General features: G+C 68.2%; 54 protein-coding genes (2 of these 54 only partly in view). 17 read left to right on the plus strand and 37 right to left on the minus strand.

Features of this window, described 5'->3' with window-relative positions; genetic code table 11:
* The 3 genes in view from PQ455_RS08060 to PQ455_RS08070 are tightly spaced (each overlapping or abutting the next) and all read right to left on the minus strand, a layout consistent with a single transcriptional unit that may run on beyond the window.
* On the minus strand, positions 1-8 hold the start of the coding sequence (locus tag PQ455_RS08060; RefSeq protein WP_273690758.1) for a hypothetical protein. 310 nt of this gene lie to the left of the window's left edge; 8 of the gene's 318 nt are visible here — the first part of the coding sequence; the start codon lies at positions 6-8; its stop codon lies off the left edge, out of view.
* The gene (locus PQ455_RS08065) at positions 5-379 is read right to left on the minus strand and encodes a type II toxin-antitoxin system VapC family toxin (RefSeq protein WP_273690760.1); all 375 of its coding nucleotides are present in this window, start codon (positions 377-379) and stop codon (positions 5-7) included. Before PQ455_RS08065 ends, PQ455_RS08060 begins: the two co-directional genes overlap by 4 nt.
* Entirely contained in the window at positions 363-656 is a 294-nt protein-coding gene (locus PQ455_RS08070) for a type II toxin-antitoxin system Phd/YefM family antitoxin (protein ID WP_273690761.1), read from the minus strand. The genes PQ455_RS08065 and PQ455_RS08070 overlap by 17 nt, the downstream gene beginning before the upstream one ends.
* A 122-nt stretch (positions 657-778) precedes the next feature.
* Between PQ455_RS08070 and argJ the strand changes: the two genes are divergently transcribed.
* The 5 genes from argJ (at position 779) to PQ455_RS08095 (ending at position 6,113) form a co-directional block, all read left to right on the plus strand.
* On the plus strand, positions 779-2,002 hold the full coding sequence (argJ, locus tag PQ455_RS08075) for a bifunctional glutamate N-acetyltransferase/amino-acid acetyltransferase ArgJ (protein WP_273690762.1): 1,224 nt from the start codon (positions 779-781) through the stop codon (positions 2,000-2,002).
* A 5-nt stretch (positions 2,003-2,007) separates the two neighbouring features.
* The gene (locus tag PQ455_RS08080) at positions 2,008-2,616 is read left to right on the plus strand and encodes a glutathione S-transferase family protein (protein ID WP_273690764.1); all 609 of its coding nucleotides are present in this window, start codon (positions 2,008-2,010) and stop codon (positions 2,614-2,616) included.
* Positions 2,616-3,413: an inositol monophosphatase family protein gene (locus tag PQ455_RS08085; protein ID WP_273690766.1), complete on the plus strand. Its 798-nt coding sequence runs from the start codon at positions 2,616-2,618 to the stop codon at positions 3,411-3,413. The genes PQ455_RS08080 and PQ455_RS08085 overlap by 1 nt, the downstream gene beginning before the upstream one ends.
* Before the next feature lie 102 nt (positions 3,414-3,515).
* On the plus strand, positions 3,516-4,973 hold the full coding sequence (locus PQ455_RS08090) for a S41 family peptidase (RefSeq protein ID WP_273690768.1): 1,458 nt from the start codon (positions 3,516-3,518) through the stop codon (positions 4,971-4,973).
* Between the two features lie 42 nt (positions 4,974-5,015).
* On the plus strand, positions 5,016-6,113 hold the full coding sequence (locus tag PQ455_RS08095; protein WP_273690770.1) for an alpha/beta fold hydrolase: 1,098 nt from the start codon (positions 5,016-5,018) through the stop codon (positions 6,111-6,113).
* Between the two features lie 135 nt (positions 6,114-6,248).
* Here PQ455_RS08095 and PQ455_RS08100 read toward each other — a convergent pair whose 3' ends face one another.
* Positions 6,249-6,431: a hypothetical protein gene (locus PQ455_RS08100; protein ID WP_273690772.1), complete on the minus strand. Its 183-nt coding sequence runs from the start codon at positions 6,429-6,431 to the stop codon at positions 6,249-6,251.
* A 68-nt stretch (positions 6,432-6,499) separates the two neighbouring features.
* On the opposite strand from PQ455_RS08100, the gene PQ455_RS08105 reads away from it, so the two are divergent.
* Positions 6,500-6,889, plus strand: a complete 390-nt coding sequence (locus PQ455_RS08105; protein ID WP_273690774.1) for a hypothetical protein — start codon at positions 6,500-6,502, stop codon at positions 6,887-6,889.
* Here the strand turns inward: PQ455_RS08105 and uvrC are convergent, their stop codons facing one another.
* The 8 genes from uvrC to PQ455_RS08145 form a co-directional block, all read right to left on the minus strand.
* The gene (uvrC, locus tag PQ455_RS08110) at positions 6,890-8,806 is read right to left on the minus strand and encodes an excinuclease ABC subunit UvrC (protein ID WP_273690775.1); all 1,917 of its coding nucleotides are present in this window, start codon (positions 8,804-8,806) and stop codon (positions 6,890-6,892) included. It lies immediately after the preceding gene.
* A gap of 191 nt (positions 8,807-8,997) precedes the next feature.
* Entirely contained in the window at positions 8,998-10,731 is a 1,734-nt protein-coding gene (locus PQ455_RS08115; protein WP_273690777.1) for a thiamine pyrophosphate-binding protein, read from the minus strand.
* Positions 10,732-11,025: 294 nt separating this feature from the next.
* Positions 11,026-11,958, minus strand: a complete 933-nt coding sequence (locus PQ455_RS08120) for an SDR family NAD(P)-dependent oxidoreductase (protein WP_273690778.1) — start codon at positions 11,956-11,958, stop codon at positions 11,026-11,028.
* Positions 11,959-11,975: 17 nt separating this feature from the next.
* Positions 11,976-12,830, minus strand: coding sequence for an SDR family NAD(P)-dependent oxidoreductase (locus PQ455_RS08125; protein WP_273690779.1), 855 nt, complete (start codon positions 12,828-12,830; stop codon positions 11,976-11,978).
* A gap of 3 nt (positions 12,831-12,833) precedes the next feature.
* A complete protein-coding gene (locus PQ455_RS08130) occupies positions 12,834-13,385 on the minus strand; it encodes a nuclear transport factor 2 family protein (RefSeq protein ID WP_273690780.1) in 552 nt (183 codons plus the stop codon).
* Positions 13,386-13,387: 2 nt separating this feature from the next.
* Positions 13,388-14,257 (minus strand): SDR family NAD(P)-dependent oxidoreductase, encoded by an 870-nt coding sequence (locus PQ455_RS08135; protein ID WP_273690781.1) that lies wholly within the window; start codon positions 14,255-14,257, stop codon positions 13,388-13,390.
* 4 nt (positions 14,258-14,261) lie between these two features.
* Positions 14,262-16,109 (minus strand): flavin-containing monooxygenase, encoded by a 1,848-nt coding sequence (locus PQ455_RS08140; RefSeq protein ID WP_273690782.1) that lies wholly within the window; start codon positions 16,107-16,109, stop codon positions 14,262-14,264.
* A 10-nt stretch (positions 16,110-16,119) separates the two neighbouring features.
* Complete coding sequence (locus PQ455_RS08145; protein ID WP_273690784.1) at positions 16,120-16,656, minus strand: nuclear transport factor 2 family protein; 537 nt, start codon at positions 16,654-16,656, stop codon at positions 16,120-16,122.
* Positions 16,657-16,818: 162 nt separating this feature from the next.
* On the opposite strand from PQ455_RS08145, the gene PQ455_RS08150 reads away from it, so the two are divergent.
* Positions 16,819-17,883, plus strand: a complete 1,065-nt coding sequence (locus tag PQ455_RS08150; protein WP_273690787.1) for an AraC family transcriptional regulator — start codon at positions 16,819-16,821, stop codon at positions 17,881-17,883.
* 158 nt (positions 17,884-18,041) lie between these two features.
* Here PQ455_RS08150 and PQ455_RS08155 read toward each other — a convergent pair whose 3' ends face one another.
* Together PQ455_RS08155 and PQ455_RS08160 are read right to left on the minus strand one after the other, a co-directional pair.
* Positions 18,042-18,332, minus strand: a complete 291-nt coding sequence (locus PQ455_RS08155) for a putative quinol monooxygenase (RefSeq protein ID WP_273690788.1) — start codon at positions 18,330-18,332, stop codon at positions 18,042-18,044.
* Positions 18,333-18,427: 95 nt separating this feature from the next.
* Positions 18,428-18,979, minus strand: a complete 552-nt coding sequence (locus PQ455_RS08160) for a DUF4269 domain-containing protein (RefSeq protein ID WP_273690791.1) — start codon at positions 18,977-18,979, stop codon at positions 18,428-18,430.
* Positions 18,980-19,115: 136 nt separating this feature from the next.
* Here PQ455_RS08160 and PQ455_RS08165 point away from each other — a divergent pair, with 136 nt between their 5' ends.
* Together PQ455_RS08165 and PQ455_RS08170 are read left to right on the plus strand one after the other, a co-directional pair.
* Positions 19,116-19,958 (plus strand): HTD2 family dehydratase, encoded by an 843-nt coding sequence (locus PQ455_RS08165; RefSeq protein ID WP_273690794.1) that lies wholly within the window; start codon positions 19,116-19,118, stop codon positions 19,956-19,958.
* A complete protein-coding gene (locus PQ455_RS08170; protein WP_273690796.1) occupies positions 19,955-20,764 on the plus strand; it encodes an aldolase/citrate lyase family protein in 810 nt (269 codons plus the stop codon). The genes PQ455_RS08165 and PQ455_RS08170 overlap by 4 nt, the downstream gene beginning before the upstream one ends.
* A 6-nt stretch (positions 20,765-20,770) precedes the next feature.
* Here the strand turns inward: PQ455_RS08170 and PQ455_RS08175 are convergent, their stop codons facing one another.
* The 9 genes from PQ455_RS08175 to PQ455_RS08215 all read right to left on the minus strand — a co-directional run bounded on the left by PQ455_RS08175 (position 20,771) and on the right by PQ455_RS08215 (position 29,909).
* On the minus strand, positions 20,771-21,709 hold the full coding sequence (locus PQ455_RS08175) for an SMP-30/gluconolactonase/LRE family protein (RefSeq protein WP_273690799.1): 939 nt from the start codon (positions 21,707-21,709) through the stop codon (positions 20,771-20,773).
* A 4-nt stretch (positions 21,710-21,713) separates the two neighbouring features.
* A complete protein-coding gene (locus PQ455_RS08180) occupies positions 21,714-22,592 on the minus strand; it encodes an NAD(P)-dependent oxidoreductase (protein ID WP_273690800.1) in 879 nt (292 codons plus the stop codon).
* 7 nt (positions 22,593-22,599) lie between these two features.
* Entirely contained in the window at positions 22,600-23,376 is a 777-nt protein-coding gene (locus PQ455_RS08185; protein WP_273690801.1) for an SDR family NAD(P)-dependent oxidoreductase, read from the minus strand.
* 29 nt (positions 23,377-23,405) lie between these two features.
* Positions 23,406-24,602, minus strand: coding sequence for a CaiB/BaiF CoA transferase family protein (locus PQ455_RS08190; protein ID WP_273690802.1), 1,197 nt, complete (start codon positions 24,600-24,602; stop codon positions 23,406-23,408).
* 1 nt (position 24,603) lies between these two features.
* Positions 24,604-25,752 (minus strand): CoA transferase, encoded by a 1,149-nt coding sequence (locus tag PQ455_RS08195; protein ID WP_273690804.1) that lies wholly within the window; start codon positions 25,750-25,752, stop codon positions 24,604-24,606.
* Between the two features lie 23 nt (positions 25,753-25,775).
* Entirely contained in the window at positions 25,776-26,978 is a 1,203-nt protein-coding gene (locus tag PQ455_RS08200) for an FAS1-like dehydratase domain-containing protein (RefSeq protein WP_273690806.1), read from the minus strand.
* Between the two features lie 367 nt (positions 26,979-27,345).
* Positions 27,346-27,927 (minus strand): cysteine hydrolase family protein, encoded by a 582-nt coding sequence (locus tag PQ455_RS08205; protein ID WP_273690808.1) that lies wholly within the window; start codon positions 27,925-27,927, stop codon positions 27,346-27,348.
* Positions 27,924-28,622: a GntR family transcriptional regulator gene (locus PQ455_RS08210; protein ID WP_273690810.1), complete on the minus strand. Its 699-nt coding sequence runs from the start codon at positions 28,620-28,622 to the stop codon at positions 27,924-27,926. Before PQ455_RS08210 ends, PQ455_RS08205 begins: the two co-directional genes overlap by 4 nt.
* Before the next feature lie 60 nt (positions 28,623-28,682).
* Positions 28,683-29,909 (minus strand): CaiB/BaiF CoA transferase family protein, encoded by a 1,227-nt coding sequence (locus tag PQ455_RS08215; RefSeq protein WP_273690812.1) that lies wholly within the window; start codon positions 29,907-29,909, stop codon positions 28,683-28,685.
* 103 nt (positions 29,910-30,012) lie between these two features.
* On the opposite strand from PQ455_RS08215, the gene PQ455_RS08220 reads away from it, so the two are divergent.
* Positions 30,013-30,273 carry a hypothetical protein gene (locus PQ455_RS08220; RefSeq protein WP_273690814.1) on the plus strand — a complete coding sequence of 87 codons (261 nt, stop codon included), beginning with the start codon at positions 30,013-30,015 and terminating at the stop codon, positions 30,271-30,273.
* 97 nt (positions 30,274-30,370) lie between these two features.
* Positions 30,371-31,312 (plus strand): oxygen-dependent tRNA uridine(34) hydroxylase TrhO, encoded by a 942-nt coding sequence (trhO, locus tag PQ455_RS08225; RefSeq protein ID WP_273690817.1) that lies wholly within the window; start codon positions 30,371-30,373, stop codon positions 31,310-31,312.
* Here trhO and PQ455_RS08230 read toward each other — a convergent pair.
* From PQ455_RS08230 to PQ455_RS08260, 7 genes are all read right to left on the minus strand, one after another.
* Complete coding sequence (locus PQ455_RS08230; RefSeq protein ID WP_273690819.1) at positions 31,292-31,837, minus strand: D-glycero-alpha-D-manno-heptose-1,7-bisphosphate 7-phosphatase; 546 nt, start codon at positions 31,835-31,837, stop codon at positions 31,292-31,294. The two genes, trhO and PQ455_RS08230, sit on opposite strands and share 21 nt — an antisense overlap.
* Complete coding sequence (locus PQ455_RS08235; protein ID WP_273690821.1) at positions 31,834-32,838, minus strand: glycosyltransferase family 9 protein; 1,005 nt, start codon at positions 32,836-32,838, stop codon at positions 31,834-31,836. Before PQ455_RS08235 ends, PQ455_RS08230 begins: the two co-directional genes overlap by 4 nt.
* Before the next feature lie 4 nt (positions 32,839-32,842).
* The gene (gene rfaD / locus PQ455_RS08240) at positions 32,843-33,829 is read right to left on the minus strand and encodes an ADP-glyceromanno-heptose 6-epimerase (protein ID WP_273690823.1); all 987 of its coding nucleotides are present in this window, start codon (positions 33,827-33,829) and stop codon (positions 32,843-32,845) included.
* A complete protein-coding gene (rfaE1, locus tag PQ455_RS08245; protein ID WP_273690825.1) occupies positions 33,826-35,298 on the minus strand; it encodes a D-glycero-beta-D-manno-heptose-7-phosphate kinase in 1,473 nt (490 codons plus the stop codon). Before rfaE1 ends, rfaD begins: the two co-directional genes overlap by 4 nt.
* A gap of 88 nt (positions 35,299-35,386) precedes the next feature.
* A complete protein-coding gene (locus PQ455_RS08250; RefSeq protein ID WP_273690826.1) occupies positions 35,387-36,565 on the minus strand; it encodes an AGE family epimerase/isomerase in 1,179 nt (392 codons plus the stop codon).
* An 85-nt stretch (positions 36,566-36,650) separates the two neighbouring features.
* Complete coding sequence (locus PQ455_RS08255; protein ID WP_273690828.1) at positions 36,651-37,262, minus strand: histidine phosphatase family protein; 612 nt, start codon at positions 37,260-37,262, stop codon at positions 36,651-36,653.
* Positions 37,263-37,264: 2 nt separating this feature from the next.
* A complete protein-coding gene (locus PQ455_RS08260) occupies positions 37,265-38,068 on the minus strand; it encodes a 3-deoxy-manno-octulosonate cytidylyltransferase (protein ID WP_273690836.1) in 804 nt (267 codons plus the stop codon).
* A gap of 142 nt (positions 38,069-38,210) precedes the next feature.
* Between PQ455_RS08260 and PQ455_RS08265 the strand changes: the two genes are divergently transcribed.
* Genes PQ455_RS08265 through PQ455_RS08275 form a run of 3 tightly spaced genes read left to right on the plus strand, consistent with a single transcriptional unit; the run spans position 38,211 to position 43,167 of the window.
* Complete coding sequence (locus PQ455_RS08265) at positions 38,211-40,769, plus strand: ABC transporter substrate-binding protein (protein ID WP_273690839.1); 2,559 nt, start codon at positions 38,211-38,213, stop codon at positions 40,767-40,769.
* On the plus strand, positions 40,769-41,581 hold the full coding sequence (locus PQ455_RS08270) for an ABC transporter permease (RefSeq protein ID WP_273690841.1): 813 nt from the start codon (positions 40,769-40,771) through the stop codon (positions 41,579-41,581). The genes PQ455_RS08265 and PQ455_RS08270 overlap by 1 nt, the downstream gene beginning before the upstream one ends.
* Positions 41,578-43,167: a dipeptide ABC transporter ATP-binding protein gene (locus PQ455_RS08275; protein ID WP_273690843.1), complete on the plus strand. Its 1,590-nt coding sequence runs from the start codon at positions 41,578-41,580 to the stop codon at positions 43,165-43,167. The genes PQ455_RS08270 and PQ455_RS08275 overlap by 4 nt, the downstream gene beginning before the upstream one ends.
* On the opposite strand, the gene PQ455_RS08280 is transcribed toward PQ455_RS08275, so the two are convergent.
* Positions 43,137-44,396 (minus strand): aspartate kinase, encoded by a 1,260-nt coding sequence (locus PQ455_RS08280; RefSeq protein WP_273690845.1) that lies wholly within the window; start codon positions 44,394-44,396, stop codon positions 43,137-43,139. The genes PQ455_RS08275 and PQ455_RS08280 overlap by 31 nt on opposite strands.
* A 66-nt stretch (positions 44,397-44,462) precedes the next feature.
* Between PQ455_RS08280 and ubiG the strand changes: the two genes are divergently transcribed.
* A complete protein-coding gene (ubiG, locus tag PQ455_RS08285; protein WP_273690846.1) occupies positions 44,463-45,191 on the plus strand; it encodes a bifunctional 2-polyprenyl-6-hydroxyphenol methylase/3-demethylubiquinol 3-O-methyltransferase UbiG in 729 nt (242 codons plus the stop codon).
* Between the two features lie 3 nt (positions 45,192-45,194).
* Here ubiG and PQ455_RS08290 read toward each other — a convergent pair whose 3' ends face one another.
* Positions 45,195-45,980, minus strand: coding sequence for a polyphosphate kinase 2 family protein (locus tag PQ455_RS08290; protein WP_273690849.1), 786 nt, complete (start codon positions 45,978-45,980; stop codon positions 45,195-45,197).
* Positions 45,981-46,018: 38 nt separating this feature from the next.
* Entirely contained in the window at positions 46,019-47,797 is a 1,779-nt protein-coding gene (gene aspS / locus PQ455_RS08295) for an aspartate--tRNA ligase (protein WP_273690851.1), read from the minus strand.
* A gap of 93 nt (positions 47,798-47,890) precedes the next feature.
* On the opposite strand from aspS, the gene rnd reads away from it, so the two are divergent.
* Together rnd and PQ455_RS08305 are read left to right on the plus strand one after the other, a co-directional pair.
* Positions 47,891-49,060 carry a ribonuclease D gene (rnd, locus tag PQ455_RS08300; RefSeq protein ID WP_273690854.1) on the plus strand — a complete coding sequence of 390 codons (1,170 nt, stop codon included), beginning with the start codon at positions 47,891-47,893 and terminating at the stop codon, positions 49,058-49,060.
* The gene (locus PQ455_RS08305) at positions 49,060-49,347 is read left to right on the plus strand and encodes an I78 family peptidase inhibitor (protein WP_273690856.1); all 288 of its coding nucleotides are present in this window, start codon (positions 49,060-49,062) and stop codon (positions 49,345-49,347) included. The genes rnd and PQ455_RS08305 overlap by 1 nt, the downstream gene beginning before the upstream one ends.
* A gap of 182 nt (positions 49,348-49,529) precedes the next feature.
* On the opposite strand, the gene PQ455_RS08310 is transcribed toward PQ455_RS08305, so the two are convergent.
* The 4 genes in view from PQ455_RS08310 to PQ455_RS08325 are tightly spaced (at most 37 nt apart) and all read right to left on the minus strand, a layout consistent with a single transcriptional unit that may run on beyond the window.
* Complete coding sequence (locus tag PQ455_RS08310) at positions 49,530-51,026, minus strand: Ppx/GppA family phosphatase (protein ID WP_273690859.1); 1,497 nt, start codon at positions 51,024-51,026, stop codon at positions 49,530-49,532.
* A gap of 37 nt (positions 51,027-51,063) precedes the next feature.
* Complete coding sequence (locus PQ455_RS08315) at positions 51,064-53,238, minus strand: RNA degradosome polyphosphate kinase (protein ID WP_273690862.1); 2,175 nt, start codon at positions 53,236-53,238, stop codon at positions 51,064-51,066.
* A 9-nt stretch (positions 53,239-53,247) separates the two neighbouring features.
* Positions 53,248-53,868: an HdaA/DnaA family protein gene (locus PQ455_RS08320; RefSeq protein ID WP_273690863.1), complete on the minus strand. Its 621-nt coding sequence runs from the start codon at positions 53,866-53,868 to the stop codon at positions 53,248-53,250.
* Positions 53,865-55,084: the 3' portion of a heavy-metal-associated domain-containing protein gene (locus PQ455_RS08325; protein WP_273690865.1), read on the minus strand. 58 nt of this gene lie beyond the right edge of the window; 1,220 of the gene's 1,278 nt are visible here — the last part of the coding sequence; the start codon falls outside the window, past its right edge; it ends in the stop codon at positions 53,865-53,867. The genes PQ455_RS08320 and PQ455_RS08325 overlap by 4 nt, the downstream gene beginning before the upstream one ends.

Raw genomic sequence — 55,084 nt, forward strand, 5'->3', positions numbered from 1 at the left:
TGGCTCACCACAGCGTCTCGACGGGGTAGCGCGGTATCATTCGGTCGGCGGTGAGCAGGGTGAAGCCAGATTGGCGGGCGTGCGCGATCAGCATCCGATCCACCGGATCGCCATGGATCGGCGGCAAAGCCTCCGCGATACGCCACAAGCCCGCCGGCAGATCGAGCACGACAAGGCCCAGCCGATCCTCCAGCACGTCGAACCCGACCGTCCGCTGAAGGCGTCCACGAACGGTCAGATCGGCGAACTCCCAAGCGGTGACCGCGCTCACATGCAAACGGCTGTCGGGATCGGCCAGAGCCGCTCGTGCCGTCTGGCTCAACCTGCCTTGATCGGCCACCGCCCAGATCAGGACGTGCGTATCAATCAGGAGATTCAAACTTCCTCCTGAACCGCTCCTCAGGATCGCCACGTCCCGATTTCAGGGCCTCAATCGAGAGATCAAGGCCCGCGAACTCCTTCTCCCACATGCCGAACGCAGCTTCGCGCTTGGCACGGATCGCTTCACGCTCTCGCTCGGCGGCATCTTCGACCGCAACGAAGCGAATCTGTGGGACCCCGGCCTTCTCGACGACGATCTCTTCGCCACGCACGGCAGCGGCGACCAATTCCGAAAACCGGGCCTTGGCCTCACCGATGTTGACGTGAATGGTCATGCCGTAAATATGCTTGACCAAGCAAACTTGGTCAAGCCGGCGCAAGGATACGTCGTTCGATCGAAATCCCTCCTCGACCCCTCGCCCGCGATCCTATACCCGCGCCCCGAAGGAGCAAGCCCATGTCCGATATCTCCCCCCTCGCCACCCCCTTCCCCGATCTTCCGCCGATCGCGGGTGTGTCGGTCGCGGTGGCGCGGGCGCGATACAAGGCGTGGGATCGGTGCGATCTGACCCTGGTGCGGTTCGACGAGGGGACGACCGTGGCGGGCGTCACCACGAAGTCCAAATGCCCCTCGCCCGAGGTGGAATGGTGCCGCGCGGTGCTGCCGCTGGGGTCGGCCCGCGCGCTGGTGGTGAATGCCGGGAACAGCAATGCCTTCACCGGTAGCCGGGGCCGCGCCGCCGTCGAGGCGATCGCGGCGCGGGTGGCGGCGGGGATCGGCTGCCTGCCGTCCGACGTGCTGGTGTCCTCCACCGGCGTGATCGGCGTGCCGCTGCCGATCGACAAGGCCGAGGCCGGGATCGACGCCGCGCTCGCCGCGCCGCCGGCCAGCTGGCTCCAGGCGACCGAGACGATCGGCACGACCGACACCTTCCCCAAGGCCGCCTCCACCAGCGCGATCGTCGGCGGGCGCACCGTCACCCTCGTCGGCATCATCAAGGGTTCGGGCATGATCGCGCCCGACATGGCGACGATGCTGGGCTATATCTTCACCGATGCCGCGATCGAGCCCGGCCTGCTCCAGCGGATGCTGGACGAGGCCAATGGCCAAAGCTTTTCCTGCATCACGGTCGATGGCGACACCTCCACGTCGGATACGGTGCTGGCCTTCGCCACCAACAAGGCGGGCCATGCGCCGCTGGCCTCGATCGAGGATGACGGCGCCGATGCCTTCCAGGCGGCGCTCTCCGAAATCTGCCTGCGCCTCGCCCATCTGGTGGTGCGCGACGGCGAGGGCGCGTCGAAGTTCATCGAGGTCGCGGTGGAGGGCGCCGTGTCGGACGAGAGCGCGCGCACCATCGGGCTCTCCATCGCCAATTCTCCGCTGGTGAAGACCGCCATCGCCGGCGAAGACGCCAATTGGGGCCGGATCGTGATGGCGGTCGGCAAGGCCGGCGAGCCCGCCGAGCGCGACAGGCTGGCGATCCGCTTCGGCGCGACGCAGGTGGCGAGCGGCGGCCTCGCGGTCGAGGGCTATGACGAGGCGCCCGTCGCCGCGCATCTGAAGGGGCAGGATATCGAGATCGGCGTCGATCTCGGCCTCGGCGAGGGCCGCGCGACGGTGTGGACCTGCGATCTCACCCACGGCTACATCTCGATCAACGCCGATTACCGGAGCTGATCGGGATGCTGACGATCTGGGGCCGGCTCAATTCGCACAATGTGAAGAAGGTCGCGTGGCTCGCCGAGGAGATCGGCCTGCCCTACGTCCGCCACGACGTGGGCGGTGCCTTCGGGATGGATGCGGCCTATCTGGCCAAGAACCCCAACGCCCTGATCCCCACGATCGAGGACGAGGGGCTGATCCTGTGGGAATCCAACGTGATCCTGCGCTATCTCGCCGCGCGCCATGCGCCGGACCTGTGGCCCGCCGATCCGGCGGCGCGGGCGATCGGCGATCGCTGGATGGACTGGCAGTTCGGCTATGCCGACGTGCAGCGCGGCCTGTTCCTCAATCGCGTCCGCCGGGCGCCCGAGGCGCGCGATCCGGCGGAGGCCGAGCGTGCGACGATCGCTTGCGGTGAGCAGATGGCGATCCTCGATGCGGCGCTGGCCGAACGGCCGTGGCTGTCGGGCGAGGCGTTCGGGATCGGCGACATTCCGATGGGCGTCTATACCCACACCTATTTCACGCTGGCCGACACCCGCCCGCCTTTGCCCCACGTCACCGACTGGTACGGGCGGCTGAAGGCGCGACCCGGCTATGCCGCCACCGTCATGATCCCGCTCACCTGATGGCGGATCTGCGCGATTGGGCGGTCGCCGAGGCGATGCGCGAAGTGGCCGCCCAGGTCATCATGCCGCGTTTCCAGCGGCTCGCCGAACATGAGATCGACGAGAAGGAGCCCGGCGACCTCGTCACCGTGGTCGACAAGCAGAGCGAGGCGCGCCTCACCCGCGCGCTGATGGCGATCGAGCCGGGCTCGCGCGTCGTCGGCGAGGAAGCGGTGGCGGCCAACCCGGCCTTGCTCGGCACGATCGGCGACGGGCTGGTGTGGATCGTCGATCCGCTAGACGGCACCGCCAATTATGCGGCGGGCGACACGCCCTTCGCGGTGATGGTGGCGCTGGCGCGGGATGGCGTGGTCGAGGCGGGGTGGATCCTCGATCCGGTCTCGCCGCGGATGCTCCATGCGGTGAAGGGCGAAGGCGCCTTCGTCGACGGCGTCCGCATCCGCAGCCGGGGCACCGGCCTGCCGATGCCGGTCGCGGCGCTGGCCACCCGTTTCCTGCCGCTGGGCGTGCGCGAACAGTTCGAGACCCGCTCGCTCGGCCACCTCGCCCCCGTGCCGATCCCCGGCTGCGCTGGCGAGCAATATCCGCGCGTCGGGCTGGGGCTGAACGACGTGGCGCTGTTCTGGCGCTCGCTGCCGTGGGATCATGCCCCCGGCGCGCTGTGGCTGGAGGAAGCCGGCGGCAAGGTCGCACGGCTGGACGGGCGCCCCTATCGCGTGACCGAAACGGGCGAGGGCCTGCTGGCGGCGGCCACGCCGGAATTGTGGGATCGGGCGGCGGCGATCCTGGTGGGGTGAGACCCTTATCGGCACGGCCGGCGCTTTATCTCCATTTCGGAGGAATCCGGGACAGCCTCAAAAACCCGCGCTAAGCATCGGACATCTTTGGGGGGATGTTGCGTGAAGCGTGCGTTGACGAGTGTTCTGTGCCTGGCCGTGCTGCTTTCCGGCTGCGGCGGCGGTGGATCGGGCGGCACGACCGCCACGCCGACACCGACCGCGACGACACCCACCCCGACACCCACGCCCACCCCGACCGCCTCGACGGGTTGCACGCTGCGCGAACGACAGGACTGGGCCGCCGCCCAGTTGCGGGAGTGGTATCTGTTTCCGGAGACGCTGCCGTCCGTCCTCGATCCGGCCGCCTATGCCAGCGTCGATGATTATATCGATGCGCTCACGGCAACGGCGCGGGCGCAGGGCAAAGATCGCTATTTCACCTATCTGACCTCGATCGCCGAGGAGAATGCCTACAACAACTCCGGCGATACGGCGGGTTTCGGCTTCCGTATCGGCGTGGATTCGACCCAGACGCGGGTTTACATCACCGAAACGTTCGAGGGCGCGCCGGCGCTCGCTGCCGGTATCGATCGCGGCGCGGAAATCCTCGGCATCGGGACGACGCCCTCGACCATCCGCACGATCAACCAGATCGCGCGCGAGGATAATGGCTCGCTTACCAATGCGCTTGGCCCCGACACGGTCGGGACGACGCGCACGTTCCAGATTTCCCAGGGCGGGACGAACCGCGCCTACACGATCAGCAAGGCCAATTTCTTGATCAGCCCCGTCTCGTCACGCTACGGCTCGCAGATCATCGATTATAACGGCGGCCGCTATGGCTACATCAATCTGCGCACCTTCATCCGCACCGCCGACGACCAGATGCGGACCGCCTTCGCCAGCTTCCGGGCGGCGGGCATCACCAACGTCGTCGTCGATCTGCGCTACAATGGCGGGGGTCTCATTACGACCGCGCAATTGATGGGCGACCTGCTCGGCGGCAACCGGTCCACGAGCGACGTATTCAATTACATCACCTTTCGGCCGGAGAAGTCCGTCGAGAACCAGACGCGCTTTTTCGCGCCGCAGCCGCAATCGATCTCGCCGATGCGGATATCCTTCATCGGGCTGAGCGGAACGGCATCGGCCAGCGAACTGGTCATCAACGCCTTCATCCCCTTCCTCGGCAATCGGGCCGCGCTGGTGGGTGCGAACACCTATGGCAAGCCGGTCGGCCAGATCGCGCTCGACCGCCCCGCCTGCGACGATCGGCTGCGTGTGGTGGCGCTGGCGACGGAGAACGGCCAGCACCAGGGCACCTATTATTCCGGCCTCGCGAGCAAGGTCGGCGCTTTCTGCGCGGCGGGCGACACCTATGCCGCGCAATTGGGATCGACGCAGGATTCGCTGACTAACGCGGCGCTCAGCTTTGCCGCCGGACTGCGCACCTGCCCGGCCGGCACGGGCGGCACCGACGGCATCTCGACCCGCGCGCTGGCCCGGAGCGAGGACATCACACCGCTGCGGCCCGATCACCCCTCGGTGGCGCAGCGCGATATTCCCGGTTTGTTCTGATTTTGCTTGCAATGTAGGAAATCGTTTCCGATACAGCCGACGATGCCCGGTCGCCTGCTCCTCGCCTTCGCGCTTGCGCTGATCGCCGCCGCCGCGCCGGCGCGGCCGCCGGCCGACCGCTACGCTCCGGCCCGCGCGATCGTCGCCGATATCGGGCGGATCGTGACGCCGAACGGCGTGCAGGAGACGTTCGAGGCGACGCTCGGCGGGGCGCGGCAGGTGGTGAACGTGCGCGGAGCGGATCGCGCCAATCCGATCCTGCTGTTCGTCCATGGCGGCCCCGGCGCGGTCGAGATGCCGGTCGCCTGGGCGTTCCAGCGACCGTGGGAGGATCATTTCACGATCGTCCAGTGGGACCAGCGCGGTGCCGGGCGATCCTTCCCGCTCAACGACCCCAAGGCGCTCGCCCCGACCCTCACGGTCGATCGCTACCGCGACGATGCGATCGAACTGATCGAGCTGCTGCGGCGGAAATACGGCCAGCGGCGCGTGTTCCTGATGGGGCATAGCTGGGGGTCGATCGTCGGGCTCTCGGTGGCGGCGAAGCGCCCCGATCTGCTCCACGCCTATATCGGCGTCGGCCAGATCATCGATTTCCGCGAGAATGAGCGGCAGGGGTTCGACTGGACCTTGGCGCAGGCGCGCAAGGCGGGCAATGCCAAGGCGGTGGCCGAACTGGAGGCGATCCGCCCCTACCCCGGCCCCGGCGCCTTCTCGATCGACAAGATGACGACCGAGCGCACATGGTCCGTCCATTATGGCGCGCTGGCGGCCTATCGCGACAACGCCGATTTCTACTTCCGCGCGCCGCGCCTCTCGCCCGAATATACGCCGGCCGACGTGACGGCGTGGGACGAGGGGAGCAAGTTCACGATCAATGTGCTGTTTCCCAAGCTGGCGGATATCAGCTTCGTGCCGCTGACGAAGCTCGACGTGCCGGTGTTCCTGTTCCTCGGGCGGCAGGATTATACGACGCCATCGGGCATCGCGGCGGCATGGCTCAATCGGGTGAAGGCACCGCGCAAGGGCGCGATCTGGTTCGAGCATTCGGCGCACCTGCCGATGATCGAGGAGCCCGGGCGCGTGCTGGTGGCATTGGTGGAACAGGTGCGACCGCTGGCGGGTAAAGTGCCGAGGTAGGCACGGCTGCGCAGGCTAGAGCTGGTCCGCTGTCCTCCCCGGAAGCGGGGGGCCAGGGGCGGCACGCGCTGCGCTCCGTGACCCTGGGCTCCTGCCTGCGCAGGAGCACATGGGCATTTCAGGCGCTCAGGGCGCTCAATGCAGCTTGGCGATGCTCAGCCCGTCCAGCTTCGCCCGATCCTTCACCGATTCCTCGCTCCGCGTCAGCGCCTTGGCGATGGCCTTCAGCGCCATGCCCTTCTTCGCCAGCGTGTGGAGCTTCTGGATCTCGTCGGTGCGCCACGGCTGGCGGTGACGTTCGAACTTCTCGGCGGCCATGGACTGTCCCGGTTTGTGTTTATCGGCGCATCTGCCTTACGTTGCGACCGGACCGGAGGGGAAGGCCGATGCGGAGATATGCGGCGATCATCGTGATATTGGCGCCGGCGCTGGCGGGATGCGACCGACCGCAGGGCATGGCGCCCGATCCGACGCGGGGGCGGTATGCCGGAGTGGGCATCTATGCGGCCGACAAATTGTGGTCCCATGTCGAGGGCAGCAAGCCGGCCGATCCGGCGATCGCATCGCCGGCCGATGACGAATATATCATCGTCGTGTCCGACACGCAGACGGGCGAGATCCGGCAGTGCGGCAATCACAGCGGCCGCTGCGTCAGCCTCAAGGCTTGGGGGAAAGATGCCGCCAGCAGCCTGCCGGTGCGGATCGACCAGCACCTCGCCGACCTGACCACCGCCGACGCGCTGGCGCCGGAGCGGAAAGCCACGCCGCCGCGCTGATCATCCGCCCGGGTGAAAATGATCGTAGACGGCGCGCGCCATCGCGGCGGAGACGCCGGGCACCTTGGCCAGATCCTCCAGCGCGGCGCCGCGCACCGCCTTGGCGGTGCCGAAGTGCATCAGCAACGCCTTCTTGCGCGCGGGGCCGATGCCGGGGACGTCGTCGAGCGGGCTGGCGGTGAAGGCCTTCGCGCGCTTCGCCCGGTGGGTGCCGATGGCAAAGCGGTGGGCCTCGTCGCGCAGGCGCTGGAGGAAGAACAATACGGGCGAGTTGAGCGGGAGCATGGATTCGCGGCCGTCGGGCAGATGGAAATGCTCGCGCCCGGCGTTGCGGTCCGGCCCCTTGGAGATGCCGACGATCGGCACATCGTGGACGCCCAGTTCCTCCATCACCTTGTAGACGGCCGAGACCTGCCCCTTGCCGCCGTCGATCAGCAGGAGATCAGGCCATTCGCCGCTGGCGCGATCGGGGTCTTCGGCCTCCAGCCGGGTGAAGCGGCGTTCCAGCACCTCGCGCATCATCGCGAAATCGTCGCCGGGGGCGACGTTGGCGCCCTTGATGTTGAACTTACGATAGGCGCTCTTGCGATAGCCCTCCGGCCCGGCGACGATCATCGCGCCGACCATGTTGGTGCCCATGATGTGGCTGTTGTCATAGACCTCGATGCGGTTCGGCACCGCGTCCAGCTCGAACAGGTCGGCCACCTCCTGCAAGAGCTTGCCCTGCGTGGTGGATTCGGCCAACCGCCGGTCGAGCGCCTCGACGGCGTTACGTGTCGCCTGCGCCAGCAGGCGGCGCTGGTCGCCTCGCTGCGGCACGCGCAACTCCACCTTGCGCCCCGCCTTCTCGGCCAGCGCCTCGGCGACGAGCCCTTCCTCGTCCAGCGTGCGATCGAGCAGGATCAGCTTCGCGGGCGGCACCTCCTCGTAGAATTGCATGAGGAAGCTGGTCAGCACCTCCACCTCGGGCACGTCGGCGGTGTGCTGGGGGAAGAAGCTGCGGTGGCCCCAATTCTGCCCGCCCCGAATGAAGAAGGCCTGGATGCACATCGAGCCCGACTTGCACGCCATGGCGAACACGTCGGCATCGCCCACGCCCTCGGCGTTGATCGCCTGGCTGCCCTGGATGTAGGTGAGCGCCTTCAGCCGATCGCGCAGCACGGCGGCCAGCTCGAAGTCCATCGCCTCGGCCGCCGCGCTCATCTGCTCGCCCAGCCGGCGCTGGACCTGTGTGGACTTGCCCTGGAGGAACGCCTTGGCGTCGGCCACCAGATCGCCATAGGCCGCCGCGTCGATCCGGTCGACGCACGGCGCGGAGCAGCGCTTGATCTGATAGAGCAGGCACGGCCGCGATCGATTGGCGAAGAAACTGTCGGTGCAGGATCGCAGCAGGAACAGTTTCTGGAGCGCCGTCAGCGTCTTGCGGACGGCGCCGGCCCCCGCGAACGGCCCGTAATATTGCCCCTTGGCCCGCCGCGCGCCGCGATGGAGCTGCGCACGCGGGAAGGCATGATCCTCGCGCAGCAGGATGAAGGGAAAGCTCTTATCGTCGCGCAGCAGGACGTTGTAGGGCGGGCGGAAGCGCTTGATGAGCTGCGCCTCGAGCAGCAGCGCCTCGGCCTCGGTATTGGTCGTCACGATCGTCATGCCGCGCGTCTGGCTCACCATCCGCTGGAGCCGGCGTGGCAGTCGGGTGACCTGCGTATAGTTCGTCACCCGCGCCTTCAGCGCTCGCGCCTTGCCGACGTAGAGCGCGTCGCCCTTGGCATCGAGCATCCGGTACACGCCGGGCCGTGCCGGCAGGGTCGCCAGCACGTTGCGGATCGCGGCGACCCCCGCCTCCAGATCGGGCGCGTCGGAACCGCGCACGGTATAGGTGGCGTTTTCTTCGTTGAAACGGTCGGTCGTCTTGCTCACCCCCGCGATCTAGTGCGGGTAAGCGGGAAAATCACCCGTGGTGATATCGGCGGACGGGCGAGAGCGGGGATAAATCCGGCGATCCGTGCCGATACGCGCCGGTTGCGAACGGCGGCCGCCCTCGCCTGTCGTCTTGCGGCATAGCACCCGCCCGCCCCCTCATGGGCGGCACGGGTGCGGTTTGCGTCCGCTTACTGGGTGCCTTCGGCGTACCAGGTGCGGAATTCGGGGTATTTCGGCATCTCTTCCGAATTGGCCTTCGGATCGATCACGACGTGGACAACGCCAACCTTGCCGCTGGCATAGGCGCGTTCGATGGCGGGTTTGATGTCCTCCACCTTCGTCACATATTCGCCGTGGCAGCCGAAACCCTCGGCGACCTTGTCGAAGCGGACGTCCTTGCTCCAGTGGACGCCGGTTTCCTCGGTGCCCTGGCCGAAGGTGCGCTTGTAGACGCCGACTTCGAGGCCCCACTGATTGTCGACGCCGACGACGCACACGAGCGGCAGGTTGCAGCGCGCCGCCGTCTCCAGCTCGGCGATGTGGAACATGAAGGAGGAATCGCTGGTGATGAGCATGCCCGGCCGCGACTTGCCCGTCGCCGCCTTGTCCGCCAGCATCGCGCCGGTCGCATAGGGAAGCCCCGTGCCGATGTGTCCGAAATTCTGGTTCCAGATCACGTCGTGCGGCTTCGACTGCGAATAGGTCCACTGATAGACCACGGTGGCGCCGCCGTCGCGGATCAGGATGCCGTCCTTGGGGAAGGCCTCGCTCGCCTCGACCACGAAGCGCGACGGGTGGATCGGCAGATTGCCATGCCCGTCGCTCTTGGTGCGCGATTCCACCGCCAGATCGTCAAGCTCGGCCTGACCGTCGCGCATGAAGGCGGCGAGGCCGGGCGCGGGCTCGAGCGGCGTATCCTTCAGCGCGGCGACGAGCTGCGGCACGACGCCGCGCAGATCGCCGACCAGCGGCACGTCGATCGGGCGGTTGACGCCGATCGCGGTGGGATCCTGCTCGACATAGATCCACTTGCGGATCGCCTCGTTCTTCACCCAATAGCGCCAGCGGCCATAGTGGACCGGCTCGCCCAGTTCGGTGCCGAGCGCGAGGCATAGATCGGATTCGGTGACGGCCTCGATCGAAGCGTTGGAGAAGACGTACTGGAAGGTGCGATCCTCGATGCCCTTGATGTACGACGTGCCGCCCGAGGTCTGGATGACCGGGCAGTTCATCAGCAGCGCCAGCTCCTTCACCGCCTCGCCCATGCGCGTCGTGTGGACGCCGTGGCCGACGAGCAGGATCGGGTTCTTGGCGGCGCGGATCAGCGCGACCGCTTCGGCGACCCGATCGATGTCGGCGCCCTGGTTGACCAGCCGGTAGCGCGACGGCGGCAGCGGCTCGGGCAGGTCCAGCTCTTCGGTGATGATGTGGCTGGGATATTCGATGTAGACCGGGCCGGGGGTGCCGCCGAGCGCCTTGCGGATGCCCTCGCGGATGATCTCGTCGGTCTGGTCGGCATATTCGATCGAGGCGGAATATTTCACCGAATTCTCGAACAAAGGCATCTGCTTGACGAACTGGATGCGGCCGCGACGGACGCGCTGCTCGGTCACGCGGGCGCGCTGGCCGCTGAGGTAGATGACCGGCGAATTCTCCACCAGCGCGCACTGGATGGCGGGCGCCGAATTGGCGATGCCCGGCCCGAGCGTGCCGATCGCGACCGAGGGCTTGCCGGTGATGCGCGAGGCGGCCTCCGCCATGAAGCCGGCGGCCGCCTCATGGTGCGGCGCCACGACCGTCCAGCCGCGACGCTCGGCGGCGAGGAACATGTGGACGAAGTTCGGATCGGGGATGCCGAACAGCGTGTTGATGCCCTCGGCCTCGAACAGCTGAAGAATACGCTCGTAAACGGGTACTGGCATGGTCACTCCTCCCGGTGGGGTGATGGCGCCGGGGCGCCAGGATTGTTGATCGCGATCAGAATTCGGCGCCCAGCGACACGCCGGAGGCGCGGTGGATCATCTGGAAAATGTCACTCATCGGATCATCCCCCGAACGGCGCCGCTCCTGTCGACCGGCTATGTCCACCCAAACGCCCGGCGACGTTCTTTTTACTGAGGAGTAAGATAGCGACCGGCCAGCAACTTCGGCTTGATCTTTTTTGACAAAACCGGGGTTCGGCGGGGCCGGGGCGCAATAACGCCCCGGCGATTCCGTCAGCTTTCCGCCGCTGCCGCCGCGATGCCGGCGCGGGCGATGGCGAAGCTCTGCTGGAGATGCTCGATATAGCCGGTGGTCGCCGGAAAGGCCCATTGCGGCCCGGCGGTGCGGATCGCCTCGACCTGATCGGCCACTTCGTCGATCGTCCAGCTCGGCTGGAACACGCCCTCATTCTCCACGATCCGCGCCCGCGCGACCCGCCCGCCGATCGCGGAGAACATCTCGCCCGACACGGGGCAGCTTTCGTGCGCCAGCCAGCCGACGACGGGCGCCACCAGTTCCGGCCCCATGGGCGGATATTGCGAGATGTCGAGCCCGTCGGCCATGCGCGTCACGGCGCCCGGCAGGATGATGTTGGACTTCACATCATGCTCGGCGCCCTCGATCGCCACGACATTGTTGAGGCCGATCATCGCCGCCTTCGACATGCCGTAATTCACCACGTTGCGCGTGCCGTAGATGCCGCCGATCGACGAGGTGAGGATGATCCGCCCGTAGCCGGCCCCGGTCATCAGCGGAAAGGCCGGCCGCACCACATGGAAGGCGCCGAGCAGGTGGACATCCACCACCGCGCGGAAATCCTCGTAGCTGATCGTGTCGAGCGATCCGTAGCGCACGTTGCCGGCGTTGTGGATCAGGATGTCGATCCGGCCATAATGGTCGATCGCCGACTGGATGATCGCCTGCCCGCCCTCCGGCGTGGCGACGCTGTCGGTGTTGGCGACCGCCTGGCCGCCGGCCGCCTCGATCTCGGCGACGAGTTGCGCGGCGACCGACGTGTCGGCGCCCTCCCCCGCGATCGCCACGCCCGGATCGTTGACGACGATCTTCGCGCCCTTCGACGCCAGCAGCAGCGCATAGGCCCGGCCGAGCCCCCGCCCGCCCCCGGTGATGACCGCGACGCGATCGTCGAACCTGCGTTCCGCCATGCCTCTTTTCCTCTCGTTCAGACCGGTTGCCAGATCGGCGCGCCCCGCTCGGCGCGCAGCGACGGAATGGTTCGCCCGTCCACGTCGGTGACGCCGTAGTCGGCGGCCAGTTCGGCATTGATGAAGGTGCCGCCCGATCGCGCAATGACCTTCGGATCGCAGGCCAGCGCCGCGATGACGCGACCGGGAAATTCGACCGACGTGCCCGCTGCGCTGTTCAGCTGGGATGCCATGCCCGGCACGGTGCGCAGATTATCCTGCGCCCGCTCCGTGTAGGTAAAGCCCTGCCACAGCGAGAGGGAGGCGACGCCGTGCGGCTTCAACTCGATCGCCAGATCGCGCGCCATCCGGTCGGTCGCGGCCTTGGCGACACCGAAGATGGTATCGTAGGTATAGGTGACGCCGACATAGCCCGACAGCGCGACGATCAGCCCCGATCGCTGCGGCACCATGATCCGCGCGGCATGCCAGGCTGCGACGAATGCCGCGCGCACGCCAATGTCGAAGATCTCCCAATTGGAGAGCGGCTTTTCCCAGAAGCCGATCCGCTGCGTCATCTCGGGCGGGATGGCCATGGCGTTGTTGACGAGAATGTCGAGCCGCACCTGATCGGCGCGTATCCGATCGAACAACGCACCGATCTGCGCGTCGTCGCCATGATCGACCTGGACCGCGATCCCCTGCCCGCCGCGCCGATCCACCTCGGCTGCCGTCGCGCCGACGCTGCCGCCCAGCGGATTTCCGTCACCGATGGTGCGGCCGGTGACGTAGACGGTGGCGCCCTCGTCGGCGAGCGCCAGGGCGATGCCCCGGCCGATGCCGCGGCTCGCCCCGGTGACGACCGCCACCTTGCCTCTCAGAGCATCCGCCATCGCCTAGACCTGCGGCACGTTGCGGGAACGGACGTTGCGCAGGGGACGCAGATAGGATGCGTCCTCCCGGCTGCGCGCGGCGATGCCGTTGGCGTGGATGTCGGGCAGCGCGTTGAGCGGATTGTCGAGCGCCGGCACGATGCTCGACCATTCGATCAGATTGTTGCGGACCAGCAGCTTCCACTGCCCATCCCTTTTCTCGAACCGGTCGAGGTAGCGCCCGCCCGCCAGGATGTTGGTCTGGTCGCGGTTGGCGGCGGCGTAGAGATAATAGGTCTCGCCATGCGCGGTATCGCCCTCGATCTCGCAATGGTGGTTCAGGATGTTGTGGAAGGTCGCGCTGTGCGCCTGTTCCTGCAACGCCGAGGCCCAGTCGAACAGCTCTACCGGGCTGCCGACGAACGGCCCCGCCGCGATGATCGCATCCGCGTGGAAGGCGGAGAGGAACAGGTCGCGGTCGGCGCGGTCGGTGGCGCGGCTCATGCGGGTCAGGCAATCGAGGATGTCCTGCCGATCGAGCAGGGCCTGCATCCGCGCGGCGAGGGCCTCGTCCATGGTCAGGCTCGGCCGATCGGCTGCCAGATCGGCGACCCGCGCTTGTCGCGCAGCGAGGGGATCGTCCGCCCGTCGACATCGGTGATGCCATAATCCCGCGCCACCTCGGCGGTGATGAAGCTGCCGCCCGATCGCGCCATCACGTCGGGATCGGCGGCCAGCGCGGCGATCACCCGGCCGGGATGTTCGGGCGTACTGCCGTCCGTCAGCGTGGTCGCCGGCGCGTCCTTGAGGTGGGGGATATTGGCGAGATTGTGCCTGGCCCGCTCGGTCAGGGTCAGCCCCTGCCACAACGAGAGCGAGGCGATGTGATGAGGCTGAAGCTCGATCGCCATGTCGCGCGCCATGCGATCGACCGCCGACTTGGCCGTGCCGAACAGGGTGCCGTAGGTGAAGGCGACGCCGGTGTAGCCCGAGATCGCAACGATCAGCCCGGATTTCCGCGGCACCATGATCTTCGCGGCATGCCACGCCGCGACATAATTGGACCGCACGCCCACCTCGAACATCTGGAGGTTCGACAGCGGCTTTTCCCAGAAGGGCGATGTGTCGGTCAGATCCTCGGGCAGCGCGAAGGCGTTGTTTACGAGGATGTCGAGCCGGCCCTGTTCCGCCCGCACCCGATCGAACAGCGCGGCCACCGCCTCATCGTCGGCATGGTCGAGCCCGACCGAGATGCCCATGCCGCCGCGCCGGGTGACTTCCTCGGCGGTCTCGCCGACGGTGCCGGGCAGCGGGTAGCTGCCCTGCTCCACCGTCCGCCCGGTGACGTAGACGGTGGCCCCCTGCTCGCCCAGCACCAGCGCGATGCCCTTGCCGATCCCCCGGCTGGCGCCGGTGACGACCGCGACCTTTCCGTCCAATGCGCCCATCGCCTTACGCGTCGCCACGGGCGGGCGGGGTCAATTCCAGCCCCCGGAGATCGCCTGCGTCGCGCCATGCCTGCAACAGCGCCTCGAAAGCATGCCAGCCCGGCCCATAGGGCTCACCGGCATAGGATTTGGGTTTCTCCGAATTCTCGCCGTTGAAATAGCTCGGCGTGCATTCGCTCAGGAATTGCGAGGCATCGACCGCCGTTTCGCGGATATGCGCCACCCAGGCCGACTCCTCGTCGGCACTCGGCTCGACCGCCACCGCGCCGCGTTCCATCGCCTGCCGGATGATGTAGGCGATGTGGTAATCGTGACGGCTCATTTGTTCGGTGGTGCTGGAATTGAGCGCGCTCTGGACATAGCCGGTGAAGAACATGTTCGGGAAACCGCGCGTCATCATCCCGTGCAGGGAGGTGAAGCCGTCGCGCCAATGATCGTAGAGCGACACGCCGTCGCGGCCGACGATCTCGGCGATGCCCCAGCGGCGATCCAGGCTGCTGCTGGCTTCAAAGCCGCTGGCGAAGATCAGGCAGTCGATCGGATATTCGGTGCCGTTGGCGACGAAACCCTGTTCGGTCAGCCGCTCGACGCCCCGCGTCGCCGCGACGTCGATCAGCGTGACGTTCGGCCGGTTGAAGGTCGGGTAGAAGGCATCGTTGGAAGCCGGCCGCTTGCACAGGAAGCGATACCAGGGCTTCAGGGATTCGGCCGTTGCCGGATCATCGACCAGTTCGTCGACCCGCGCGCGAAGCCGTTCCATCACGCGATAATCGACAACTTCGCGCCGGGCATAATAATCGCCGATGGCGATGTCCGGCCAGCCCTCCGCCGCCAGTTCGGCCGACATGTTGCGGCTGATCTCGGTCCAGATGTCGCAGATCAGATCGGGCTCGCCCGGCCGGAACCGCTCCATCGCCGCGCGATGGAAATTCTCCTGCCGCGCCTTCTGCCAGCCGGGCTCCAGCGTCTTGACCCATTCCGGGTCGGTCGGCGGATTGACCCGCTTGTCGACCGTGGAGGGTGTCCGCTGGATCACATAAAGCTGCGCGGCATGGCGGCCGAGGAAGGGCACCGCCTGCACGGCCGTCGCACCCGTACCGATGATCGCCACCCTCTTGTCGGCCAGCTTTTCCAGCGCCGGATCTTCGGGCGTGCCGCCGGTATAGTCATAGTCCCAACGGCCGGTGTGGAAGATCTTGCCCTTGAAATCCGCGATGCCGGGCACGCCGGGCAGCTTGGGGATGTTGAGCAGCCCGTTGGCCATGATGACGAAGCGCGCGCGGATGTCGTCGCCGCGATCGGTCGTGACGTGCCACCGCTGGATCGCGTCATCCCAGCGCAGGCCGGTGACGCGCGTATGGAACAGCGCATTTTCGCCCAGCCCGAAACGGTCGGCGATGGTGTTCATGTAGGCGCGGATCTCATAGCCGTCGGCGAATTTCTTCGACGGCATGAAGCCGGTCTCTTCGAGCAGGGGCAGGTAGCAATAAGCGTCATTGTCGCAGGACAGGCCCGGATAGCGGTTCCAGTACCAGACGCCGCCGAAGCCGCCGGCATGATCGATCACCCGGAAGGTGGAGACGCCCCGCTGCCCGAGGTGATAGGCGGCCAGCACCCCCGTCCAGCCGCCACCCAATATGGCGACGTCGAGATCCTCCTCGATCGGCAGGCGGGCGACCACCGGGCTGTGGGGGTCGGCCTCGTAGATTTCCTCGAAATCACCCGTGGCGCGAACATATTGATCGGTCGTCGCGCGATTCACCCGTTTGTCGCGCTCGAGGCGGTAACGCGCGCGCAGCGCATCGATGTCGAAGCTGTCGGCGGGCGGCGTGTCGGTCGGCTGGCAGGTCATGGCTGTTCCCTCACCGGGCGGCGGAGAAGAAGGCGGCGCTGTGGTCGCCCACCGCGCGGCCGGCGAAATGCGGTGCGCTGAAGGGCAGGCCCATCACGCCGTGCGACCAGTCGATCGCGTCACCCCAATCCTGATACCAATCGTAGAGCATGGTCCGCGCGGCGATGCGCCACAGGCCGTCCCGCCTGGTCAGCACGTCGAGATAGCGCCCGCCGATGCAGGTATCCCGCTCGCCCGCGCCCATATCGACCCGATGGTAGGAGACGACGTGGGTCTCGACCCGCGCGGCATCACCGTCGATCTCGATCACGCTCTGGCCGAGGACATGCTGGGTGTTGGTGATCGCGTCCGCACCCGGATAGACCCAGGCGAAATAGTCGTCGAAGCTGCCCGCGAAGACACCATAATCGGTCGTGGCGTCGGGCCAGTAGGCGCTACGGATCAGATCCGGGTCGCGCCGATCCTCCCCTCTCGCCAGCCGGGCGATACAGTCGCGAATCCGGTCGCGCTGCACCAGCGCCTGCAAACCCTCGATGTCGGCGTCCATCTCGCTCCCGCCCCCAATGCCGGCCCCGATCATCGTCGGGGCGCTGTTTCCCCGAGTCCCTACCCACTGACCAACCACGCCGCTTGACCGATTCTGACAAACGGCGAGGCTTCCGGGCGATGTGATGCGCGGCCGATCAGGGTCGCGATGGAGGAGCGGGACATGGGCAAGGCGGCAGTAAGGGATAAGCCGGCGCCGCAGCCGGACGTGTTCGATGTCGTCCATGCCCACACGCTGCGGGTCTATCCCGATCTCGTCCGGCAATTGGGCGGCGACCCGGCCGAGCTTGTCGCGCAGGCGGGGATGGACGCCGATCGCCTCGACGAATTCAGCGTCGCGGCCAATTATCGCGAGATGGTGCGGCTGACCGACCTGACCGCCGTCGCGCTGCGCTGCCCCGATTTCGGCCTGCGGCTGGCGGCGTTGCAGGGCGGCGCGATCTTCGGGCCGCTCGGCCGGGTGATGCGCAACTCCGCCACCTTCGGCGAGGCGATGGAATATGTCTGCGACCACACCTATGCCCACAGCCTGGCCGCGCGCATCTGGATCGAGCGCGACGAGGCCGAGGAGGAGACGTTCGTCGGCCACGACATCCTGCTCGACCGGATCGGCAACAAGAGCCAGCTCGTCGAGCAATTGATGCTCGTCGGTCATCTGGCGGCGGGGCAGATGACCGGCGGCTATGCCCGCGCCCGGCGTGTCCATTTCCGCCATCAGCCGAACGCCTCGATCGGCATCTACCGCCGCCATTTCGATTGCGACGTCCTGTTCGATCAGCCCGAGGACGGCATCGTCTTCTACGAACGCGACATGGCCCGCCCCATTCTGGAGCCGGACCCGCTCAGCCTGCGCGTCGCCACCGACCGGATCGAGACGGAATTCACCCAGCAGCGCGCGCCCTTCGAGGTGCAGGCGCGCGGCGTCATCATGAAGCTGCTCGGAACGGATGCCTGCACCCACGAACGGGTCGCCGCCGTCCTGGCGATCAACCCCTGGACGCTCCACCGCCGGCTGACCGCCGAGGGCAGTTCCTTCCAGAAGATCAAGGACGAGGTCCGCCGCGACCTGATGCTCTATTACCTCCAGAAGACCGACATGGGCTTCTGCCGCATCTCCGAAAAACTCGGCTTCTCCGAACAATCGGTGATGACCCGCCGCTGCCACACATGGTTCGGCGGATCACCCAGCCGGGTGCGATCGCAGGCACGGGAACTGGCGAACGCCTGACAGACCGAGCGCCAGTTCGACACCGTTCGTCCCGAGCGCAGTCGAGGGACGTTCCCCAAACGACACCGCGTGCCTCCGTGCCTCGACTTCGCTCGACACGAACGGTTGAACTTTCTGGCAAGAAACCGGGCCTGGGGTGCTGATCGCGGCGTGAGCCGTCAGCCGATCAGAAAATGCTCCATCGCCGCACTCTCGACGAACGGCCCCATCAGCGCGCGCAACTCGCCGGCCGGCGGCGTTTCCTTATAGGCGCCGTGCGCGTCCATGTCGGCCCATTCGACCAGCAGTATGAATTTGCGCGGATTCTCCACGCCGCGCCCGAAATCGATCGCGCCGACCCCCGCGACGCTGGCGAGAATCTCGACGCCGCGCCCGCGGACCGCCTGCTCGAACGCCTCCGCCTGCCCGTCCTTCACCACCAGTTCGGACCGCTCCATGAGCTTCGCCATCGCCTCATCCTCCCGTTGATCGCGGGCATATGAGCCGCAGGCGTGAGGTGATGGCCAGAGCGGCGGGGCAAACATCGGCGGGACGATGGCGGCGATCAGAAGCCCGACGACCGCAGCAGTGCGGCGAGGTGCGAGTCATCGGCATCGTAGAGGCCGAGCATCGCCACATAAGGATCGCCGGTCAGTCCCAGCGCGGCGGCGAAGGCCGGTTCGGTCTTCTCGCCGGTATGGCGCCGGTCGCGAATGGCGGTGCGGAAGCGCGGCGGCGCGAGATCGAGCAACCGCCGCTCCACCACGAAATGCCGCCAGCCCGCCTGCCGCTCGACGGGTTCGCCGACCGCGAAAATCTCGAACGGCCATCCGTCGCGCCGGAAGCGGGCAACGATCGCGTGCGGCACGACCGTCCATTGATGGATCGCGAAATCCGCTTCGTCGCGCCAGCCCGCCCATAGCCGGTCGGCGAAGGCGGCCAGATCGGTCGCGTGGCACAGAATGTCGATATCGCTGTCCGCCCGATCCAAGCCGATCGGCAGGGTGCCGGCGACATGCGGGTCGAAATCCGCAAGCCGCGCGAGCAGCCCGATCGCATCGAGCGCCTGCCGCCACGCGGGCCGGGCATCGGTGGGCGTTACAGGATTGCCAGCCACCCGCTCAGCATCGCCGGGGCGATCGGGATAATCAACCGCCCGCCAACACCGACAAAGACCACGATAATGCATTGTGCAGCATCATCGTCGAAGTAGAAGCCGATCCGATACGTTCGGTCGATGGGTGAGGACAGGCATGAGCAACGATTTTTCCGCATGGGCCGGTCGCAGCGAGCAGGCCATCGACACGCTCGAACCCGCCCGCTCCAACGCCCTGAACGCCGCGACCGGCGATCTTGCGGTCGGCGCCGCCGGCGATCCGCTCCCCCTCCTCCACCATTGGCTCTATTTCTGGGATGTCCGCCCGCCCGAGGGGCTCGGGATCGATGGCCACCCCGCGCGCGGCGGTTTCCTGCCACCGGTGCCGCTGCCCCGCCGCATGTGGGCCGGCGGTCGCCTGAAATTCCTCCAGCCGCTCCTCCTCGGCGAGCAGGTCGCGCGCACATCGACCATCCTCAAGGTCGAGGCCAAAAGCGGCAAGACCGGCGATCTCGTCTTCGTCACCGTCCGCCACGAACTGACCGGCGGCGCCGGCCTCGCGATCGTCGAGGAACAGGATATCGTCTATCGCGGCGCGGCGGCGCCCGGCTCGATCGCCCCAACCGCCACCGGCATCGCCCCCGGCGCGGCGAGCTGGCGGCAGGATGTGCTACCCGATACGATTCTGCTGTTCCGCTACTCGGCGCTCACGATGAACGGCCACCGCATCCATTACGACCGCCCCTATGCGATCGACGAGGAAGCCTATCCCGCTCTGGTCGTCCACGGCCCGTTGCAGGCGACCTTGCTGGCGGCGCTGGCCACGAAGAACGTCGCCGCACCCGTCACCGGCTTCGATTTCCGCGGCCAGTCGCCCGCCTTCGACGGCGTTCCGCTGCACGTCTGCGGCGGACCGACCGAAGACGGCGCGAGCCTCTGGACCGAACAGGGCGGCACCAGGAACATGGTCGCCACGATCCGCTGCGGGGCCGCCGCTTGAGCGCCCTGCCCCGCAGCTGGCTCTTCACCCCCGGCTCGCGGCCCGATCGCTTCGCCAAGGCGGCGGCGACAGGCGCGGACGCGTTGATCCTCGATCTGGAGGATGCCGTCGCCGAGGATCGCAAGGTCGAGGCGCGGGGCCATGTGATCGCCTTCCTCGACAGCGCGCCCGCCATCGCCCAGGCCATCGCCGTGCGGATCAACCCGCTCGGCCGCGCGGTCGGGCTGGAGGATCTCGCCGCGCTGGCCCGACTATCCCGCGCGCCGGACTATATCCTCGTTCCCAAGGCCGAGGAGCCCGCCGAACTGGCGCTGGTCGCGCGGGTGCTGGACGATGCCGGCTCGACCGCGCGGATCGCCGCGCTGGTCGAATCCGCGCGCGGCATCGCCAACGCCCCCGCCCTCGCCCGCGCTACGCCGCGCCTTGCCGCGATGCTGTTCGGCGCGGCGGATTATGCGGCGGACCTCGGCCAGCAGGTCGGCAGCTTCCAGCCCGATTTCGCCCGCGCCGCGCTCGTCAACGCCGCCGCCGGCGGGGGCGTGATCGCGATCGATTCGCCCTTCTTCGCGATCGATCGGCCCGACGATCTCGCCGCCGAATGCGGCAAGGTCCGCGCGCTCGGCTATCAGGGCAAGGCCGCGACCCACCCCGCCCAGCTCGATCCGATCAACGCCGCCTTCGCGCCCACCGCAGACGAACAGGCCCTCGCCCGCCGCATCCTCGCGGCGGCGCCCGATGGGGTCGGCGTGCTGGACGGCAAGATGATCGACATCGCCATGGTCCGCTGGGCGCGCCGCATCGCCTGAGCCGGCTCAGCCCGGCACATAGCCCTGATGAACCAGCGGCAGGCCCGGTCGCGGCCAGTCCACCGCCACCAGCATCCCATATCCCGAGAGGGTGATATAGGCCGTCCGCATGTCCGGCCCGCCGAAGCAGATGTTGGTGCAATAAGGCTCGGGTGCCTCGTGAAATTCGATCAGGCCACCCTCCGGCGAGAACACGCTGATCCCGCCATGGACGAGGCTGGCGACGCAGATATTGCCGTTCGCCTCGACCGCCATGGAATCGAACCGCTGATAGCCCTGCGATCCGCCGACGAAGCGGCCGCCGTGCGGGCTCGGCCAGGCTTCCTTGGCCAGTTCGCCCCGGCCCGTGATCGGCCACGCCCACAGCCGCCCCGTCTCGGTTTCCGAAGCGTAGAGCGTCCGCCCGTCGGGCGAGAGGCCGCAGCCGTTGGGGGTGATGACCGGAAAGGCCGCCTCGCGGATGAAGCTGCCGTCGAGCGCGGCATAGTAAAGCGCGCCGCGATCCATCAGCCGGTCATAGCTCTTGCCATGATCGGTGAACCAGAAGCCGCCCTTGCCATCGAACACGATGTCGTTGGGCCCCATGATCGGGTTGCCGTCGCATTCGGTGTAGAGCGTTTCCACCGCGCCGGTCACCAGATCGACCCGCTGGATGCTGCCGCCGGTATAGCGATCGGCGCGGCCGTGCGGGCGGGAGAAGCCGTCGTCATGGTGGATCCAGTTGAACCCGCCATTGTTGCAGACATAGCATAGGCCATCCGGCCCGATCGCGGCGCCGTTCGGCCCGCCACCCAGTTCGGCCGCCACCGCCTTCGTGCCGTCGCGCAGCACGCGGATCAGCCGCCCGCCCTCGATCTCGACCACCAGCACCGATCCGTCGGCCATGGCGATCGGGCCTTCGGGGAATTTCAGGCCGCGCGTGATCTCGCGATAGTCGAGTTTCATGGCCTCACGCCTTTCCGATCAGTTCGATGATCGCGGGGAAATATTTCGCGCCGATCCCCTGTTCGACCGCGGCCCGATAATATTCGCCCGCCAGCTTCGACATGCGCGCGTCGACGCCGGTGCCCTCGGCCATCTCGATCGCATAGCCCAGATCCTTGAGGACATAGGGCGAGGGGAAGGCCTTCTCCGGGAAGTCGCGCGGCAGCATCGCCTTCATCCCGTGATTGCGCAGCGCGAAGCTGTCGGCCGAGCTGATCGCCAGCACGTCGAGCAAGGTCGCCGGCGGCACCCCGGCACGCTCGGACACGACCATCATCTCGGCCAGCGCCGCGACATGCTCGAACAGCAGGCTGTTGTTGACGAGCTTCACCACCTGCCCGCAGCCGACTTCGCCGCAGCGGGTCACGTCGGTCCCCATGTAGCGCAGCACCGGCTCGATCCGCGCGAACAGCGCCTCGCTGGCCCCCACCATGATGCTGAGCGTGCCGGCGTCCGCCGCCGCCCGCGCCCGCGCGACGGGCGCGTCGGCGAAGGCGATGCCCTTGTCCGCCAGCGCCGCATGCACCGCGCGCGCCTCGTCCACGCCGGTCGTGCTGAGATCGACGACGATCGCGCCCGGCCGGGCCTGCGCGGCGATCTCCTCGCACACCGCCGCCACCTGCTTGCCGCCGGGCAGCGAGAGCAGGACGATGTCCGCCTTCGCCCCGATCTCAGGGACCGAGGCCGCCGCCACCGCGCCCGCCGCGACGGTCGCCGCCAGTGCCTCGGGGTTCATGTCATAGGCAAGGACCGTGCCGCCATGCTTGGCCGCGACGTTGCGCGACATGCCGCCGCCCATCGCGCCCAGGCCGATGAAGCCGATCGTGGGAAGGGGATGGCTCATGGCCGCCTCAATCCATCAACATGCCGCCGTTGATGTCGAGCGTGGTCCCGGTGATCCAGTTCGACTGCGGCGAGCAAAGGAAGAGAATGCCCTGGGCGATATCCTCGGGCTGACCATAGCGGCCGAGCGGGACATTGCCGTTGGGCGAGGGTGGCGCGCGATCGGTACAGGCCTCCCACATCGGCGTCTCGACCGGGCCGGGGGCGACGATATTGGCGTAGACGCCCTTGGAAGCGCCCGATTTCGCCACCCATTTCATGATACCATGCACCGCCGACTTGGCCGCGACATAGGCCGGGCCGGACTGGACCCCGCCGATCTTGGCCGCGATCGATCCCAGCGCGACGATCTTGCCATAGGCCTGCTCCACCATCAGCGGATAGATTTTCCGCAGGGGGTTCACGACGCCCATCACATTGATCTTGTAGATGCGATCCCATTCGCCATCGCTCGCCACGTCGAGCGACTGGTTGGAGATGGCGCCCGCGCACAGCACCAGCGAGTCGATCCGGCCATGCTTCGCCAGCACAGCCGCAACGACGCTTTCGGTCGCCTCCATGCTGGTCACGTCATAGCGGTGATAATCGACCTTCGCTTCGCCCGCGAAGGGATTGGCCTCGACCAGATCGGTCGCGATCACGGTGGCGCCGGCGGCGAGGAAGCTGCGGACGATCTCGCTGCCGATGCCGCCCGCCGCGCCGGTGACAAAGGCGATCTGCCCGTCGAGCCGGGGCGGGGCACTGATCGGAATATTGACCACGAAACTGTTCCTCTCTCTCTCCACCCCGCGCCCTCATGGAGCACAGGGTCCGTTCAGTAGATCACGCCGTCGTCCTGCAGGTTCTGCCGCTCGCGATCGGTCATTTCCAGCAGCTCGCCGAACACATGATCCTCATGCTCGCCCAGCTTCGGCGTACCACGCGCGATGCCGATCTCGGGGCCTTTCGACAGCATCATCGGCACGCCGACGGCGGCGCGCTCCTTGCCGTCGGGCTCGGCCACGTCGACGATCGCGCGGCGGGCGCGCAGATGCGGGTCGGCGGCGATCTCGGGCGTCGTCCACGAGGCGTGGGCGGCGATGCCGGCGGCCTGCAAGGTCTCGGCCGCCAGATCGGCCGGCAGGGTCGCGCTCCACACCGCCACCACCTCGTCGATCGCGGCGCGGTTGGCGTGGCGCGCGACGGCGGTGGCGAAGCGCGGATCGTCGGCCAGTTCGGGCGCATGCATGATCCCGGCCATCGCCCGCCATTCCGCATCGCTGCCCAGCGCGATCGACAGCCAGCGATCCTGCCCCTCGGCCGGGTAGACACCGTGCGGCGCCATGCGTGGATGATCGTTGCCGGTGCGGTGCAGTTCGCTGCCCGCCGCCGCCAGCAAAAGCGCCTCGCCGAGCAGCGACGACGACACCTCGCGCGCCGAGACGTCGACCAGCCCGCCCTGCCCGGTCGCGCGCCGCCGGTGCAGCGCCGCCATCACCGCGACCGCCGCGTTCATGCCGACGGTATGGTCCATCACATGGCGCATCTCGATCGGCGGGCCATCGGCATAGCCGCTCATCTCGCCCAGCCCGCCCCACGCGCCGAACAGGGGCGCATAGCCAGCGAAATGCGAATCCGGCCCGCTCTGCCCCGACGAGGACACGCACAGCATCACGATATCGGGCTTCACCGCCGCCAGCGCGGCATAGCCGAGCCCCAGGCGCCCGATCACCCCCGGACGAAAGCTCTCCGCCGCCACGTCGGAAATGCCGACCAGCCGTTTGGCGAGCGCGATGCCCTCGGGCTTCTTGAGGTTGATCCGCACCGACAATTTGGTCGAGGCGACCTGATCGAAGGTCGCGGGCCCCATGCGGCCATAGACCGGATGCGGCTTGCGGAAGGCATCGGGCCGCATCGCGCTCTCGATCTTGATGACCTCCGCGCCGAGCTGCGACAGCAGATGGGTGCAGAACGGCCCGGCATTGTGGACCGTGAAATCGGCGATGCGGATACCGGCCAAGGGCTTCGCCATGTCAGCCCCCCACCCGGGCGCGGCGATATTCGCCGAGCGCCGGAGGACCGCCGTTCAGCACGAGCGGCCCGCCATCGAAATGGAAGGGCGACACCAGCATGTCGAGCGTGCCGGCGCCGTCGATCGCGACCGGCTGGAACAGGCCGCGCACCGCCTCGTGCGGATCGCGCACCACTTCGGCCGGCGTGTAATATTTGGCGAGCGGGACGCTCAGCGCCTGCCCGTCGCGCACGATATCCTCCACCTTGCGGACCTTGGCCCAGGCGCGGATATGCCCGTTGATCTCCGGCCCGCGCCGGCTGCGCTCCAGCGAATCCGCCAGTGCCGGATCGAGCGCCCAGGCCGGCTCGCCCAGCAGCTTGACCAGACCGTCCCACTGGCGCTGCTCCAGGGTCAGCAACTCCACATAGCCGTCGGCGCAGGGCAGCACCCCGCCATAGCGGAACGAGCGTTCGATGCGATGCTCGACCGATCCGTCGCCCAGCCGCTGGATGGCGAAGGCGCCCACCGCCAGCGCGGCATCCTGCGACGCGACATCGACATATTGCCCGCCCAATTCCGGCCGCACCCACAGCGCCGACAATGCCCCCAGCGCCGCCGCGATGCCCCCCTGCATCGAGGCGAAATGGCCGAAGATCTTGACCGGCGGCCGTTCCGGGAAAAGCTCGATCGACAGGCCGTTGGGCAGCAGATTGCCCTCGCCCGAGGCGTGCTGGAGGTTGATCTCCTCCGCCTTCCAGTCCGCCTTCGGCCCGCTCGCCCCGAACGGCAGCAGCGATACGTGGATGAGATCGGGATGGCGCGCCGCCACGCCCGCCTCGTCCAGCCCCAGTGCCTCGCGATCGGCCAGCGGCGTATCGTCGATGAAGATGTCGCTCTCGCTCAGCAGCGCCGCCGCCCCGGCCCGGCCCCCGGCCGTGTCGAGATCGGCGACGATGCTGCGCGCGCCGGCCGTGAGATAGGCGAACAGCGCGCTCACGCCGTCCGTCTTCTCCAGAAATGGCGCCTCACGCCGCAGCGGCGATCCGGCGGGGCCTTCGAGCAGGATCGTCTCTGCGCCCATCGTGCCGAGCATCCGCCCCGCATAGGCGGCCGCCACGCCCGCAGCGCGCACGACCACCCGCAGGCCCGTCAAGGGTGCGTTCGCCATCCCCCTGCCCCGCCGGCCTCGCCTCAGCGCACCACGGGCAGGTCGAGGTCGAGGTTCGATCCGTCGACGAACACCTTGATGTTCGGATCGAGCGACGGGAGCACGACAGTCGCCAGACCCGGCGTGGTCAGCTCGCCGCGCTGGTTCTCGCCGGTGATCTCGATATCGACCAGCGCGTGGCCATCCTTCACATATTTGCGCGTCACCTTACCGCGCGCCCAGGTGCAGTCGCCCATCGTGTTGAAGCGGCTCATGCGGGTGCGGATGCGCTTCAGGAAGCCCGCGTCGCCCATCCAGTTGGTGATGAAGCTCGCCATCCACGCCGAACGCTGGGGGCCGTAATCATACACGCCCGGAACGCCCACTTCCTTGGCGGTGGATTCGCGGTGATGGCCGATGCCGGTATATTCGATGCCGCCGCCGGCCTCCGGGTTGCGGAAGAAGTGGCCGGGGTGCTTGACGGCATTCTTGAAGATCACGCCATGGGTATGGCCCCGGCCGCAGCCGACGAGGAAGCCCATCGTGTCCATCAGGCTCAGCGGCCCGCGCACGATCTCGGGCAGGATTTCGCCTTCCTGCACCTCTTCCCAATAGCGGACCGTGCCGCCGCGCATGTTCTTCTCCTCGTCGAGGATGGCGGCGTCGATCTTCGCGAATTCGTCTGCGGTATATTCGTGCGTCTTGATGTCGGCATATTTGCCGGCCTCGCGCGCGGCCTTGCGCTCGTGGCGGGTGCAGGTGCCGAGCGCGCGGGCGACCAGCTCGCCGCGCTGGTTGTAATAGCTCGCCTCGACATATTGCAGCACGAGCGTGCCCGAGAACTGACTCTCCTTCACGTCCACGCCGACGACGCGCTCGATCGCGCTGATGCGATCGCCGGGGCGGACGTGGCGATACATCTCCCAATCGTTGCCGGCATAGAAGCCGTGGACGCCCGGCAGGCCCCAGCGCGTGCGGCCGACCCAGCCGAAAGCCATTGGGAAGTTCGGGTGCGCCAGCATCGATCCGTGGCGCGTCAGCCGGCCCACCTCCAGATCGCGATACAGCGGGTTCAGATCGCCGATGCCGTTGCAGAAATTGCGGATCGTGTCCTCGGTGGCGTCCTGGAGATAGGGGCCTTCGGGGCGCAGCTGCATCCCGATCATATTCTCGGCCGCCTTGATCGCCTCCGGCGTGATCTTGCCCTCGGCCGGCGCCGACCCAACGTCCTGTTCGGAAATGCTCATCTCATACTCCCCATGCGGCGCGACCGCATCGCGCCTGGCTGTCCCTCGATCGCCGGATGGCCGGCATCGCCCGTGACCGGGCTGTCGCTGCGCTCGTGACGAGCACCGCCGGCGTGGCGGACGGCGAACCGCCCACCCCTCGCTCTCCTTGTGATGGATAATGCATTATCGTGAGAGCCGGTCAATCGGAGCGGCGCGCGCATCGCCGGGGCGATTGGTGGGGTCGGTAAAACTTTAGCTCGTCACCCCGGCCTCGTGCCGGGGTCCACCGCGAAACAGGCGCAGCGTATCAAACGCGGCGATACCGCGCGTCCTGAGGTGGATCCCGGCGCATGGTCGGGATGACGGTACGATAAGGTGTCGCCCCTCAGGCGGCGAAATCGAACTCGGCGCTGTTCACGATCTTCGCAAACCGGCCGAGGCAGGCGATCGCATGCATATGCTCGTCCGGCGTCACGCCCGCGCAGCAATCCTCGAGGATGATGCATTCGTAATCGCGGTCATGCGCCTCGCGCGCGCCCGAATGGACCACGCCGTTGGTCGAAACGCCCGACAGGATCACCCGCTCGATCCCGTTGACGCGCAGGATCGGCTCCAGCGACGTGCCGTAGAACGGGCTGACGCGATGCTTGACGATGTCGAAGTCGCCCTCCTCCGGGGCGATCGAGGCATGAACTTCGGTGCCCCAGGTGCCGAGCTTGAAGATGCCGTTGTTCCGCGCGCCCGAGAAGATCGGCGAGGCGGGCGGGCATTCGCGATAGTCGGATGAGAAGCCGACGCGGACGTAGCCGATCCTCACCCCCGCCGCGCGGGCCGCCGCGATCGCCTTAGCGGTGTTCGGGAGCACGTTGCGCTCCCTGACCTGAACCCCATAGGTCTTGGCGTTGAAGCCGTTTTCGTCGACCAGGTCGTTCATCATGTCCATGGCGAGGAACAGGGATTTCTTCATGGGCTTGAACTCTCCATCAGATGTTTGGCCGAAAATTTCGCGGGCGGCTCGCCGGGGTCGGCGGCCTGCACCGAGGCGCGCAATTCCATCCAGCCGGCCTCGATATGCTGGCGGGTCGCCAGCATCACCGCCGCCACGTCCGACGCGATGAACGCGCGGAGCAATTCCTCATGCTCCTCCGCCGCCCGGCTCACCCGGCCCTTGAGGCGGTTGATGAGGTCGAACGGATAGCGCGCCCACAATATCTGCACGAAATGCAGCGTCTGCGGCATGCGCGCGATCTCGTACATGCGGTGGTGGAAACGGTAGTTGGCCGCCCGCGCCGTCTCGTTGTCGCCCGCGTCGAAGGCATGTTCGAACTCGGCGGCCAGCACGCGCAATTCCTCGATATCCTTGCCCGTCGCCCGCTCGACCGATCCGCGCACCAGTTGCGTCTCGAGCAGGATGCGCAGGTTCAGCGTCTCGCTGGAGGCGCTGATGTCGAACGGCGCCACGGTCGCCCCGCGATAGGAATCGCCGGTCACATAGCCTTCGGCCACCAGCAGCTTCAGCGCCTCGCGAACCGGCGTGATGCTCGTCTGGAGGAGCGTGGCGATCTCCTGCTGTTTCAGGCGGGTGCCGCGCGGAAAGCGCCCGGCGATGATGCCCTCGCGAAGATAATCGGCGACCTGCTCTTCCTTCGTCCGATAGTCCATGGTGCACTAGCCTTCTGTGGATCGTCAGCGCGCCACTCTAGCCGATAAATGCCTTGCCGCTCAGCCTTTCTGCCGCACCGGCGCCCAGGCGAAATCGCCCGGCTCCGCCTGCTTCACCGCCCGGCTCGCCAACATCGCGTCGCGCGCCGCCGCGTCGTAGCCGAGGCTTTCCAGCACCTCGACGCTATGCTCGCCCAGCTCCGGCGGGGGCAGGCCGGGCACCACGTCGGTCGTCGCCGCCCCGGGAAATTCCGGCACCTCGAAGCGCAGCCCCCGGAAATCCAGATCGCGCAGCTTGCCCGGCTGGCGCGCCTGCGGCACGTCGAGCACGCGCTCCAGCGGCATCACCTCGTTGAAGCCGACACCCCCGGCGCGCAGCTTCGCCTCGGCCTCGGCATAGCTCAACGCGCCGATCGCCGCCCGCACCGCCGCCTCGACCCGGAGGCGCTGCTTCTTGCGATCGCGCAGCTTCGCCAGATCGGGATCGTCCGCCTCGGCCATGGCGAGCGAGCGCGTCAGCCTCGCCCAATGCGCGTCGGTCAGCACCAGCAGATAGAGCCAGCGGCCGTCCCGCGTTTCATAGGCGCCATAGCCCGGCATCGCGAACTCGCCCCCGGCCTCCTTCTCGGGCCGGCCGAGCAATTGCGTCTTGAGCTGCACCCCCGCCAGATCGCGCGCGGCCAGATGCAGCCCCGTCTCGTACAGCCCGATCTCGATCCGCCGGTCGGCCGGGGTCGGCTCCGGGTTGAGCATCGTCGCGAGGATGCGGATCACCGAATAGGTGCCGGCGAACTGGTCGTGATAGGATGGCCCCAGCCGGCTCGGCCGCCCGTCGATGCGGTGATCGTCCATCACCCCGGTCGAGGCTTCCGCCACCGGATTGGTCGCCAGATCCTCGGCCAGCGGCCCGGCGGCATAGCCGCGCACATGGCAATAGATGATCGCCGGGTTGAGCGCCGCGATATCGTCCGCCGATACCTTCAGCTTGCGCGCCGATCCCGGCGCCAGATTGTGGATGAACACGTGGGCCGTCGCGATCAGCCGGGCGAACGCCTCGGCGCCCTCGGGCGAGGCCAGATCGATCGCGACGCTCTTCTTGCCATGGCTGTAGGCGATCAGGGTGCCACTCGGGCCGCCACGCACCAGCGCCCGCGTCGTGTCCCCGGTCAGCGGCTCCACCTTGATGACCTCCGCGCCCAGCTGCGACAGGATATGCGTCGCGAAGGGTGCCGCGACCATCGTGCCGAGTTCCACCACGCGCCGGCCGGAAAGAGACTGGTGATCCAAAATGCGCCCTTCGATGCTGTGCCGATAATGCATTATATATATCGCATCCGATCTTGGCAATCGGCGCAGCGGACAGGCAGGCGATCGGGTATCAAGCATCGCCATGGCGCGAAAACGGCGATACCTCACGGCCACCCTGCCCGATGGCTACGTCAAGACGATCGGCCCCACGGCCGATCCCTTCACCCATTATTGGCGGATCGTCGCCACACTCGCCGACGGCAAGACCGAGGTGTTCTGGGGCCATGCCAAATCGCTGGCCGAAGCGCGCAAGACCCGTGTCTCGGTCGTCGAGGCCGCCCGCAAGCGCGGCTGGGCGAATTACACGATCGATATCGTCGAACTGGTCGAAACCGCGCCCTGACCCGCTATAATGGACAAGCGCCGCGCCGCTGCTATGGCGCCGCCTTTCCGTCTGGAGCCCGACCATCTCGACCGACGTCCCTCTGCCGATCCGGGTGGTGGCCCTCTACCAATTCACCCGCTTCGACGATCGCGCGGGCGTCCGCGCGGGGCTGGCCGCCGTCTGTGCGCGCCGCGACATCCGGGGCACCTTGCTGGTCGCGCGCGAGGGCATCAACGGCACGATCGCGGGGAGCGACGCGGGGATCGGCCACGTCCTCGATCACATCCGCGCCCTGCCCGGCTGCGCCGCGATCGACGTGAAGGAATCGCGCGCCGCCACCCTGCCCTTCCATCGCATGAAGGTGCGCCTCAAGGCCGAGATCGTGACGATGGGCCTGCCGGACGTCGATCCGCTGGGCGGCACCGGCCATTATGTCGAGCCGGCCGACTGGAACGCCCTGATCGACGATCCCGCCACCATCCTTATCGATACGCGCAACGATTATGAGGTCGCCATCGGCACCTTCGCCGGCGCGATCGACCCGCGCACGAAAAGTTTCCGCGACTTCCCCGACTGGTTTCGAGCCTACCGCGACGAACTCACCGCCGGGGGCCAGCCGCCGAAGATCGCGATGTTCTGCACCGGCGGTATCCGCTGCGAGAAAGCCACCGCCTTCCTCAAGGCCGAGGGGCTCGACGACGTCCATCATCTGAAGGGCGGCATCCTCGCCTATCTGGAAAAGGTCGAGGCGCGGGACAGCCGCTGGCAGGGCGAATGCTTCGTGTTCGACGAGCGGGTCGCGATCGGCCACGGCCTCCAGCCCGGCAGCCACGCGCTATGCCGCGCCTGCCGGATGCCCGTCAGCCCCGAACAGCGCGCCTCCCCGCTCTATGTCGAGGGCGTGAGTTGCCCCGCCTGCCACGCTGATCGCACCGAGGATCAGCGGCGCGGCTATGCCGAACGCCACCGCCAGACCCGCCTCGCCGAAGCGCGCGGGCAGCGCCATATCGGATCGGTCGGGGGTTCGGCCGTGGACTCAGTCGCGCGCGACGAGTGACTCGATCAGGATCGCGGCGGCCAGCAGATCGGCCACGATCGGCGATCCATCGGTCACTTTCCCGGCCTCCTCGCCGCCATGGCCGGTCGTGACGAGGATGCCGCGCGCGCCCGCCGCCTTCGCCGCCCCCAGATCGGCGCGCTTGTCGCCCACCATGAACGAGCGCGCCGGATCGAGATCGAGATCGCGCGCCGCCTCCAGCAGCATCCCCGGCGCGGGCTTGCGGCAATCGCAGACATCCTCCGGCCCGTGCGGGCAGAGATACCAGCCGGCGATCTCCACGCCCTCGGCCGCCAGATATTCGCCGACCCGCGCATTGACCGCCTCGGCCGCCGCGCGATCGAAATAGCCCCGGCCGATGCCCGACTGGTTGGTGACGACCACCAGCGGCCACCCCTGCCCCGCCAGCCGCCGCAGCCCTTCGGCGGCATTGGTTTCCAGCTCGACGCCGTCGGGATCGGCCAGATAGTCGCGCTCGACGATGATCGTGCCGTCGCGGTCCAGGAAGATCGCCGGCCGGCTCATCCGATCAGCTCCAGCGCGGCCGCGCGCACCTGCTCGGGCAGGATCGCCGCCACGCCGCGCATGTCGTGCACCACGCGATGCCCCTGGCCATAAGGGTGCCATTTGCGCGGCCGGTTGAAATTGCCGAAGATGCCCACCGTCCGCGTGCCGCCCGCCGCCGCCAGATGCAGCGGCCCGCTGTCATGGCCGATGAACAATCTGGCGCCGCCCAGCGCGGCGGCGGATTCGCGCGGCTTCAGCCGGCCGCACAGATCGACGCTCGGCCCCGGCCATTCCGCCAGCACCGCCGCCGACCGCGCCGAATCCTCGGCCGCGCCCACCGCGACCAGCCCATGCCCCGGAAAGGCGGGCGCGAGCGAGGCCAGCAGCGCCGACCAGTTCGCATCGCCCCAATCCTTCGACGCGTCCTTGCCGCCCAGATTGATGCCGATGAAGGGTGCATCGCCCAGCGGCGCCAGCGCGGTCGCCGCCGCCGCTTTCTCGGCCGCCGTCAACCGTAGATCCCAGCCATCGGCCGCATGCGGATCGACGACACCCAAAGGCGCCATCGTCCGCGCCAGCCGCTCGACCTCGGGCTCTTCCTCGCCGGTCGCGGGATCGATGCGGTTGTCGTGCAGGTCTGCGGTGACGGGCGCGCACAGCACCGTCTTGATCCCCGCCAGCCGGAAGAAGGCGATGTCGCGCCGCACATTCTTCAACCCGCGCGCCGCCGCCAGATAGACGAGCGTATCCGCCCCCGTCTTGCGCAGCGCCCGCGCCACCCGCCACAGCTTCAGCGGCGATCGCGTGCCGACCGGATAGTCGATCACCCCGTCGATCAGCCCGCCCGGCCCCAGGATGATCTCCAGCGCCGCCGCCTTGGACGAGATCGGCACGTTGGTCAGCACCAGCCGCCGCCGCCCCGGAAAGGCCCGCTCGATCGCGTGGAAGCAGGGCAGCGCCACGACGGTGTCGCCGAGGCTGCCGAGGCGATAGATCAGGATCGGGGCATCGTTGGCCATGGGATCAGCGATAGCGATCCTCGCGGCCGAGATGCTCGAACACATAGTCCGCCACCCCGTCCTCCAGCGACGTCGCCGGCGCGTCATAGCCCATGCCGCGCAGCTTCCCCATCTCCGCCTCGGTGAAGTATTGATATCGATCGCGGATCGATTCCGGCATCTCGATATATTCGACGTCGACGGCCTTGTTCATCACCCGGCCGAGCGCCTTGGCGATATCCAGGAAGGACCGCGCCTCTCCCGATCCGATGTTGAACACGCCATTGTCGAACTTGTTATCGAGCAGCCACAGGATCGACCGCGTGCAATCGCGGACATAGACGAAGTCGCGCCGCTGATCGCCGTCGGCGATGCCGTCGCGATACGACTTGAACAGCCGCACCTTTTCGCCGGCCGTCACCTGCGCGTGCAGCTTGCACGCGACCGACATCATGTCGTCCTTGTGATATTCGTTCGGGCCATAGACGTTGAAGAACTTGAGCCCGGCCCATTGCGGCGGCGTCGGCTCGCCCGCCGCCACCCGCTCGGCGAAGATCACGTCGGTCGCCTTCTTGCTCCACCCATAAGCGTTGAGCGGCTGGAGCGCCTGCTGCGCGGCGAGGCTGTCGTCGTCGGTGAAGCCCGTCTCGATCCCGCCATAGGTCGCGGCCGACGAGGCGTAGATCAGCGGCACCTGATGCTTGGTGCACCAGTCCCACAGCGCGACCGTATAATTGATGTTGAGATCGACGAGCCTGTCCACGTCGCGCTCGGTCGTCGCCGAGATGGCGCCCATGTGGATCACCGCGCGGATCTCGGCGGCGTGCGCGTCGAGGAAGGGAAGGATCACCTCCGGCTTCACGAAATGGCGGATGCGCCGCTTGGCCAGATTGCGCCACCGCTCGTCGGTGCCGAACCAGTCCACCACCGCGATCGGCCCGTCCCCCCGCGCCTCGAGATCCGCGACGATATTCGAGCCGATGAACCCGGCGGCCCCTGTGACGACGATCATTCCGCAGCCTCCGCCGGCGCCGAGGCCCGTGCAATGATGTTGGTGGTGCTGCGCCCCGGCACCAGTTCGTAGGTCAGCACCGTGCCGCCGCGCGCCAGCACCGTGTCCGCGCCTATGATCTGGTCGATCGTGTAATCGGCGCCCTTCACCAGCAGGTCGGGCTGGAGCGCCTCGATCAGTTCCTTCGGCGTATCCTCCTCGAACACCACCACCAGATCGGTCACGCCGAGCGCAGCGATGATCTGGGCGCGGTCGCTCTCGCTGTTGATCGGGCGGCTCGGCCCCTTGAGGCGCTTGACCGAGCTGTCGGCGTTCACCGCCACGATCAGCCGGTCGCAATGCGCGCGGGCGAATTCGAGGATGCCGACATGGCCGACATGCAGGATATCGAAGCAACCGTTGGTGAAGCCCACCGTCAGCCCGTCGCGCTCCCACAGCCGCCGCCGGGTGATCGCCAGATCGAGATCGGCCACCTTGGAATTGGGCGAGGACATGCCGAGGCTCGACAGCCGCGCCAGTTCCTCGTGCAGTTCGGATCGGCTGACCGTCGCGGTGCCGCGCTTGCCGACGACCACGCCGCCCGCCGCATTGGCGATCGTCGCCGCCTCGGGCAGCGCCAGCCCCGCGCCGAGGCACAGCGACAGCGTCGCGATCACCGTATCGCCCGCGCCAACCACGTCGAACACGTCGCGCGCGCTGGCGGGGATATGCACCGGCGCCTGATCGGGCCGCAGCAGCGACATGCCGCGCTCGGCCCGCGTCAGCAGGATCGCCTCGATATCCGTGCCGCTGAGGGCGATACCACCCGCCTGCTCGGCACCCTCGTCCTCATGCGGATCGATCCCGGTCGCGGCCAGCGCCTCCTTGGCATTGGGGGTCACAACCGTCGCCCCGGCATAGCGGCGGAAATCGGGCGTCTTGGGATCGACCACCACCGGCACCCCGGCGGCGCGCGCGACCGCGATGATCCCGGCCACCACCTCGGGCGTCAGCACGCCCTTGGCATAATCGGAGAGGACGACGACCTGATGCTCGCCGATCTGGTCCGCCACGGTCTTGACGATCGCCTGGCCAGTCGCCGCGGCGATGTCGCCCGGTTCCTCGCGGTCGGCGCGCAAGAGATGCTGGCCCTGCGCCACGAAGCGGGTCTTTTCGATCGTCGGCCGCCCGGCTTCGGCGATCAGCGCCGGGGTGATCCGCCCGCAGGTGGAAAGCTGGAACGCCAGCTCGGCCGCCGCCGCATCCTCGCCGACGCAGCCGATCAGGGTGCAGCGTCCGCCCAGCGCCGAGATGTTGCGGCCGACGTTGGCGGCGCCGCCGGGCACGCTCTCGGTCGCCTTCAGATGGATGATCGGCACCGGGCTTTCGGGCGAGATGCGCTGCACCACCCCCTTCATGAACCGGTCGAGCATCACGTCGCCGACGACCAGGATCGCGATACTCTCGAAATCCGGCAAACCGTTCGTCATTCCTGCGTCCCCCCATGCCGAAACAATCGGCATCGAAATGGTGAAAATCCCGTGCAATCTCACCGGGAGCCCCCCGCCCCCGTCCTTGTTATTGCGCCGCAGCGACAGCCGGCCGGCCGGTGGGGTCGAACGAACCGGTATGCAGCAGCGGCAGCAGACCGGTCATGATATGATAGAAGGACGATGCGGTCGCCGGCTCGTCGACGATCGAGCCGTCGAGCAGCATCCGATCGAGCCAGAGGCCCGGCACGGGCACCTCCAGAAACCGTCGCAACGTTCCGAAGGCATCGAGCGCGGCGGTATCGAGCCTCGCCTTTTCCGCCCCTTCGACCTTCCGTCCGAAAACCAGTGCCGTCCGAAGCCGCTCGGTCTGCGCCCAAAGGCGCGCCGTGCCGTCGATCGGTGCGCCTGTGGCATCGGTCGAGAAGAAGGCGACCTTGCGCGGCGCATCGACCCCATATTTCGCGCCGAAGGCTTCCAGGCGGCTCGCCTGCGGGAAATTGTCGCCGCCAAGCAGGCGATCCGCCTCCGTCAGAAGATAGGCCCACTCAAACTGGTGGCCCGGCTCGCGGATCTGGCCGTCTTCGCCCGCCATGAAACGCCAGTCGCCGTCATAATATTCGCCGACGGCACCAGTCACCGGATCGATCATGCGGGAGAGCGCCAGATTGACGATCTCCCGCGCCTTACCGGCGAACATGTCCGATCCGCCGATCGCGACCCAGGCGAGCAACGCTTCGAGCAGGTGCATATGGGGATTGGAGCGGAGCGGCAGACGGCGTGGCCGGTCCTCCTCGAACCCCGCCATCGGATGCGCCAACCCGCCCAGCCGGACCAGCAGCGCCTCCGCCGCGCGGAGCAGTTCGGGGGGCTTGCCGAGCGTCTCGTAGCCGGATGCCAATGCCAGCAGGACGAAGGCCTGATCGTAGAGATCGAAGCCGTCATCCAGAACAGCGCCTTCGACGGTGACAGACTTGCGATAGAGGCCATCCTCGCGGGCATAGGCCTTGAGCAGGAAATCGACGCCCTGCGCCACGGCATCCTGCCAGGGCCCGGCCCAACCGAGTTTGCCTGCTTCGGCATAGGTGAAAGCCTGACGCGCCTGGACCCGCGCCCGCTTGGGCATGTCCAGCGCCTTGCCGGACTGGTCCAGCCGATCGAACCATCCGCCGTGGCGGCGGTCGGCGCCCGCGTCCCACCAGATCGGCAATGCAGCCCCGAACAGCCATTCCGCCGCCCAGCGCCGGTCACCGTCAAAAACGTCCATCATGTCCCCCGAATCCCGAAAGTCTTTTGCGCTGCATCATGCGGCAGATCAATTACCGTCATCCGACAATATCGTGTTGCGCACGCTATCCTGCCGGATCATCCGAGGCCCTCCGATCCCATTCGAGGATGGTCCAGGCCCTACCCCCCCCCGCAAGCCGCCCCCACGCGCCAGTCCGCAACTTGAGCCTGTTAAGCGACGGCACCACGCCCGCCGCCAGCAACGCGAACCGCGCCGCCCCGTTGCTGGTGACGATCAGGTTCGTGCCCTCAGCCGCCTCCAGGAACGCCCGCCACGCCGCGATCCGCCCCGGAATATCCACATTCCAGCCCGGCGGCACGATCGCCGCCCGGTCCCACGCCGCCAGAACATCGGCCGACAATCGCGCGACGACGTCCGCTTCCGGCCGATCCTCGTCCGGCCCATGATCGATCTCGTCGAGCCAGGGCACCACCTCCGCCGGCCCAACCGACCCGATCGTCTCCCCGATCAACGCCGCCGTCCGCCGCGTCCGCACCAGAGGCCCCGTCAGCACCCGATCGAAGGTGATCCCCGCCTCGGCGAAATGCCGCCCTACCGACCGCGCCTGCGCCTCGCCCTCGGCGGTCAGCGGCAGATCGGTGCGCGATCCCACGCGGCGCGGCGCCTCGCCTCGCTCGAACGTATTGCCGTGGCGGACAATGATGACCGTCGCCATCGTCAGGCCATCGGATCGCCGTGGAGCGCGATCAGCCGCTCGGCCAGCGCGATATCACCCTCGGTATCGATCCCCGACATCGAGATGCGCGGCGGATCGACCGCCACCGTCGTCAGCGGGATGCCCAGTTCGATGAAGCGTAGCGCCTCGATACTCTCCAGCGTCTCATGGAAGGTCGGCGCCGACGCGCTGAACCGCTTCAGCGTCTCCAGCCGAAAGGCATAGACGCCGACATGCCGCCACACCGGCGACAGCGCCATCCGCGCGCGCAGGCCCGCCTCGCCGCGCAGCGCCGGCACGATCGCCTTGGAGAACCAGATCGCCCGATCGTCCTCGGCGCGGATGCAGCAGGTGCCGCTGAACGGATTGCCCAGCTTGTGCTGGCGCAAGGCATCGAGTGCCTCCCAGCTTAGCTGCACCACCGGCGTCGCCGCCTCGGCCCCGGCGCGCATCGCCGACAACAGGGTGCGCAGGATTTCGGGCGCGGTGAAGGGCGCGTCACCCTGGAGGTTGATGACGATGCCGGGCGCGGGCGTCAGGCTCGCCGCCGCCGCCGCGACCCGATCGGTGCCCGAGGGCAGGTCGGGCGGCGTCATCACCACCGGGCAATCCAGATCGGCCGCGTGGCGCGCGATCCGCTCGTCGTCGGTCGTGACCGCGACGGTCACATCGTCGAGCCCATCGACCGCCAACCGCGCCGCATGGATCGTCCGCTCGATCAGGCTGCGCCCGGCGACCAGCGCCAGCGGCTTGCCGGGAAAGCGGCTCGATCCGTATCGCGCCGGAATGAGGATCACGTCAGGCATGGAACATGTGAGACCTTGTCTGGCAGGGAGTCGGCAGAACGTTAACGGCCGCCTGCCTAGCAATCATATCGCGATCGCGTTAGGCCATGCTTGATCGCCACGCCCGTATTTGCCACGCGGGGCCATGGGGTTCACCGCAGTCTTGCGTCGAGGACATCGGCGGCTTCCACATGCGGCCGTTGAATTTCTTCTGCTGTTCGCGCTTTGGGCGATCCCGACGGCGGCCTGCGCGCGTGACACCATCCGCGTCGCGCTCCAGCTCGAGCCGCCGTCGCTCGACCCCACCAGCGGCGCGGCCAACGCCACCGACGAGGTGGTCTATGCCACCATCTTCGAGGGATTGGTCCGCGCCGCCGCCGACGGCTCGATCCAGCCTTTGCTGGCGGCAGGCTGGACGGTCTCGCCCGATGCGCGCCACTATGAATTTGGCCTGCGCCCGAACGTCCGCTTTCAGGATGGCCGCCCCCTCACCGCTTCCGACGTCGTCTTCAGCCTCGATCGCGCCCGCGCGGCGGGATCGAGCAACGCCCAGGCCACCGCCTTCGGCAACATCGCGTCGATCCGCGCGCTCGATTCCTTGCGCGTCGCGATCGATCTAACCGCGCCCGATGCCGGCTTCCTCACACTCCTCAGCTTCGCCGACGCGGTCATTGTGTCGCCGGCCTCCGCCTCGACCCTCGCGACCAGGCCGATCGGCACCGGGCCCTACCGGCTCACCGGCTGGCGGCGCGGTGACAGGATCATGCTCGCGCGCAATCCGCTCTATTGGGGCACCGCCGCGCGCACCGACCGCGTCGCCTTCCGCTTCATCGCCGATCCCAGCGCCGCCTACGCCGCGATGCGCGCGGGCGATATCGACATCTTCCCCGATTTTCCCGCGCCCGAAACCCTCCCCCGCCTCGCCGCCGATCCCGCGCTCCGGCTCGCGATCGGCAACAGCCAGGGAAAGGTGATCCTCGCCCTCAACCAGCGCGACGGCCCGCTCGCCAAGCTGGCGGTGCGCCGCGCGATAGCCCGGGCGATCGACCGCCGCGCGATCATCGACGGCGCGATGTACGGCTACGGCACCCCGATCGGCAGCCATTTCTCCACCCAGAGCCCCGATTATGTCGACCTCACCGGTCGTTATCCGTTCGATCCCGCCGCCGCGCGGCGGCTGCTCGCGCAGGCCGGTTCCCCGCGCGGTTTCGCGCTCACGCTGAAATTGCCGCCCCCCACCTACGCCCGCCGCACCGGCGAGATACTGGCGGCGCAACTCCGCCGGATCGGCATCCGCGTCACGATCCGCTCGGTCGAATGGGCGGCGTGGCTCGACGAGGTGTTCCAGCGGCACGATTTCGACATGACGATCGTCAACCATGCCGAGCCGTTCGATTACGACATCTACGGCCGCCCCGATTACTACTTCGGCTATGACAGCCCGGCCTATCGCGCCCTGCTGAACCGGCTGCGCGGCACGATCGACCCGGCCGCGCGCCATGCGATGCTCGGCGCGATCCAGCGCAGGCTGGCGGACGATGCGGTCAACGGCTTCCTGTTCCAGTTCCCGCATCTCGGCGTGCAGGCGCGCGCGCTCGACGGCGTATGGGCCAACACGCCGAACCAGTCGCTCGACCTGGCCGCCGCCCATTTCGCCGGCGCCGGCGGGCCGGACGCCACGTCCTCGACGGCGCCGCGCGGGCGGGGCTGGGCGAAACCCGCCCTGATCGCGGCGGTGGCGGGCCTGCTGCTGCTCGCCCTGCTGGCGTTCGGCCCCCGTCATCTGGCCGGCCGCCTGCTCGTCCTGGCCGGCACCCTTCTCGCGGCGAGCCTCGGCGTGTTCCTGCTGATCCAGATCATGCCGGGCGATCCGGCCGCCTTCATGATGGGCCTAAACGCCAGCCCGCAGGCGATCGCCGCCCTCCATACCGAGCTCGGCCTCGGCGGCCCACCGGTCACCCGCTATCTCGCGTGGGTCGCGGGGCTGGCGCAGGGCGATTTCGGGATCAGCTACACCTATCGCGTCCCGGTCGCCGGCCTGTTGTGGGATCGGCTCTCCCTCTCGCTCCCGCTCGCGTTGCTGGCGACGGGCCTGTCGGTCGTTCTGGGCGTCGGCGCGGGCTATCTCGCCGTCAGTCGCCGCAGCGCCCTGCTCGATCACGGCTTTTCCTGGCTCGGCCGGATCGGCGTGGCGCTGCCCAATTACTGGCTGGCGATCCTGCTGGTGCTGGCCTTCGCCATCGGCCTCGGCTGGGCCGACGCCGGCGGCTTTCCGGGCTGGTCGGCCGGGCCGATCCCCGTGATCCGCGCCCTCGCCCTGCCCGTCGTCGCGCTGGCGCTGCCGCAGGCGGCGATCCTGATGCGCGTCACCCGCGCCAGCCTGCTGGAGGCGATCGATCAGGATTATGTCCGCACCGCCCGCGCCAAGGGACTGCGCCGCGCCGCCGCCATCCGCCGCCACGCCCTGCCCAACGCGCTCGGCCCGGTGCTGACGGTCCTCGGCCTCCAGATTCCCTTCCTGATCGCCGGCAGCGCCATCGTCGAGAATGTCTTCTTCCTGCCGGGGCTCGGCCGCCTCGTCATCCAGGCCATCACCCAGCGCGACCTGATCGTGGTGCAATCGGTGGTGATGCTGCTCGTCGCGCTCACTATCCTGTCGAGCTTCGTCATCGATATGGCGCAGGGCCTGATCGATCCGCGCATCCGCGACGCGGTGTCGTGATGAGGGGTCGCCCGCTCACCCTGATGCTCGGCATGGCCCTCACCGGCCTGTTCGTCGCCGCCGCCCTCCTGGCGGCCGTCTGGACGCCGCACGACGTCACCGCGATCGACGTGGCCGTCCGCCTGCGCCCGCCCGATGCCGCGCACTGGCTCGGCACCGATCAGCTCGGCCGCGATCTCCTGTCGATGATCCTCGCCGGCGCCACCGTCTCGCTGGCGGTCGCCTCGGCATCGGTGGCGGCCGCGCTCGCGATCGGCATCCCGCTCGGCCTCACGGCGGCGGCGCGGCCCGGCTGGATCGACGAGCTGGTGATGCGCTCGGGCGACCTGATCTTCGCCTTCCCCTCGCTGCTGCTCGCGATCCTGCTGACGGCGGTGATCGGACCGGGGGCGACCAGCGCGACCCTCGCCATCGCCCTGTTCAACATCCCCGTGTTCGCCCGGCTGGCGCGCGGCGAGGGCCGCCGGCTGGCGTCGCGCGACTTCATCGCCGCCGCGCGCCTGGCCGGCAAAGGGCGCGCGCGGATCGCGATCGAACATGTCCTGCCCAACATCCTGCTGTCGATCATCGTGCAGGCCACCATCCAGATCGCGCTGGCGCTGATCGTCGAGGCGGGCCTCTCCTATGTCGGCCTCGGCACGCAGCCGCCGCAGCCCAGCTGGGGCCGGATGCTTGCCGACGCCCAGACCCTGATGGGCATCGCCCCGCGCCTCGCGATCGTCCCCGGCGGCGCGATCCTGCTGGCGGTGTTCGGCATCACCCTCACCGGCGACGGCCTCGGCCAGCGGCAGCGGCGGAGGCAGGGCCGATGACCCTGCTCGCCTTCGATCGCGTGTCGGTCCGCTACGACGGGCGGATCGCGCTCGACGCTCTCTCCTTCGCCATAGCACCCGGCGAGATAGTCGGCCTGATCGGTGAATCCGGCTCGGGCAAATCGACCGCCGCGCTTGCCGCGATCGATCTGCTGCCCGATCGCGCCGCGCAGGCCGGCACCGTCCACCGAGCCGCGGATGCCCCGTTCGGCATGATCTTTCAGGAGCCGATGAGCGCGCTCAACCCGCTGATGACGATCGGCGCGCAGGTCGCCGAAGCGGTGCGCGCCCGCGCGCCGACGGGCCGCCGGGCGGCCCGGGCGGAAGCCGCGCGCCTGCTCGATCGCGTCGGCCTCCCCACCGATCGCGTGCCGCCCGCGCGCTATCCGCACCAGCTTTCGGGGGGGCAGCGCCAGCGGGTCGGCATCGCGATCGCGCTGGCCGGCAACCCCCGCCTGCTGATCGCCGACGAGCCCACCACCGCGCTCGACGCCACCACCCAGGCGCGGATCGTCGCCCTGCTCGTCGAACTCAGCCGTGAGCGCGGCATGGCCCTGCTGCTCGTCAGCCACGATCTGGCGCTCGTCGGCGAGGTCTCCGACCGGATCGTGGTGCTGAAGGATGGGGCGCTGGTCGAACAGGGCGCCGCCGCCGATGTCCTCGGCCACCCCACCATGGCCTACACCCGCGCGCTGATCGGCAGCGCCACGGATATGCCGCCGCGATCCGCCCCGCGCGCATCATCGGCCGTACCGCTGCTGGAGGTTCGCGGCGTCGGCCGCCGCTATCCCGCCCGCCCGACAGGCTGGCGCCGCGCCGCGCCGGTCACCGCGCTCGACGATGTCGGCTTTCAGGTCATGCCCGGCGAGACCGTCGGCGTCGTCGGCGAATCCGGTTCGGGCAAATCGACCCTGCTGCGCCTCGTCCTCGGTCTCGATCGCCCCGACACGGGCGATATCCTGCTCGGGGGCCAGCCTATCGCCGGCGCGCGCGGTGCGGCGCTACGCCGCGCGCGGCGCACGGTGCAGGCGGTGTTTCAGGATCCCGGCGGCAGCCTCGATCCGCGCCAGACGGTCGAGACCATCGTCGCCGAGCCCCTCCACCTGCTCGATACCCGCCCCACCCCGGCGGATCGCAGCGCGCGGGTCGGGGCGGCGCTGGCGCAGGTCGGGCTCGATCCCGCCGCCGCCGATCGCCATCCGCATCAATTCTCGGGCGGCCAGCGCCAGCGCATCGCCATCGCCCGCGCGCTGATCCTCGGTTCGCCGCTGGTCGTGCTGGACGAGGCCGTGTCGGCGCTCGACATGTCGGTCCGCGCCGAGATCCTCGGGCTCCTGTGCCGCCTGTCGGACGAACGCGGCATCGCCTTCCTGTTCGTCTCGCACGATCTGGGCGCCATGCGCGCCATCGCCGACCGCCTGGTCGTGATGGAGGGCGGGCGCATCGTCGAACAGGGCCCGGCCGCCGATATCCTCGGCGCGCCGGCCCATCCCTACACCCGTGCCCTGATCGCCGCGACGCCGGATCTCGGCCGCGTCATCGCGCGGCGCGTGGCTCAGGCGGCGTCCTCGGCGTCCAGCCCATAGGCCGTGTGCAGCACGCGCACCGCCAGCTCGGTATAATCCTCGTGGATCAGCACCGAGACCTTAATCTCGGACGTGGTGATCGCCAGCACGTTGATTTGGCGATCGGCCAGCGCCTTGAACATCTCGGCCGCGACACCGGCATGGCTGCGCATCCCCACGCCCACCACCGAAATCTTGGCGACGGCGGTGTCGTGCACCAGCCGGTCGTAGCCGATGTCGGTCCGCGCCCGCTCCAGCACGTCGCGCGCGCGGGCCAATTCGGCCATCGGCACGGTGAAGGTCACGTCGGTCTGGCCGGTGCCGTGGCTCACGTTCTGCACGATCATGTCGACGTTGATCGAGGCATCTGCCAGCGGCGTGAAGATGCTGGCGACCGCGCCGGGGCGATCGGGCACCTGCGTCAGCGTGACCTTCGCCTCGTTCTTGTCGTGCGCGATGCCGGTGATGAGCTGGCGTTCCATGTCGTTCCCTTCGATCTCGTCTTCACCCACGATCATCGTGCCGGGCAGCGTCCCTCCGTCCGGCGCGCCCTCGAAGGAGGACAGCACCTGAACGCGCACCTTCTCCTTCATGGCCAGCCCGACCGAGCGGGTCTGGAGCACCTTGGCGCCGACCGAGGCCAGCTCCAGCATCTCTTCGTAGGTGACCTTCTTCAGCTTGCGCGCCTTGGGCACGATGCGCGGATCGGTCGTGTAGACCCCGTCCACGTCGGTATAGATGTCGCAGCGATCCGCCTTCAGCGCCGCCGCCACCGCCACCGCCGACGTGTCCGAACCGCCCCGGCCCAAGGTCGTAACGCGATTGCCGGGCGCCACGCCCTGGAAGCCGGGGATCACCGCCACCTCGCCGCCCGCGATCGCGGCGGCGAGGCTGTCGCCGTCCATATCCTCGATCCGCGCCGAGGCGTGCGCGTCGGACGTGTGGATCGGCAGCTGCCAGCCCATCCAGCTGCGCGCCGGCACCCCCAGCGCCTGCAACGCGATCGCCAGCAGCCCGCTCGTCACCTGCTCGCCGGCGGAAACGACGACGTCATATTCCTTGCGATCGTAGAGCGGCGAGGCTTCCTTGCAGAAATTCACCAGCCGATCGGTCTCGCCCGCCATGGCGGAGACGACGACGGCGACCTGGTTGCCCGCCTCCACCTCGCGTTTCACCCGCGCGGCGACGTTGCGAATACGCTCGATCCCCGCCATCGAGGTGCCGCCGAACTTCATTACGATACGGGCCATGGAAGAACTGCTCAGGTGTCAGGAAACCGGCTTGGGTGCGGTGTGGCGGCCTGATAGGTTCGGGCGATGACGAACGCAACCGTGACGATCGATCCGAAGGAAGCCGCGCACTTCGGCGCGCAGGCCGCCGACTGGTGGAACCCCAAGGGCAGCTCGGCGATGCTCCACCGGCTGAACCCGGTGCGACTCGGCTATGTCCGCCGCCAGATCGACGCGCATTGGGATGCCGATCCGCGCGACCGCACGCCGCTCCGGGGCAAGAGCGCGATCGACGTGGGCTGCGGCGCGGGCCTGCTCGCCGAACCGCTCGCCCGGCTGGGCGCGGCGGTCACCGGGCTTGACGCGGCCGCCGAGAGCATCGCCGTCGCGCGCGACCATGCCGCCGCGCAGGGTCTGTCGATCGACTATCGCGCGGCCGGTGTGGAGACGCTGGCGGGCGAGCGTTTCGACCTCGTATGCTCGATGGAGGTGATCGAGCATGTCACCGATCCCGCCGCCTTCGTCACCGGCCTCGCGGGCGCGCTGGCGCCGGGCGGCCTGATGATCCTCTCCACCCCCAACCGCACGCCTCTGTCGCGCTTCGCCGTCATCACCTTGGCCGAAGGGCTCGGCCGCGTACCCAAGGGCACGCACGACTGGGACAAATTCCTCACCCCCGACGAGCTGACCGGCTTGCTGGAGGCGGCCGGCCTGAAGGTGATCGACGTGACGGGCATGGCGTTCGATCCGCTCAAGGGCTTCACCCTCTCCGACAATCGCGCGCTCGACTATTTCGTGACGGCGGTCGCCACATAAGGTTCACCCCTCCACCTTCACCCCCAACTGGCTCTCGGCCAGCGCCGCCACCTCTGCATCCAGCGCGGGCGGCGTCATCGGCACATTGGCCTCCAGCGCATCGGCCACCGCCGTCAGCGCGGCGATGCGCGCGGCTTTCTTGTCGTTCCCGTCGATCACCAGCCAGGGTGCGGCCGGCGTGTCGGTCCGCAGGAACATCTCCGCCATGGCCGCCAGATAATCGTCGCGGCGGGCGCGGTTGCGGAAGTCGTCCTTGCCGGTCTTCCAGCGTTTCCAGGGATCGAGGATGCGCGCGGCGATGCGCTTGTCCTGCTCCTTCTGGGTGATGTGGACGAACAGCTTCACCAGGGTCGTGCCGCTGGCGATCAGCTTGCCCTCGAAGGCGTTGATCTCGTCATAGGCGCGGCGCCATTCGGCCTCGCTGGCATAGCCCTCGACCCGCTCGACCAGCACCCGGCCATACCAGCTCCGGTCGAACACCGAGATCGAGCGTTCGGGCGGCAGGCGGCGGCGGAAGCGCCACAGATAATGGCGGCGCTTCTCTTCCGGCGTGGGCGCGGCGATCGGCCACACCTCGAAATGGCGCGGATCCCATTCGGCGGTCAGCCGCTGGATGATGCCGCCCTTGCCGGCCGCGTCCCACCCTTCCAGCATCACGACGGCGCGCCGGTCGTGGACGATGTGCGCGACCATGATCCGCTCGAGCCGCGCCTCCAGCGCCGCCAGATCGCGCTTGTAATGGCCCTTATACTTCCTGCCGCGCTCGTGATCCGCGAGATCGATCGTCATGGGCACCCTCCCCTTGTTACGGGGAGGGTACGCCCGGATCAGCCCTTGGGTCCATCCACCACGCGGATCGAGAGTTCGCGCAGCTGCTTGGGCGTCGCCGGAGCCGGCGCGCCCATCATCAGATCCTCGGCCTTCTGCGTCATCGGGAAGAGGACGACCTCGCGGATATTGGGTTCGTCGGCCAGGATCATCACGATGCGATCGATGCCCGGCGCCGAGCCGCCATGCGGCGGCGCGCCGCACTTGAAGGCGTTGATCATGCCCGCGAAGTTCGTGTCGACGTCGGCCTGCGAATAGCCGGCGATCTCGAACGCCTTGTACATGATATCCGGCCGATGGTTGCGGATCGCACCACTTGAGAGTTCGATGCCGTTGCAGACGATATCATATTGATAGGCCAGGATATCGAGCGGATCCATCGTGGCCAGCGCCTCGAGCCCGCCCTGCGGCATCGAGAAGGGATTGTGGCTGAAATCGACCTTCTTCGATTCCTCGTCATACTCGTACATCGGGAAATCGACGATCCAGCAGAATTTGAACACGCCCTGCTCGATCAGCCCCAGCTCCTCGCCGGTGCGCGTGCGGGCGAGGCCGGCGAGCTTGGCGGCGTCGCCCGGCTTGCCGGCGGCGAAGAACACGCCGTCGTCGGGGCCGAGGCCGAGCGCCTCGATCAGTTTCGCGGTCGCTTCCTCGCCATGGTTCTTGGCGATCGGGCCGGCGGGCACGCCATCCTTGATGTTGATGTAGCCGAGGCCCGAATAGCCCTGGCCACGCGCCCATTCGTTCATGTCGTCGAAGAATTTGCGGCTCTTCGCCCCCGCCCCCGGCGCCGGGATGGCGCGGACGACGCTGCCGCCCTCGACCAGCCGGGCGAACAGGCCGAAGCCCGACCCATGGAAATGATCGGTGACATCGACGATCTCGATCGGATTGCGCAGATCGGGCTTGTCCGACCCATAGCGCAGCATCGAATCGCGATAGGCGATGCGCGGGAACGGCGCGGGGGTGACGGTGCGGCCGGCGGCGAATTCCTCGAACACGCCGTGCAGCACCGGCTCGATCGCGGCGAACACATCGTCCTGCGTGACGAAGCTCATCTCGAAATCGAGCTGATAGAATTCGCCGGGCGAGCGATCGGCGCGGGCATCCTCGTCGCGGAAGCAGGGCGCGATCTGGAAATAGCGGTCGAAACCCGCCACCATCAGCAGCTGCTTGAACATCTGCGGCGCCTGCGGCAGCGCGTAGAATTTGCCGGGGTGGACGCGGCTGGGCACCAGATAGTCGCGCGCGCCTTCGGGGCTGGAGGCGGTCAGGATCGGGGTCTGGAATTCGGTGAAGCCCTGATCGACCATCCGCTTGCGGATCGAGGCGATCACGCCCGAGCGCAGCATGATATTCTTGTGGATCCGCTCGCGCCGCAGATCGAGGAAGCGGTAGCGCAGGCGGATATCCTCGGGATATTCGGCCTCGCCCGCCACCGGCATCGGCAGCTCCTGCGCGGCCGACTGGACCTCGACGGTCACGGCCCGCACCTCGATCGCGCCGGTGGCGAGGTTGGGGTTCACCGCCTCGGCGGCGCGCGCCACGACATCGCCGGTCACGGTGACGACGGATTCGACCCGCATCGATTCCAGCGCGCTATGCGCCTCCGATCCGATGTTGGTGACGATCTGGGTCAGGCCGAAATGGTCGCGCAGATCGACGAACAGCAGCCCGCCATGATCGCGCTTGCGGTGGACCCAGCCGGAGAGGCGGACGGTCTCGCCCACGTCGGTCTGGCGGAGCGCGGCGCAGGTGTGGGTGCGATAGGCGTGCATGGTGGGCCGTTCAACTTCCGGTAAAATGGGATCGCGCCGCTTTCCTCTCACCGCCGGCTTTGTCAACCCGCCCCACCCCCGCTATGGGGTGTCATGCACATCCATCCACTGATTACCGACACCGAAACCCTCAAGGCTCTCTGCGACCGTCTCTCGACCGCCGATTTCGTCGCGGTCGATACCGAGTTCATGCGCGAGAACACCTATTGGCCCGAACTCTGCCTCGTGCAGATCGCCGACGACAAGGAGGCCGCCGCCATCGATCCGATGGCCAAGGGGATCGATCTGACCCCCCTGCTCGACCTGCTGGTCGATAATGAGGACGTGCTGAAGGTGGTCCACGCCGGCGGGCAGGATCTCGAAATCGTCTTCAACCTGACCGGCAAGACGCCGCACCCGATGTTCGACACGCAGATCGCCGCGATGGCGCTCGGCATGGGCGAGCAGGTGGGTTATTCCAATCTGGTCGAGAGCATGACCGGCGTGAAGCTCGACAAGGGCGCGCGCTTCACCGACTGGAGCCGCCGCCCGCTCGACAAGCGCCAGATCGATTATGCGATCGGCGACGTCACCTACCTCAGCCAGATCTTCCCCAAGATGCTCAACAAGCTGCGGAAAACCAATCGCGGCGAATGGCTCGACGGGGAGATGGAGCGGATCGCGGACCCCGCCAATTATGTGAACGCCCCCGAGGATGCGTGGCTGCGCATCCGCCCGCCGAGCCGCAAGCCCGAGGTGCTGGGCCGCCTCAAGGCGATCGCGGCCTGGCGCGAGCAGGAGGCGCGATCGAAGAATCTGCCGCGCGGCCGGCTGGTGAAGGACGAGACCTTGGCCGACATCGCCAGCCACCCGCCGCGCCAGCAGAGCGATCTCGCCAAGGTGCGCGGTCTGGCGGCGAGCTGGGCCGGCAACGACATCGGCGGCCGGCTGATGGCGGCGATCGAGGGCGCCAAGCCCTTGACCGACGAGGAGATGCCGGCGCGCGAGGACCGCAAGCCCGGTCTCACCAAGGATGGCGCGCTGGTGGCGGACCTGCTCAAGCTGCTGCTCAAGGTGCGGTCGAAGGAGGCCGACGTCGCGCCGCGCCTCGTCGCGCGGGCCGACGATCTGGAGGCGCTGGCCGCCGGATCGCGCAAGCTGCCGCTGCTGGAAGGCTGGCGCTACGATCTGTTCGGCAAGGACGCGCTGGCGCTGGTCGAGGGGCGCCTCGCCTTCACCGTGCGCAACGGCAAGATGGTGATGTCGGCGGTGGAGGCGGCGTGATGCGGGCGATCGTGGCGGGCGGCGTCGTGCTGGCGGGGCTGAGCCTGTCGGCCTGCGTCACCCCGCGCGCCGCGCCGCCAGCGGGCGCGTGCAACGCCGCCAAGGCGCAGGGCTTCGTCGGCAATGCCGCGAGCGAGGCGCTGGCCGAGGACGCCCGCAAGGCCGCCGGCGCGCAGACGGTCCGTATCCTGACCCCCGGCCAGATCGTGACGATGGAGTTTCGCGCGGGCCGGCTGAACGTCAACGTGGACGAATCGGGCCACGTCAGCGCGATCCGGTGCGGGTGAGGCCCTCGACCCTTTAAACCGCTCGTCCTGAGCCCTTCGACTGCCTGCCAAGGCAGGCGCTCAGGATAAACTTCATGCCTTTGGCATGAAGTCGAAGGACGTGCCCCAAACGGTGCCGTCCAGTCGCACGCCCTTCGACTACGCTCAGGGCGAACGGGATTTGGTTGGTGCCGCTTATGGCCTCAGGCCACCACCGCCCGTAACCCGAACGCCGCCGCCAGCGACTTATGGCGCCGCTCGACCGCCTCGCCATAGAGCGGGCCGTCGCCATGGCCCAGGTGCAACGCCACCGCCCCATCCTGTAGCGCCAGCCGGCTCGCGTGAAGCGGTTGCGCCACCCCGCCCGACAGGCGCTGGCCGAGGCGCAGGGCCAGGCCCCAGCTCTCCGCCGTCGCCTGCTGCGCGGGGGTCGTGAGCGCGGCGACCGTCGGCGGCACGCCGCGCCCGCCGAAGCTGGTCCACAGAGCTTGCCCCAGCATCGCCCGGCCGGTCGCGTCGATGCCGACCCAATTGCCGTGCAGCGCCGTATCCAGCCCGCGTTCGGCGCGGAAATCGGGGTGGGCGCGCCAGCCCACGTCGGCCAGCAGGCAGGCGGCATGGCGGACGCGGTGCATCTCGCCATCCTCGTGCGGAAACAGCGGCGCGATCCAGCGATCGAGCAGGTCGCCATGTTCGGGGAAGCGCCCCTGCCGCACGCCTTCCTGCCGGGTCGCCTCGATCAGCGGATCGAGGTTGCGGATTTCGGGCGGCAGGCTCTGGTGCAGCAGCCCCTCACGCAGACCATAAGCCGAGACGATCAGGTCGCGCGCATTCAGGTGGCGCACCAGCACCGCCAGCAGCGCCGCCGCGTCGGACAGAGCGGGGGCGCGGCTGGCGGCCACGCCCGGAAACTCGCGCAGCTTCTTGGGCGGCAGCTGCGCCACGACGCGGACGAGATGCGCGGCCTGCGCCGCATCCATGCGATATTGGTGGAGGATCGGCAGCGGATGATCCGAGATGGTCATGTGCAGCCGCGCCAGAGCGCGCCACGATCCGCCGACAAGGTAGAAGGGCAGCCCCTGCCCCGCGCCTTCCCACACGCCCTTCAGCGCCTTGGCGACGGTGCGGTCGAGCGCGCGCGGCCCCTTCTTGCGGATCGCCGCCACCCGCAGCACGCCCAGCGGGAAGGAGGCGCGCTCGTGCACCTCGCCATCCCGCACCCGGATCAGTTCGAGCGAGCCGCCGCCGAGATCGCCGACGATGCCGTCCGCCGCGGGTATGCCCGCCAGCACGCCATAGCCCGCCAGCGCCGCCTCCACCTCGCCCGGCAACAGCTCGACCGACAGGCCAAGCGCGCGCAGGCGGGTGAGGAAATCGGGACCGTTGGAGGCATCGCGCACCGCCGCCGTCGCCACGACGCGCGGTTCGGCGACGCCCATGTCCATCGCCAGCCGGCGGAAGCGGCCGAGCGCCGACAGGGTGCGCTCCATCGCCTCGCGATCGAGCGCGCCGTCCTTGGCCAAGCCCCGGCCGAGCCCCGCCATGATCTTCTCGTTGAAGAGGATCGAGGGGATGCGCGCCGGCCCGTCATAGATGACGAGGCGGACCGAATTGGAGCCGATATCGACGATCGCCACCCGGCCCGGTTCGGGCGCGGGTGGGGCCTTGCGGATGAAGGGGAGCGTGGTGCTCAGCGACATGGGATGCGTCCGGCCAGATCGGCGATACGGCCGGGCATCAGACCTCCCTCAAGGTGAGGACGGGCACCCCGCCCGCCCGCTCGGCGGCGGCGCCGCGACCGGAGAAGGACGGGTTGGTCATGAAATAGCGGTGCAGGTTGAACGGCCGCTTGCCGGGCACGACGCGGGTGTAGCTGCCGTCGGGGCCGAGCCACCAGCTCTGCTCGTCGTCGTTGAGATTGGCGACCATCACCTGGTTGAGCACCTGCGCATGGACCGTGGGATTGTCGATCGGGAGAAGATACTCCACCCGGCGATCGAAGTTCCGGGGCATCCAGTCCGCCGAGGAAATATAGACCTTGGCCTTGGCGCTGGGCAGGCCATGGCCGTTGCCGAAGCACATGATCCGGCTGTGTTCCAGAAAGCGGCCGATGATTGACTTGACCCGGATATTGTCCGACAGGCCATCGACGCCGGGGCGCAGGCAACAGATGCCGCGCACGACGAGATCGATCTTCACGCCCGCCGCGCTCGCCCGATAGAGCTTCTCGATCAGCGCCGGATCGACCAGCGAATTGACCTTGGCCCAGATGGCGGCGGGGCGGCCGGCGCGGGCATGGTCGATCTCGGCATCGATCAGCGCGCCGATCTTGTCGCGCAGGCCGTGCGGCGAGATGGTGAGCCGCTGGAGATGCTGCGGCTCGACATAGCCGGTGATGTAGTTGAACAGTTGCGCGGCATCCGATCCCACGACAGGATCGGCCGTGAAGTAGCTGAGATCGGTGTAGATTCGCGCCGTGATCGGATGGTAATTGCCCGTGCCGAAATGGCAGTAGGTGCGATAGCCGTCGCCCTCGCGACGGACGACCATCGAAACCTTTGCGTGGGTCTTCCAGTCGATGAAGCCGTAGACGACCTGCACGCCGGCGCGCTCCAGCATCGCCGCCCAGTCGAGATTCTGCTCCTCGTCGAACCGCGCCTTCAGCTCGACCACGGCGGTCACCGACTTGCCGGCCTCGGCCGCGTCGATCAGCGCGCGGATCACCGCCGATTGCTTGCCGGCGCGATACAGCGTCTGCTTGATCGCCACGACATCCGGGTCCTGCGCCGCCTGCTTGAGGAAGGCGAGGACCACATCGAACGTCTCATACGGGTGGTGGACGATCAGATCCTTGGCTTTGATCGCCGCGAAGCAATCGCCGCCATGTTCCCGAATTCGCTCGGGGAAACGCGGCGTCATGGCTGAAAATTTCAGGTCGGGCCGATCCTCGTCGACCAGTTCGGCCAGATCGACGATGCCGAGGAAGCCCTCGGTCTCGTTGACGAAGGCATCGGTGCCGCCCAGTTCGGCGCGGACCATCGCCTCGAGCTGGTCGGGTAGGCGCTCGTGCGTCTCGAGGCGGATCACCCGCCCCTTGCGGCGCCGCTTGATGGCCGAGCGGAAGTAGCGGACGAGATCCTCGGCCTCTTCCTCGATCTCGATATCGCTGTCGCGGATCACGCGGAAACCGCCGTAGCCGACCAGATCGTAGCCGGGGAACAGGATGCCCCGGAAATGGCGGATCAGCGTCTCTATCGCCACATAGCGCGCTTCCTTGCCGGGCACTCTCACGAAGCGGCGGAGGGTGGCGGGCACCATCAGCAGTTCGCGGATGATCGTCCCGTCCGAAATGCGGCGCAGTTCGAAGATGATCGAGAAGCCCTTGTTCGGGATGAACGGAAAGGGATGCGCCGGATCGAGCGCCTGCGGTGTCAGGACCGGAAACACCTGCTCGCGGAAATAGCGTTCGAGGAAGGCGGCCGAATCGGCATCGATCTGGTCACGGCCGAGGATGCGGATGCCGGCGGTCTCCAGCTCGCGTTGCAGATCGTGCCACACCGCCTGCTGATCGGCCATCAGCCGATCGGCCTCGCGCGCGATCGCGGCGAGCTGCTGGCTGGGGGTCAGGCCGTCGGGCGAGCGATCCTCGATCTCACGGGTGCGCTGGCCCGCCAGCCCCGCCACGCGGACCATGAAGAATTCATCGAGATTGTTGCCCGAGATCGAAAGGAAGCGCAGCCGCTCCAGCAAGGGGTGCGAGGGATTGCACGCCTCTTCCAGCACCCGCTCGTTGAAGGCGAGCCAGGAAAGCTCGCGGTTGAAATAACGGTGGCGGGGGGCGATCGGCTCGGGATGGCTATCGCCCACCAGCGCATCGTCGAGCGCGTCGTTGGCGGGTACGGGCTGTTCCATCCCGCTTCCTTATCCTGCTTGGCGTGACTCGTCGATGACGCCCATCGCGCGCAGCACCTCGCGCGCCAGCGGCACCGATAGGCGCACGCGCCGCGCCAGTGCCGCCGCGTCGAGAGCCTCCACCAGACGGTGAAGCGACAGGTAGGTCCGCTCGATGCGCGGCAGCAGGAAGCGCAGCACATCGGGCGTGACGGGCAGGCCGCGCGCCACCAGCAATTTCTCGATCAGCAACGCCATCAGATCCTCGTCGGGCTCCTCCATCGTCACCTTGGGGCTGGCGGCGATGCGCGAGCGCAGATCGGGCAATGTGATCTCCCACGCCGGCGGGGGCGCGTCGGCGATGACGAGCAGCGGCCGGCGCCGCTCCTGCGCGCGGTTCCAGGCGTGGAACAGCATCTCCTCGTCCTGCCGCTCGGCATCGTCGATCATCTCGCCGCCGGTCTTGGCGGTGAAGATGCGGGCGAGCAGGCTGCGGCCGGATTTGCGCGGGCCGCTCAGCACCGTCGTCATCACCGGCCAGTGCGACCAGTGATCGAGATGGGCGACGACGCGGGCATTGGCATTGGTGAGGAAGAAATCGCGCTCATCCTCGCTGGCCGGCCAGTCGAAGGGGAGCCCGATCTGGCTCACCGGGGCGGGATTCCGGCGGCGGGCGGTGGCGGCAGCGGGATCGGCGCCGGGCGCGGCGGGCCGCCGGCCTGCTCGACGTTGACGGCGCGGACGTTGAGCCGCGTCTGGAGCGCGGCGCGGAAGGCGGTCGGGTCGCCCGCATAAGTGACGCGGATCATCGAGACACCGCCCAGCGCCAGGCTGGAGGTCGAGGCCGAAGTCACACCGCCGATCGAGCGGATCGTCTGTTCGGCGGCGGCGGCGGCGGTGGCATCGGGGGTGTCGACCTGCACCGACAGGATCGACGGCGGCGCCGCGATGCTGGTGTCGGTCATCACATCCTCGGCCATGCTGCCGGCCATCAGATCGTCGGCGACATCCTCCTCGATCGTCAGCGAGGCATCGGGCTGGAGGCCGCCGCCGCGCAGCGCGTCGCCATAGAGCGCGTCGATCCGGCGCACGCCGTCGTCGAGCATCTTCGCCAGACCGTCGCTGCTGGGCGCGAACAGGCGGAAGGCGCCGACCAGCTTGGCGTCCGGCCCGTGCAGCGCATAGAATTGGCCGATCACCGGCCCGCCGGGGAAGGATCGGGTCAACCGCACCACCGGCATCACCATGTCCGCCGCGCCATATTGATCGAGCAAGGCCCGCCACTGGCCGCGACCGGGTCGGCCGACCTGCGACGCGTTGAGCAGCAAGGGATCGGCGCCGTTGCCGACCGGGCGGATATAATCGATCGGGCTGCCGCCGGAGCGGAAGCGCGCCCACGCCCGCTGCCATTCGGTGCGCGTCTCGAAGCTCTGGCCGGTGCCGCCCGACCACATCACCGGGATCACCAGCATCGGCGCCGATCGCCGCACGCCGCCATTGTTGCCGAGCAGCTGGCCGGCGCGCGCGCGATCGAACAGCACGCCCAGCCGCGCCACGTAACGGCGGGGGGTGATATGCTCGTCCTCCACCTCGATGCCGGCGACGATGGCGTCGAGGGTCGAATCGGGCAGGCCGGGGGCGGCGGTGGCGGGCTGGCCGTTGGCGCGCGCCCACAAGAGCTTCCACGCCTTGCGCTGCGCCAGCCGCCAGCCGGCATTGCGCGCCGCATCGGCGTTGGGGCCGCTCACGTCGACCTCGACACCGCCCACTTCGAAATTGGCCGAACTGTCGATCGGCGCCACGCCGCGCTCGGCGCGTTCGAGCTGCGCCACGACGACCGCGCCGCCCGCGAGCAGCAGCCCACCGA

The organism is Sphingomonas naphthae (assembly GCF_028607085.1).
In the GTDB taxonomy this organism is placed as follows: domain Bacteria; phylum Pseudomonadota; class Alphaproteobacteria; order Sphingomonadales; family Sphingomonadaceae; genus Sphingomonas_Q; species Sphingomonas_Q naphthae.

What these genes read in the sequence shown, in the direction of transcription:
- PQ455_RS08070 (WP_273690761.1), bottom strand. Translation starts at nt 656, where the DNA reads ATGACCATTCACGTCAACATCGGTGAGGCCAAGGCCCGGTTTTCGGAA.
- argJ (WP_273690762.1), top strand. Translation starts at nt 779, where the DNA reads ATGTCCGATATCTCCCCCCTCGCCACCCCCTTCCCCGATCTTCCGCCG.
- PQ455_RS08080 (WP_273690764.1), top strand. Translation starts at nt 2,008, where the DNA reads ATGCTGACGATCTGGGGCCGGCTCAATTCGCACAATGTGAAGAAGGTC.
- PQ455_RS08085 (WP_273690766.1), top strand. Translation starts at nt 2,616, where the DNA reads ATGGCGGATCTGCGCGATTGGGCGGTCGCCGAGGCGATGCGCGAAGTG.
- PQ455_RS08095 (WP_273690770.1), top strand. Translation starts at nt 5,016, where the DNA reads ATGCCCGGTCGCCTGCTCCTCGCCTTCGCGCTTGCGCTGATCGCCGCC.
- PQ455_RS08100 (WP_273690772.1), bottom strand. Translation starts at nt 6,431, where the DNA reads ATGGCCGCCGAGAAGTTCGAACGTCACCGCCAGCCGTGGCGCACCGAC.
- PQ455_RS08105 (WP_273690774.1), top strand. Translation starts at nt 6,500, where the DNA reads ATGCGGAGATATGCGGCGATCATCGTGATATTGGCGCCGGCGCTGGCG.
- PQ455_RS08115 (WP_273690777.1), bottom strand. Translation starts at nt 10,731, where the DNA reads ATGCCAGTACCCGTTTACGAGCGTATTCTTCAGCTGTTCGAGGCCGAG.
- PQ455_RS08120 (WP_273690778.1), bottom strand. Translation starts at nt 11,958, where the DNA reads ATGGCGGAACGCAGGTTCGACGATCGCGTCGCGGTCATCACCGGGGGC.
- PQ455_RS08125 (WP_273690779.1), bottom strand. Translation starts at nt 12,830, where the DNA reads ATGGCGGATGCTCTGAGAGGCAAGGTGGCGGTCGTCACCGGGGCGAGC.
- PQ455_RS08130 (WP_273690780.1), bottom strand. Translation starts at nt 13,385, where the DNA reads ATGGACGAGGCCCTCGCCGCGCGGATGCAGGCCCTGCTCGATCGGCAG.
- PQ455_RS08135 (WP_273690781.1), bottom strand. Translation starts at nt 14,257, where the DNA reads ATGGGCGCATTGGACGGAAAGGTCGCGGTCGTCACCGGCGCCAGCCGG.
- PQ455_RS08140 (WP_273690782.1), bottom strand. Translation starts at nt 16,109, where the DNA reads ATGACCTGCCAGCCGACCGACACGCCGCCCGCCGACAGCTTCGACATC.
- PQ455_RS08145 (WP_273690784.1), bottom strand. Translation starts at nt 16,656, where the DNA reads ATGGACGCCGACATCGAGGGTTTGCAGGCGCTGGTGCAGCGCGACCGG.
- PQ455_RS08150 (WP_273690787.1), top strand. Translation starts at nt 16,819, where the DNA reads ATGGGCAAGGCGGCAGTAAGGGATAAGCCGGCGCCGCAGCCGGACGTG.
- PQ455_RS08155 (WP_273690788.1), bottom strand. Translation starts at nt 18,332, where the DNA reads ATGGCGAAGCTCATGGAGCGGTCCGAACTGGTGGTGAAGGACGGGCAG.
- PQ455_RS08165 (WP_273690794.1), top strand. Translation starts at nt 19,116, where the DNA reads ATGAGCAACGATTTTTCCGCATGGGCCGGTCGCAGCGAGCAGGCCATC.
- PQ455_RS08175 (WP_273690799.1), bottom strand. Translation starts at nt 21,709, where the DNA reads ATGAAACTCGACTATCGCGAGATCACGCGCGGCCTGAAATTCCCCGAA.
- PQ455_RS08180 (WP_273690800.1), bottom strand. Translation starts at nt 22,592, where the DNA reads ATGAGCCATCCCCTTCCCACGATCGGCTTCATCGGCCTGGGCGCGATG.
- PQ455_RS08190 (WP_273690802.1), bottom strand. Translation starts at nt 24,602, where the DNA reads ATGGCGAAGCCCTTGGCCGGTATCCGCATCGCCGATTTCACGGTCCAC.
- PQ455_RS08195 (WP_273690804.1), bottom strand. Translation starts at nt 25,752, where the DNA reads ATGGCGAACGCACCCTTGACGGGCCTGCGGGTGGTCGTGCGCGCTGCG.
- PQ455_RS08200 (WP_273690806.1), bottom strand. Translation starts at nt 26,978, where the DNA reads ATGAGCATTTCCGAACAGGACGTTGGGTCGGCGCCGGCCGAGGGCAAG.
- PQ455_RS08205 (WP_273690808.1), bottom strand. Translation starts at nt 27,927, where the DNA reads ATGAAGAAATCCCTGTTCCTCGCCATGGACATGATGAACGACCTGGTC.
- PQ455_RS08210 (WP_273690810.1), bottom strand. Translation starts at nt 28,622, where the DNA reads ATGGACTATCGGACGAAGGAAGAGCAGGTCGCCGATTATCTTCGCGAG.
- PQ455_RS08220 (WP_273690814.1), top strand. Translation starts at nt 30,013, where the DNA reads ATGGCGCGAAAACGGCGATACCTCACGGCCACCCTGCCCGATGGCTAC.
- PQ455_RS08230 (WP_273690819.1), bottom strand. Translation starts at nt 31,837, where the DNA reads ATGAGCCGGCCGGCGATCTTCCTGGACCGCGACGGCACGATCATCGTC.
- PQ455_RS08235 (WP_273690821.1), bottom strand. Translation starts at nt 32,838, where the DNA reads ATGGCCAACGATGCCCCGATCCTGATCTATCGCCTCGGCAGCCTCGGC.
- rfaD (WP_273690823.1), bottom strand. Translation starts at nt 33,829, where the DNA reads ATGATCGTCGTCACAGGGGCCGCCGGGTTCATCGGCTCGAATATCGTC.
- rfaE1 (WP_273690825.1), bottom strand. Translation starts at nt 35,298, where the DNA reads ATGACGAACGGTTTGCCGGATTTCGAGAGTATCGCGATCCTGGTCGTC.
- PQ455_RS08250 (WP_273690826.1), bottom strand. Translation starts at nt 36,565, where the DNA reads ATGGACGTTTTTGACGGTGACCGGCGCTGGGCGGCGGAATGGCTGTTC.
- PQ455_RS08255 (WP_273690828.1), bottom strand. Translation starts at nt 37,262, where the DNA reads ATGGCGACGGTCATCATTGTCCGCCACGGCAATACGTTCGAGCGAGGC.
- PQ455_RS08260 (WP_273690836.1), bottom strand. Translation starts at nt 38,068, where the DNA reads ATGCCTGACGTGATCCTCATTCCGGCGCGATACGGATCGAGCCGCTTT.
- PQ455_RS08270 (WP_273690841.1), top strand. Translation starts at nt 40,769, where the DNA reads ATGAGGGGTCGCCCGCTCACCCTGATGCTCGGCATGGCCCTCACCGGC.
- PQ455_RS08275 (WP_273690843.1), top strand. Translation starts at nt 41,578, where the DNA reads ATGACCCTGCTCGCCTTCGATCGCGTGTCGGTCCGCTACGACGGGCGG.
- PQ455_RS08280 (WP_273690845.1), bottom strand. Translation starts at nt 44,396, where the DNA reads ATGGCCCGTATCGTAATGAAGTTCGGCGGCACCTCGATGGCGGGGATC.
- ubiG (WP_273690846.1), top strand. Translation starts at nt 44,463, where the DNA reads ATGACGAACGCAACCGTGACGATCGATCCGAAGGAAGCCGCGCACTTC.
- PQ455_RS08290 (WP_273690849.1), bottom strand. Translation starts at nt 45,980, where the DNA reads ATGACGATCGATCTCGCGGATCACGAGCGCGGCAGGAAGTATAAGGGC.
- aspS (WP_273690851.1), bottom strand. Translation starts at nt 47,797, where the DNA reads ATGCACGCCTATCGCACCCACACCTGCGCCGCGCTCCGCCAGACCGAC.
- rnd (WP_273690854.1), top strand. Translation starts at nt 47,891, where the DNA reads ATGCACATCCATCCACTGATTACCGACACCGAAACCCTCAAGGCTCTC.
- PQ455_RS08305 (WP_273690856.1), top strand. Translation starts at nt 49,060, where the DNA reads ATGCGGGCGATCGTGGCGGGCGGCGTCGTGCTGGCGGGGCTGAGCCTG.
- PQ455_RS08310 (WP_273690859.1), bottom strand. Translation starts at nt 51,026, where the DNA reads ATGTCGCTGAGCACCACGCTCCCCTTCATCCGCAAGGCCCCACCCGCG.
- PQ455_RS08315 (WP_273690862.1), bottom strand. Translation starts at nt 53,238, where the DNA reads ATGGAACAGCCCGTACCCGCCAACGACGCGCTCGACGATGCGCTGGTG.